Origin of the sequence: Streptomyces sp. SBT349 (assembly GCF_001083795.1) — a bacterium.
Taxonomy (GTDB): Bacteria; Actinomycetota; Actinomycetes; order Streptomycetales; family Streptomycetaceae; genus Streptomyces.
In genome coordinates this window covers 1-49,777 of the sequence record NZ_LAVK01000011.1, presented here as the reverse complement: position 1 = coordinate 49,777, position 49,777 = coordinate 1, and the positions used below count along the sequence as shown (strand labels likewise).

Sequence of the window (49,777 nt, the reverse complement as noted above, 5' to 3'; positions counted from 1 at the left end):
AACCGGGCACACAGCCCGGCTATCCCCTCGAACCACGACTCGACCCGCTCAACCACCAGTCCATCAGCACACAGTCACACCAACGAGACCCAACGCCATCCGTCACGCCAGCTGCGGTTGCAGTACTAAGCCAGGCGTAGAAGCCGCCTAGGCCGCTGACGCGAGGACACCCTCCGGGAGGTGATCCACCGGCCCAACGGGATCGGCCCGGCCTGCCTGCACCCCCGGTGCGTCGACTACCCGGCCGATGAGCTGGAACTGCGGCTCAGCCCTGCCGACGGCGGCGGCACGACGCTCGAAGTGGAGCACACCACGGTCGATGAGCCCGCGGCGCTGGCCGAAAGCCTGACACAGGTGGGCGTCGGATGGGAGAACGGCACAGACCACCTGGAGCAGTACCTGCGCGGGGATCTCCCCGACGCGCCCCGGCAGGCCAAGCAGGTGCCCAGCGAAGACGAGACGCCCCGGATCACCGAAAGCGACCGGCTGTGGCGGAATATCATCGCCTCCGCCCTGGGCTCCGGCGGCTAGCGCCGCGCCCCAGCGGATGCCCTTTTCAGGCGGCGGGCGTCTCGCGCCTCAGCCGATGACGAGTTCGGCCCGGTCGCGCTCGGTGTGGAGCTTCGGCTCACTACAAGCGTGAAGTCTGAACGAGGGGCGCCGCCGGCCGGGGCCGGCAGCGTCATCGCGCGCCGGTGGCGCACCGAACTCGCGCCGCCCCGGCGCACGATCTGTCGCGTCGCCTCTGTCCTTTCCGGTCGGTCGGCCCGCGCACGCGGACAGGCTCGGCCACCACGCCCCCCGGCGGTCGGGTCGGACGTCACCGCACATCCGACCGCCACGACCACCGACCCGGCGCACCTGTCCGGCCACGGCACTAGCCCGCGGACGCGCCCGCGGGAGCGAGCACCGCGGCGCGGTTCAGGGCGGCCGAGAACTGGTCGAGGACCTGGTCCAGCGGACCGGCCGCGGCCGGGTCCACGGTCACCGCGCCGTCCTGCTCCACCGTGATGTGGCGGTCGAGCACGAACCAGCCCTGCGTGACGTGCCCGGCGCCCATCGAGGACAGCACGGGCCGCAGCGCGTAGTCGATGGCCAGCACATGGGCGGTGGTGCCGCCCGTCGCCAGCGGCAGCACCGTCTTGCCCGCGAGCGCGAACTGCGGGAGCAGGTCGAGCAGGGACTTCAGCAGCCCCGAGTAGGCCGCCTTGTAGACGGGCGTGCCGATGACGATGCCGTCGGCGCGCAGGAACTGCTGGGCGACCTCCAGGATGGCGGGGTGGTCGACGTCGGCGCCGGTGAGCGCCTGAGGGGGAAGGTTCCGCACGTCGAGCGGCGCGACCTCATGCCCGTGCGCGGTGAGCCTGGCGTCCAAGTGCCGCAGCAGGCGGGCGGTGCGGGAGGTGGGTGACGGACTTCCGGAGACGGACAGGACGAGAGCCATGGGACACCTCGGGGGCTCGGCGGGATGAACGTTTCGGCTTGCGAGGGCGGTTCACGGCCGGCCGGCGCCGGCGACCAGCGGTTCGGGGCGGACGGGGGCGGACCGTTCGGCGGGCTGGACGGGTGGGATCCACTGGCCGCGCTCGGCCAGCAGCGGGAGGACGCCCTCGCCGAACCAGTACGCCGCCTCCAGGTGCGGGTAGCCGGAGAGCACGAACTCCTCGATCCCCAGCGCCTGGTACTCGCCGATCAGGTCGGCCACCTCGGCGTGGCTGCCGACCAGCGCGGTGCCCGCGCCGCCCCGCACCAGGCCGATCCCGGCCCACAGCCCGGGGTGGATCTCCAGCGCGTCCCTGCTGCCGCCGTGCAGCGCCAGCATCCGCCGCTGGCCCTCGGACTCGCTGTGCGCCAGCCGCTCCTGCGCGGCCCGCACGGTGTCGGGGTCAAGGCCCGAGAGCAGCCGGTCGGCCTCCGCCCACGCCTCCGCGCCGGTGTCGCGGTTGATCACGTGCAGCCGGATGCCGAACCGCACGGTGCGGCCCGCCGCCTCGGCCAGGGCGCGGACCCTGGAGATCTTCTCGGCGACCTGCGCGGGCGGCTCGCCCCAGGTCAGATAGACGTCGGCGTACCGGGCGGCGACGCCGATGGCGGCGGGCGAGGAGCCGCCGAAGTACACCTCGGGCACCGGCTCCGGCAGCCGGACCAGGGCGGCCCGCTCGACGCGCAGGTGCTCGCCGTCGAGGTCGACCGTGTTGCCCTGCCACAGCTCGCGCACGACGTGCAGGAACTCGCCGGTGCGGGCGTAGCGGGCGTCCTTGTCGAGGAAGTCGCCGTAGGCGCGCTGCTCGCCGGACTCGCCGCCGGTCACGACGTTGAGCAGCAGCCGCCCGCCGCTCTGCCGCTGATAGGTGGAGGCCATCTGCGCGGCGAAGGTGGGAGAGAGGAAGCCCGGGCGGAACGCCACGAGGAACTTCAGCCGTTCGGTGTGCTGGCTGATCATCGCGGTGGTCAGCCAGGCGTCCTCGCACCAGGCCCCGGTGGGGGTCAGCACGCCGGTGAACCCCACCTGCTCGGCGGCGCGGGCGATCTGGCCGAGGTAGGCGACCGTCGGCGGGCGGTAGCCGCCCGCGGCGGTGACCGCGGCGCCGTGACCGCCGCCGACGACGTGGCGGCTGTCGCCGTTGGTGGGCAGGAACCAGTGGAACGTCAGGGACATGGAACTCTCCGTTCGGGAGCGTCGCGCGCACGGCGGGGGGCGCGCGGAATCGTGCCTGGTGGCGGGCTACGGGGAGGGCAGGGGACGCGCCGTGACAACGGGAACAGGGAGAGGGCACCGGAAGGGCGCGGGACAACGGGGCGCGGGAGGAACGGGGCGCGGAGAAGCGGGCGCGGGAAAGCGGGCAGCCGTCGGCCCCGTCAGGGAGCGGGGGCGGGTACGGGCTTCAGGCGCAACAGATCGCGGCGGCGACGCGGAGGAGGTCCACGCAGCGGCGGCGGGTCAGATTCCGTGCACCGGGCATGCGTCGATGCAAGCACGGCGGCAGGGACCCGTCAACGGGCCACCCGACATGCGAGACGGCACCGCGCCCGGCGATCCCCCGGCGGAGGAGCGCGGTTCCGCGGCGGCAAAGCCGTGGCGGCGCCGCACGGATGCCCGACAGGATGGGCGCCATGGAGCACGAGGAGTGGTGCGCGGAGCACTACGGGGCGCGGCACACGATCCTGTCGGTGGTCGTGGGCTCGCGCGCCTTCGGCCTGGCCAGCGCCGAGTCCGACACCGACCGGCGCGGCGTGTACGCGGCGCCCACGGCGGACTTCTGGCGCATGGCCAAGCCACCGGCACACCTGGACGGGCCGCTGCCCGAGCAGTTCAGCTGGGAGGTCGAGCGGTTCTGCGAGCTGGCCCTGACCGCCAACCCGAATGTGCTGGAGGTCCTGCACAGCCCGCTGGTGGAACGCACGACGCCGCTCGGCGAGGAACTGCGGGCGCTGGCACCGGCGTTCCTCTCGCTCCACGTCCACCGCACCTACGCCCGTTACGCACGGGCCCAGTTCGCCAAGGCCGAGGCGCGCAGGCAACGGGAGGGCGCGCCGCGCTGGAAGCATGTCGTCCACCTGCTCCGGCTGATGATCGCCGGGGCCGACCTGCTGGAGACCGGCATCCTCCGCCTCGACGTGGGCGAGCACCGCGAGCGCCTGCTCGCCGTGCGCGGCGGCGCGCTGTCCTGGGCGGAGGTGTGCGCGTGGCGCGAGGAGTTGGCCGCCCGCCTCGACGCCGCGCGGGCGGCGAGCCCGCTGCCCGAGGAACCGGGGGCGGACCGGGTGGACGACTGGCTGGTCTCGGTGCGCGAACGCCGTCTGTCCTTCGCGGGAGGCCGACCGTGATCCGCGGCGTTCCGGAGCTGCCCGACCTGGGGCCCGTGGTGCGCGAGCAGCCGTACCCCCTGCTGTTCGCCACGGTGTCCGGGGCACACCTGTACGGCTTCCCGTCCCGCGACTCGGACGTGGATCTGCGCGGGGTCCATCTGCTGCCGCTGCGGGAGGTGGTCGGTCTGACGCCGGGGCCCGAGACGGTGGCGCGCTCCTGGGTCAGGGAGGGCGTGGAGATGGACCTGGTGACCCATGACCTGACCAAGTTCGCCCGCATGCTGCTGCGCCCCAACGGCTACGTGCTGGAACAGCTGCTCTCACCGCTGATCGCGCACTCGACTCCCGTGCACGCGGGGCTCGTTGCCCTGGCACCACGGCTGCTGGCCCGGCACCACGCCCGCCACTACCGCGGCTTCGCGAGGACACAGACCGGTCTCTTCGAGAAGACCGGCGAACTCAAGCCGCTGCTCTACGCGTTCCGGGTGCTGATGACCGGCGTCCACCTGATGCGGGAGCGTGAGCTCCAGGCCGACCTGCCCTCGCTGCTGGCGGCGGGCGGGGCTCCGACGTATGTGCCGCGGCTGGTCGCCGCCAAGGCGGCGGCCGAGCACGGCCTGCTGTCCGAGGTCGAGGACACGCCACCGGTCTCCCGCATCCTCGCGGACCTGGGGACCCTGCACGCCACCCTGGACACGGCCGAGGAACGCACCACGCTCCCGGCCGACCCCGCCGACGCGTCGGCGGCGCTGAACGACCTGGTCCTGACGGCCCGCCTGGGCTGAGCCGGCGGCGAGACCGCCGCATCCCCGGAGACCGGAACGCCACGCCTGGACGCGGACGGGCACGCGTGGCGCGGGCACGCGTGGCGCGGGGAGTCGGCCGCCCCCTACCTCACCCGGTCTTCCGTGCGAGCCCGCCATAGCAGGCGACTTCATCGGGCAGGCCGAAGGGGAGGGCGCCCAGGCGCCATTGCGAGACCGTGACCACGCCCGGTTCGAGGAGGTCGAGGCCGTCGAAGTAGCGGGCGATCTGCTCGGGGTCACGGGGGGTGTAGGGGATGGCGCCGGGGCGCTTGTTGTAGGTGCTGAGGGCGCTCACATAGGCGGGGTCGGTCGTGGTGCCGTCGTTGAGGCCGAGGAAGCTGCCAGGCGCGAGCGCGTCCGTCAGCCGGGCGACGATGGACCGGGCCTCGTCGTCGTCCTCGACGAGGCCGAGGATGCCCATGAGCATGAGTCCGACGGGGCGGGAGAAGTCCAGCGTGCGGGCGGCCTCCTGGAGGATGCGCTCGGGATCGCGCGCGTCGGCGTGGACGTAGTCGCACGCGCCCTGGGGGGTGCTGGTGAGCAGGGCGGTCGCGTGGACGAGCACCAGGGGGTCGTTGTCGACGTAGACGACGCGGCTCTCGGGAGCGATGCCCTGCGCCACCTCGTGGGTGTTGTCGACGGTGGGAAGCCCGGTGCCTATGTCGAGGAACTGGCGTATGCCCTCTTCCTCGGTGAGGTGGCGGACGACGCGCCCGATGAACGCCCGCGAGTTGCGGGTGAGGGCGACCATGCCGGGAAAGGCCGCGGCCAGCCGGTCGCCGGCCACCCGGTCGACCTCGTAGTTGTCCTTGCCGCCGAGGAGGTAGTTCCATACCCGTGCGGAGTGGTGGACCGAGGTGTTGATGCGAGGACCTGACTGGTCCGGGCTGCTGTCATCGCGCATCCGCGCTGACCCCTTTCAGGCTGGGTGAACAGACTCTCAGCACATCGGCACAGACGAACGGGCTAGATCAACTCCGGTCGCTGAGACGCCTGTTCGAGCAAGATTATGCGACCGCCCCACCCACCCCGACAGCCCGGCGCCCGGGGCCGGTGAGAAGTGGGCGCTGCCCGGGGTCGAGGTGCTGGGCGACGGGCGGACGGTGATGGTGTCCGCGACCGACGCGCCGAGTGGTGCCGCGCTGGGGTGGGCCGGTCCGCCGAACGGGACGTCGACCGTCCCGGACGTCTGCGCGCCGCCCTCATCTCCGGGGGAAGAGCAGCGTCGGTTCGGCGAGGATGTCGCGGTTCGCCTCGCTCCTGTAGATCAGGTCGATGCTGCCGAAGCGCGCGTCGTCATAGTCGAGACCGAGCCCAGCGACGGCTTTTCGGACGGCTTCTTCGGATGGCCCTTCGATTTCGAGGAACGTGGGCAGGTCGGGCCACGTGTCGAAGTCGTAGGTGATGCCGTCGAGCTGCCATTCCTCGCGGTAGTTCTGCTGGAAGCGCACCTGTCGCAGGCCGATCGCTTTCAAGAGTTCGGCCGTCTTCTCCAGATCACCGACCTCGACTTCGATTTCCGTGGTGCCACCGATGTGGGTGGCGTCGCTGACCTGCTTCAGGGTGAGCGTGGTCCTCCCGCCCTCGTCTCGCAGCCGCAGCCACTGTTCGCCCTGGACTGCGTCATTCTCGAAGATCAGGCGCGTGAACATGGTCTTGGGGAAGACCTGTCGCGCGCCGGCATCACGAATGCCGCCCTGTACCCTCTCCACGTCGATCGCCAAGAACTTGGCCTCGTACTCGTGTTCCGCCATTGGTCTCCTCCGGCACGTCCGGTATTACGCGCGCAGGTCGTGGAATTCCTGATCACGCAATGCCCTGATTCCCTCGCACAGCCCGCTGCGGACGAATTCTTCCATGGGCAGACACAGATCCATGCGCTGAATGCACACGCCGACATGGAAGGTGCCCGCGCGGTCGCGGTAGAGCCGCACCCCGTAGTATCCCTCATGGCAGTCGGTCTCGTTGTTGAACCGGCACCCGGCACAGGTCTCGGGCAGCCGCAGCGGGCGGATGTGCTTGACCACGAGCACGCCGCCGTTCGGCAGTCGGTAGGAGATGCGAAAGCCGGACGTGCCCGCGATCAGATGCACCTCGTGCGGCGTCGCGCCGAGTTCGGCCAGCAGCGTGTCGATGGCGTCGAGCGACTCCTCCCCGTCCGACAGTGACGACAGGACACGAACCGACAGGCACGGGGAATACCGCTCCAGAAGCCGGTGAACGCGCCTGACGTGGGAACCGTCGGGAAGGACGACGTTCGCCCTCGTGCTCAAGCCCAAGTCCAGTGCCACACGGATCGATTCGTCCAGTGCCTCGATCTTGGCGACGGCCAGCGAGGCTCTGCGGAACTTCTCGTTCTGTACCTCGGCCAGTTCCCCGGAGTCGGTGCCGAAGATCGAGAAGTTGACGCGCTGGAGCCCGGCGCGCACGCAGCCTGGCAAGATCCTGGCGCCGTTCTCTCCGTTGGAGGTGACGCTGACCCGGTAGCCGCTGTTGCCTGCCAGCGCGACGAGCTGCGCCAGCTTCGGGTGCAGGGTGGGCTCTCCACCCGTGAGGTGAACCTCGGTGAAGCCGAGCGCCTCCTGTAGCTGTTCGAGAGCGGCGCGGAACCCCTCGTCGGGGTGCATGGGCGCCGCGGCGAAGCGGGCCCCGTTCCGGGCCAGGTAGATGGACACCCGCCCGGACGGGCCGGCGGGGTTGAAGGCTCCCCCGAAGGGGGCACTCCCCGCGGCTGGGGCGGGGTTGTCCGCACTGACCGGTGTTCCCTCGTTGTGGCAGAACGTGCAGGTCATGCCGCAGGCATCGATGACCTTGACACGTAAGGTCCGGTCCACCGAAACGCGGACCGGTACAGCGCTGCCAAGGCCCTGTGAGGCCCGGTGCTGGATCACGGTGACGCTCACTCCTTCGGTGATCAACGGGTGAGCACCAACGCGCTACCGGTCCGCCAGGCGGGCGAACTGGGCGGCCTGGATGCCGTACAGCTCGCGGAAGTGCCCGTCGGGGAGTTCGAGCAGTTCGCGGGGGGTGCCGGACTCCACCAGGCGGCCCTGGTGGAGGACGTGGACGAGGTCGGCGTGGCGCACGGACGCCATGCGGTGGGTGATGAGGATGACGGTCTGCCCGGTGTCGGCGAGCGCGCGGATCTGGTCGAACACCCGCTGTTCCTCCTTGGCGTCGAGCGCCGCCGTCGGCTCGTCCACGATGAGGACCGGCACGTCCCGGTAGTGGGCGCGGGCGATGCCGAGGCGCTGCCACTGGCCGCCGCTGAGCTGGTGGCCGCCCTGGTAGCCGCGGGCCAGCAGGGTGTCCCAGCCACGGGGCAGCCCGTCGATCACCGCGTCGGCCCCAGCGCGGCGGGCGGCGGCGCGCAGCCGGTCGGCGTCGACGGGGACGTTGGGGGCGCCGATGGACACGTTGACGCGGGCCGTGAACCGCCAGCGGTTGAAGTCCTGGGCGACCATGGCGATCCGGGCGAACACCTGGTGCCGGTCGGCCTGGCTGGTGGGGACGCCGTCCCAGCTGACCTGGCCGTTCTCGGGGAGGTAGAGCCCGGCGAGCAGCTTGACCAGCGTGGACTTGCCCGAGCCGTTCTCGCCGACGAGGGCGGTGATCCGCCCGGTGGGGATGGTGAGGCTGACGTCGGTGAGGGCGGGCGGGGCCTTGGCGTCGGTGCCCGGGTAGCGGAAGGTGACGCTGTCGAACGTGATGCGGCGCGGGTGGGGGGAGATCGCGAGGCCGCCGGTGGGGATGGCCCAGTCGGCGGCCTGGGTGCACAGCCGGTCGAGGTCGGCGACGAACAGGCTCTCGTCGTACAGGTTGTTGATGGCCGAGACCATCCCGCCGAGGCTGGAGGAGCCGGTGCGGATGGCGAGCACGGCGGTGCCCGCGACGGACATGGCCATGGTGCCGCCCCAGGCGAGAGCGCCGAGGGTCACATAGGTGGCGGCTGCGGCCAGGCCGGTCCAGGCCGCCGCCCACAGCCCGGTGCGGGCGTCGAGGCGGGCCAGGCGGGTCTGTTCGGCCTCGGAGCTGGCCGACATGTTGCGGAAGTGCTTGAGCAGGAACGGGCCGACCTGGTGGACGCGGATCTCGGAGGCGGTGTCGGTGGCGGTGAGTTCGCCGCTGAGCACGCGGCCCGCGCGGGAGTGCTGGACCCAGATGCGGAACGACTCGTAGCGGCGGCGGGTGGTGACGAGGGTGGCCCACATCCTGGGCACGGTCATCAGGCCGAGCAACGGGAGCAGCACCGGGTGGAGCACGGTCAGCACGCTCGCGGCGGCGGCCAGCGACAGCAGCGCATTGACCACTTGTGTGCAGTAGTCGATCATCCGGCGGGCGGAGGTGGCTCCGTACTGGGCGGTGTCGAGCAGCCGGTGGAACTGGTCGTCCTCGATGGCCGCCAGCTCGACGCGGGAGGCACGCGCCAGGTACCGCTCGGTCGCGACCCGTTCGACCTTGGGTTCGAGCCGGCCCGAGCCGTAGGTGGAGGCCGCGGCCAGCACCGCCCCGACGATCGCGGCGACGGCGACGACGGTGAGGGCGGGCAGGGCCGCGCGCAGCCGGTCGGCGGGGGCGCCGTCGGCGAGGATCGCGGCCAGCACGGTGTTGACGGCGACCAGGCCCGCGGCCTGGGCGACGCCGCGCCCGAGTTCGGCGGCGGCGACCATGCGCAGCGCGGCGCGGTCGGCGTCACGGGCGAGGCGGACGGTGGTGCCGATGAGACGGGGCAGGGTGCGGACCATCGACCACAGGCTGAGGCGGGTGAACGCCCCGTCGTGGCTGCTCCAGCCGGTGTCGTAGAGAAGGGGGCCACCGAACAGGAGCTGCTCCGAGGGGGAGCTGCTGCTCTGGGGCGGCGGGTCGTGGCTGGCGTCGGACGTGCTGTTCTCCAAGGTGACCTCACGGGAGCGCTCGGCGGCCGGGCCGCCGGGCCCGGACCGGCGACCGGCGACCGGCGACCGGCGCTCCAGGAGCCCGCACGTGGCGGCGTACGAGGGTCGAAGGACCCCGTCGACCGGAGCCATCTCAGCGCAATCGCCACCGCCGCGCACAGGACGTCCCGGCGTTTTCGGACAACTCGCCACTCCAGGTTTGCCGCCCGCGCGCGGCCGGTGACACTGGGTGTCCGGCCGGCGTCCGCGGGGCCCGGTCGGCGGCACACGGGGCCACCCCGGGGGCCGCGTTCCGGCCAGGGAGCCAAGTTGACCGGATTCGGCCGGGACGGAACGATTCGGCGTCCAGGCCGCCTCACTCCTCCGAGCCAAGGCGCCTCGCGCCAGGTTGACGCCGGGGTGGACCGGGGCGAGGGAGAGGGGGCCGAGGGAGAAGGAACTGTTCGTCGCTCAGGGTGACGTATTACGGTCAGGCGCATGCTGACAACCGGCGCCTCAGCGCACAACTGGGCAGGAAACATCACTTTCGGACCCGAGCGGCTGCACCGCCCGTCCTCGCTGGACGAGCTCCGGCGGATCGTGGCGGGCGCGGCGCGGGTGCGGGCGCTGGGCACCGGCCACTCGTTCAACCGCATCGCCGACACCGACGGCGACCTGGTGCGCGTGGACGGGCTGCCGCGCCGGATCGAGATCGACCCGGCCGCCGGGACCGTGACCGTCTCGGCCGGCCTGCGTTACGTCGAGGTCGCGGCCGAACTCCAGGCCGCGGGGTGGGCCCTGGCCAACATGGCCTCCCTGCCCCACATCACGGTCGCCGGGTCCGTGGCCACCGGGACACACGGCTCCGGCGACGGCAACCGGGGCCTCGCCTCGGCCGTGGCCGCCGTGGAGGTGGTCGGCCCCGACGGCGACCTGGTCGCCTTCCGCAGAGACGCCGACGCCGACGCCGACGCCGACCGGTTCCCCGGCGCCGTGGTGAGCCTGGGAGCCCTGGGGCCCGTGGTCGCCCTCACCCTGGACATCGAGCCGTCCTTCGAGGTGGCGCAGTGGGTGTACACGGGGGTGCCGCTGGACGCGCTGGGGTCCCGTTTCGACGAGATCACCGGCGCCGCCTACAGCGTGAGCACGTTCACCGACTGGCACGGCGGCCTCGCCACCGTGTGGCTCAAGCGCCGCACCGACCGGGACGGTTCGGGGCACCCGGGGGCCGACTGGCTGGGCGGCGCCCCGGCGAAGGAGCCCTGGCACCCGATCGCGGGCATGCCCGCGCGGTTCTGCACGCGGCAGCTCGGCGTCCCGGGCCCCTGGAACGCCCGACTGCCGCATTTCCGGGCGGAGTTCACCCCGAGCCGGGGCGAGGAGCTCCAGTCGGAGCTCTTCCTGCCGCGTGCCGCCGCGCCCGCCGCGTTCGCCGCGCTGCGCGAGCTGGGCCCCGCGCTGGCGCCCGTGCTCCAGATATCGGAGGTCCGCACCATCGCCGCCGAGGACCAGTGGATGAGCCCGGCCTTCGGGCGGGACTCGGTCGCCCTGCACTTCACCTGGGTCAAGGACGAGGAGGCCGTGCGGCCGGTGCTGGCGCGGATGGAGGAGCTGCTGCTCCCGCTGGGCGCCCGCCCGCACTGGGGCAAGGTCACCACGGCCGCGCCGGCGGCGGTCGCCGCCCGGTACGAACACCTCGACTCGTTCGCCCGGTTGCTCTCGGCGCACGATCCCGAGGGCCGCTTCCGCAACGCCTTCGTGTCCGAACTGCTCGCGGAGCGCTGACCCCGGCACCCCTCCGGCCGGGGTCGGCGCTCCGCCGTGGGGGTCGCCAACGGGATGTCCGGCGCGGTGCCCGGCGTGACACCACCACGGGATGATGTGACCCAGCTCTCACCTTCCCACAGGACTGCGTGGTGCGCAAACTTGCGTGACCCGCAATACATGGGTACGGTCGGCGCATGACCGGGGAACGATCCGCGCCGCCGGGGCTGCGCGAACGCAAGAAGACGGCCACCCGCAGGGCCCTGAGCGAGGCCGCGCTGCGCCTGGTCGCCGAGCGCGGCTTCGACAACGTCCTGGTCGAGGACATCGCGCACGCCGTCGACGTGTCGCCCCGGACGTTCAACAACTACTTCGCCAGCAAGCACGAGGCCATCGTCAGCCTGGTCCTGGCCCGCCGCGAGGAGTTGCGTGAGGCGCTGGCGGCCCGACCGGCCGACGAGCCGCTCTGGGACGCCGTCGCGGGCGCCCTGGCCGACCAGGCGCGCACGGCCGGGTCCAGTGACTGGCTGCCCCGGTACCGGCTGATCCGCGAGACCCCCGCGCTGGACGCCGAGCGGCTCAAGGCGTACGCGCGCGTCGAGGACGCGCTCGCCGCCGAGATCGCCGGACGCACCGGGCTCGACCCCCGCGCCGACCTCTTCCCGAGGCTCGCCGCGAACGCCGCCGTCGCCGCACTCCGCGCCGCCCTCCACCACTGGCTCGACACCCCCGGCGCGGGCTCCTACCCGGAGTTGCTGCACGGCGCCGTCCACCGGCTGGGCGACGGGCTCGCCGTCCCCGGCACCGACCACCCCAGGGAGACCCCCGATGCCCGATGAGCCGACCCCGGAGCGGACGCCGGAGACGTCCTCCGTTCCCGAGACGATGCGCGCGGCGCGATACGGCCGTTACGGCGGGCCCGAGGTGCTCGGCGTGCGGACCGTGCCGGTTCCCCGCCCCGGGCGGAACGAGGTGCTGGTGCGCGTCCACGCCAGCGGCGTCAACGCCGTCGACACCCTGATCAGGTCGGGACGGATGCGGCCGGTCACCGGCTTCCGCTTCCCCAAGGGCATCGGGGCGGACTTCGCGGGCGAGGTCGTGGCCCGGGGTCCCGGCGTCGGCGTCGGCGTCGGCGGCCCGGACGTCGGCGCGCGGGTGTGGGGCGCGTTCTTCGCCATGTGGGGAGCGGCGACGGCCGAGTACGTCGTCGCCAAGGCCCGCGAGGTCGCGCCCGCTCCCGAGGCGATCGGACTGGCGGAGGCGGCGGCGCTTCCCACCGTCGGCATGATCGCCCTCCAGGGGCTCCGCACCGTCCGCGCGCGACCCGGCCGCACGGCGCTGGTGATCGGCGCCGCGGGCGGCGTCGGCACGGCCGTGCTTCAACTCGCCCGCGCCCGGGGCCTGTCCGTCACCGCCGTCACCAGCGCGGCCAACGCCGCGCAGAGCACACGGCTGGGCGCCGAGCGGACCGTGGACTACGCCACCGACGAACCGGCCTCCCTCGGCCGGGAGTTCGACGTCATCGTGGACTGCCACGGCAGCGGCCTGCGCGCCTACCGCCAACTCCTGCGCCCCGGCGGGCGGATGGTCACCCTCGCTCCGCGCGGCGCCGCCGCCGCGTTCACCACCGCCGTGCTCCCGGGACCGTTCGTGCGGGTGCAGACGCTCAGGCGCCGCCGGGACGACCTGGCGGAGCTCGCCGCCCTGGTGAACGGCGGCGAGCTGCGCCCGGTGATCGAACGGACCTACGCGCTGGACGAGATCGCCGACGCCCACCGGGCCGCCGACACCGGCCACGCGAGCGGCAAGCGCCTGATCCGCATGGCCGGTCCCGCCTGATCGCGCGGGGCCCTGAGGAGGTGGCCCTCAGGAGGTGGCTCTCAGGAGGTGGAGCAGGCGCCGCCGCTCAGCGTGAACTCGCTGGGCTCCGCGTTGGCCGAGCCCTTGCTCGCCGTGAAGCCGAGCGTCACCGAGCCCCCGGCCGGGATGGTGGCCGTGTAGGAGGCGGGCGTGACGGTCACGGCGCCGCCGCTCTGCGCGGAGGTGCCGCCCCACATGTTCCCGATGGACTGGCCGTCGGCGAAGGAGAACGCCAGGGTCCAGCCCGAGATGGCCGCGCTGCCCGTGTTGCCGATGACGATCTCGCCCTGGAAGCCGTTGGACCACTCCCCCACGATCGCGTAGCCGACCGAGCAGGCCGCGGGCGTCCCGCCGCCGTCCCGCGTGGTCACGCTCACCGCGCTCGAACGAGGCGAACGGTTGCCCGCCGCGTCCCTGGCGTAGACGGCGAAGGTGTAGGCGGTGTCGGCCGAAAGCCCGGTCACCGACACGGAGTTGGCGGAGCTGCTCGCCACCTGCGTCTCGGTCGACCCGCTGACGCGCACGATGTCGTAGCGGGTGACGGCGACATTGTCGGTCGCCGCCGTCCAGGAGAGGCGGACCGAGCTCGCCGTGACCTCGGACGCGGCCGGCGCGCCCGGCGCGGTCGGGGCCTGCGTGTCACCCGGATTCCCGCCGCCGCCGTAGACCGCGGCCTCCTCCGAGGTCTGGGAGATGCCGTTGGCGCCCGTGAAGAAGCGCTGGCCCCAGGAGCTGAGGGAGTTGGGGTCGAAGCCGTTGACCAGGTCCAGGTACTCCACGCCCCCGCCGTTGCCGCTCCAGGACCAGCCGATGTAGCCGAGCCCGAGCTGCTGCGTGACGGACATGATGGTGTCCTCGTCCGGGTTGCCGTCCGAGTGGTTGTGGCCGAACTCGCCGACCAGCACGGGCAGACCGGCGCTCACATAGGCGTTGAGATAGTCCCGGATCTCGGCCGCCGTGTCGTACACGCCGTACATGTGAACGGAGAAGATCGTGTTCCGGTCCACATCCGCGGCGAACACCGACTGCGCGTTGGAACGCATCGTGCCCGACCAGTCCTGGCCCCAGTTCGGCGCGTCCACCATGATCGTGTGGTCCAGGCCCGCGTTGCGCAGCGTCTGGATCGCGCCGCGCGTGTCGTTGGCCCAGCCGGCGGTGTTGGTGTTGCCGTACGGCTCGTTGCCGATGTTGACGATGACGTAGTCCTCCTGGCCGACCAGCGCGCTGCGCACGTCGACCCAGTACTGCGCCGCCTGCGCCAGCGTCGCCGCCGCGCCCTCCTCGCCGTAGCCGGTGGTGTCGTGGACCTCCAGCACGCAGATGAGGCGGTTGGCCTTGCAGAGACTGACGACATTCGCCACATCGGCGACGTCGTTGCGCGTCCAGCGGGTCCCGTTGCTGAGCACGACGCGGACGGTGTTGGCGCCCTTGGCCTTGATGTCGGCGAACGAGTCGGTCTCGTTGGGGTACCAGGCGTGGGCGTGGTTCACGCCGCGCATCACGAAGTCGTTGCCGTTGGACTCGACCAGCCGGCCGTCGACGACGCGGAAACCGACGGCGGCGGGAGCGACGGGCTCGGCCTGCGCGGACCAGCCGAGGCCGAGCAGGCTCACCAGCAGGGCGAACAGCACGCCCGCGGACAGCCCGGCACGCGACCGGGCGCGGCGGCCTTCGCGCGTGCGGGATCTCATTCTTCTCATTGCGGCTCCAGAGAGGGAACGATGGATTGGCACGTTGCAATTGGGAGCGCTCCCATACAGGCACCGACTCCGCGGCACGTCAAGACGCGGGACAGGAATCCGCATGAGCCCTAGCCGTTTATGGCGCGTCGGGCGGACGAATGGCCGGGGTCCCGATCTCCGACTAATCTGACGAAATGGACGACAAGGACATCCTCGCCCGCGTCGGTGAGCTGGTGGCGGAGGAGCGTGACCTGCGGGCGCGCTCGGACGGGCACGGGCTCCAGCAGGATGACCAGGCGCGGCTCGCGCGCGTCGAGGCACGGCTCGACCAGTGCTGGGACCTGCTGCGCCAGCGCCAGGCCAGGGCCGAGTTCGGCGGCGACCCCGACCGCGCCGTGACCCGCCCGATGTGGGAGGTCGAGGGGTACGAGTCGTAGGACGCCCGCTGTCCTACGGCAGCTCGCCTTCGGCCACCGTGGCGCCTTCGCTCGCCGTGGCGCCTTCGGTCGCCGGGGACGCCGCCCACGGCATCGGGGGCGCGGACCGTGACGGCGAAGAGTGCGCCGTCACGGTCCGCGCCCCCGCGTTCACGGCCGGGGCGGGGCCGTCACACCACCAGCCACACGCCGCCGGCGACCAGGAAGGCCGAGACGCCGAGGGTCGTCTCCAGCACCGTCCAGGTCTTGAGCGTCGTCTTCTCGTCCATTCCGAAGAAGCGGCTGACCAGCCAGAAGCCCGAGTCGTTGACGTGTGAGAGCACCGTGGCGCCCGCCGCGACGGCGACGACGAGCAGGGCGATCTGCACGTCGCCCAGGTTGGCGTCGGCGACCGCGCCCGCCATCAGCCCGGAGGTGGTGGTCAGCGCCACCGTCGCCGAGCCCTGGGCAACGCGCAGCAGGGTGGCGATGATGAAAGCCTGGACGATCAGCGACAGCCCGAGGTCCGACAGCGACTCGCTCAACGCGCCGCCGATGCCGCTGAGTTCGAGGACACCGCCGAACATCCCGCCGGCGCCCGTGATCAGGATGATGGAGCAGATCGGGCCGAGGGACTCGTCCAGGGTGGAGGTGACCTCGGACATGGACGAGGCACGGCGGCGCGCGAGCAGGGCGATCGCGAGGAGGACGGTGAGCATCAGCGCCACCGGGGTGCTGCCCAGCAGGCCGAGGAAGTCCGCCCAGCCCTCGCCCTCGTCGACGGTGCCCGCGGTGACGAGCGTGTCGATGACCGTGTCGAAGGAGATCAGGACCAGCGGGAACAGGAGGAGCAGGAGCACCAGGGCGAACGACGGAGGCTCCTCGTCGGGGGCGGACTCGCTCCCGTCCTCGCCGCCCCGCTGCGCCGGGGTCCTTCCGTTGCCGTCCCTGACCTCGCCGAAGAGAACCTCCGGCACGGGAACGTAGACCTTCGCCGCCATCCACCGGGAGACCAGCATCACGCCGACGTACCAGGCGATCACGGCGATCGGTATGCCGACCAGCAGCGTGATGCCGATGCTGCCGCCGAGCACGTCGGTCGCGGCGACCGGCCCGGGGTGCGGCGGCGTGATGGCGTGCATGGCGGCGAACGCGCCGGCCGCGGGCAGCGCGTAGAGCAGCAGCGAGCCCCCGAACCGGCGCGCCACGGTGAGGATGATCGGCAGGAAGACGACCAGGCCGGCGTCGAAGAAGATCGGGAAGCCGAAGAGCAGGGCCGCCACGCCGAGGGCGAGGGGCGCGCGGCGTTCGCCGAATCTGTTGATCAGCGTGTCGGCCAGCACTTGGGCGCCGCCGCTCACTTCCAGCAGGCGGCCCAGCATCACGCCGAAGGCGACCAGCAGGGCGACGGAGCCCAGGGTGTCCGCGAAGCCGAACATCAGCACATCGGGGATCTCGGCGACAGGGAAGCCGACGGCGAGCGCCGTGATGACGCTGACCAGGACCAGCGACACGAAGGCGTGCAGCTTCAGCTTCATGATCAGGAACAGCAGCAGCGCGACGGCGCCCGCCGCGATCAGCAGCAGTGTCGCCGTGCCGTAGGCCGGCTCCATGGCTTCCATGAGAAGTCTCCGTTGAATTCTCGGTGTTCTCGTACATGGACTGGGTGGCGGCGGGCCCGAGCGGCGACGGCCGGCGTCTGCACCCTTCCCTGTCCTCCTCGACGGGTGCCGACCAGACTTACCCTTGAGTAGGACATAATCAAGGCGCTTCATTGAAATGTAATACTTATTGGAGGGCTCGGGCCGACGCGTAGGGTGATGGAGAACGAAGGACATCACCACGGTCCTGCCATGGGAGATCCATGACCAGTGAGGGGCGGGGGCTGCACGCGAGGCTGCTGGCATGCCTGGGGCCCGAGATCACATCCGGTGAGTATCCGCCCGGGACGATCCTGCGCACCGACTCGCTCGAACGGCGCTTCGACGTGTCCCGCACGGTCGTCCGCGAGGCGGTCCGCGTCCTGGAGTCCATGCGCCTGGTGGAGTCCAGACGCCGCGTCGGCGTGACCGTGCGGGCGGCCGAGGAGTGGAACGTCTGGGATCCCCAGGTCATCCGCTGGCGGCTGGCGGGCTCCGACCGGCCGCGCCAGCTGCGGTCCCTGACCATGCTGCGCTCGGCGGTCGAGCCGGTCGCGGCACGCCTCGCGGCCCGCCTGGCGACGCCGCGGCAGTGCGCCGAACTGACCGGTCACGCGCTGGGCATGGTCGCCACCTCGCGCGGCCAGCTGCTGGACGCCTACCTGGTGCACGACGTGGCGTTCCACCGCGTCGTGCTGCGCGCCTCGGGCAACGAGATGTTCGCGAGGCTGGGCGACGTGGTCGCGGAGGTCCTCGCCGGGCGCACCGAGCACCATGTGATGTTCACCGACCCCGACCCGGCGGCGGTGACCCTGCACGTCCAGGTCGCCGAGGCGGTGCGGGCGGGCGACGAGGAACGCGCCGAGCGGCTGACCCGCGAGATCACCACCGGCGCCATGGCGGAGCTCGACGTGCTGGCGCCGCCCTGACCGTCGCCGGCGAGACGTTCTCCTAGGACAGGTCGGTGGGCAGCAGGTCCCAACCCAGGGGCGAGAGCCGGCGCATGGCGGCCTCGGCGGCGGGGCTCGGGCCGTCGTCCTGGATCCAGGTCGACCAGTTCAACGACAGGTCGAGAGTCAGGTACCCCGCTTCGTTGACGATCCTCACCTGGAGCGGAGACGTGCCGGAGTACCAGGCGAGAGGACCGGCCACCCAGAGGGCGTCCGCGGACCTCTCGACGGGATAGCGGAGCACCCCACCGTTGCAGGACACCGGCAGTTCGCCGCCGTCGCCCTCGACCAGGGCACTCGTCGCCTCGGGCAGGCGCACCCGGATCGCCTCGACGTCCAGTTCGGTCCAGCCGGTCCCGCCGTCGGGCACGGAGCACTCCGGCTGGGCGAGGACGGCGCCGAACCAGTCCAGGATGACGGCGCGATCGAGCCGTTCGCGCCGGGCCACCAGGAGCTCGTTCCAGATGTCGGGGATGGCGACCGTCTCCGGCGGCGTGGTGAGACATAGCTGGTGGAAGCGCGCGGTCGGCCGCGGCTCCCTGAGCGGGTAGCCGAATTCGGCGTCGCAGCAGGCGACTTCGACGTGCACCGCGAGCGGTTCGAACAGGCCGTCCCCGAGAGCGAGGAGCGCGTCGACGGCCAGCGCGGCGAAGCCCAGCTGATCGTCGACACCGTCCGGGGCGACGAGTTCGGCATACGCGTGCGGGCGGGCCTCGAACCGGATGCTGACCTCGCTCACTCCGCCCCCATGACCCTCGTCCACGTCGTTCCCCCGCTCGGCCGCCCCGGTCGAACGCGCCGGTCGAACGCGCCATGACCACGCTAGTGCCGATCCGCACGGCGGCGTCCGCGCCCGTCACCGTTCCCCTCACCGTTCGCGGGACGGGGCACCGGTGCTTCACGATTCCGTGCCAATTCCTCTCCCGACCCGTGGCTGTCGGTGGTCGCGGCTAGGGTGATGGAGCGTCAGCCCGCGCGACGGGCGCCACTGACGTGAAGGGGGGACATGTCCCGGGAGAGTCAGCCGATTTTCGAGAGGCAGGCGGCCGTTCGGGCGGTTCGCGCACTGATCCGGCCGGACTATCCGTTACCGCAGGGCCGCCATCGGCCGATCGTCGTCTTCGAGGGCGGGCACGGCAGTGGCAAGACACTGCTGCTCGACACCCTGGCGGCGCGTGCGGATCAGCATGTCCCCTATGCCCGCGTGGACTTCGCCGAGGCGACGTACGACGACGTGGCCCAGCTGCTGCCCGCGCTCGCCGGGCAGCTCGCCCGCTACCGGCCCCGCTACCGCAGGCTGCGCTTCCCGCGGCTGCTCATCGCCCTGCTGGTGATGGAGCATGACCTGTCCCCGGTGAACTTCGAGCGGGCCCGCACGGCCGTCACCCAGCTGCTGCGGCAGCGTCGCAGCGGGAGCTGGCCGCAGCGCTTCCTCCAGGGCCTCGCGGGGGCGCCACCGGAGGTCGAGATCCAACTCCCCTTCCCGGTCAACCTGTTGCGGCTTCCGCTGGGCGGGCTGAGCGCGCTGGTGGGCTTCACCTTCCCGAGCCGTTCCCAGCGCTGGTTCGGGCACCGCGACCGGGGCCTCGTCGGGCAGGCGGTGGACACCCTCGTCGATCTGAGCACCGCGGCGCGCGACGCCAGGGACGAGCTCGACGGTCCCCGCGGCGCCGCGGCCCGGAGCCGGGTCACCGGGCTGCTGTGCGAGGCGTTCCTCGCCGACCTGCGGGACTGCCCGCGCCGGGTGAGACGGCTGCACACCCCGCTGCTGCTGCTGGACAACGTCGACGAGCCGGTCGGCCGCGCGTTCCTCGGCCGCCTCCTCGAAGCCCGTCCGCCCCTCCAGCAGGGAAGCCCCGCCGAGCCGTTGACGATCGTCGCGACCAGCAGGGGCGCCCTTCCCGAGATGGCGGAGGGCCCGGTGGTCCGGCTGGAGGACCTGGCCGGCGACGCCGCGCCCGACGCGCCGGACGCGCACCCGCTGTGGGCGCGGTACCGGCTGCCGAATCTCACCCGGTCCGACATCCAGCAGGTGATGGGCGGCGCGTCCCGCGACGCCCGGGCGGAGCGGCGGCTGGTCCGGCTGGTCCACGAGTTCACCGCGGGCCACCCCGAGGCGGTGGGCGTGCTGGCGTCGATCGCCGCACACCTTCCCCATCCCGCGGACAGCGTCGGGATGTTGCTCGCCCAGCCCCTGCCCGCCCGCGGTGGGCCCGGCGCCGCCGCTGCTGCCGCCGCCCCGGACGCCCCTGATCCCGTGGCGGTCACCGCGGAGCGGTGGCTGCTCGCCCGCCTGCTGCCCGCCGACGAACCCGCCGTCGAGGCCCTGGCCACCTGCGCCGCCGCGCGCGACGAGCTCGGCGGGCTCTGGCTCAGCCACCAGTCCGACCTGGTGGAGACGGCCCGGGGCGGCCAGGCGCGCCGGGCCGCGCCGTGGTCGGCCGAGGGCGAGGCGGGTGCCGCGGTGCTCAGGCGGCTCCTGCTGCGGCGGCTCGCCGCGCGGCCCGCGGGGCACCCGGCGGACTGGCAGACCGTGCACGGGCGGCTGCGCGACTTCTGCGCCGAGCGGGAGGACAGGACCGGCACGCTGTACCACCGGCTGGCGGTGAACGACGTGGCGTGGGTGGCCGAGGAGCTGGCGCGGCTGCTGCCCGGGATGCCGGGCGGCGCGTGGCTGGCCCTGCTGCGGGCCACCGCGCGGGCGCCGCTCGGCGTGGCCGAGCCGCTTCTGCGCGAGCCCTACGCCCTGTTCCACGACCTGACCAATGCCGCCTTCGGGACGCCTGCCGACGGCACGACCGCTCATGTGGGCCACCTCGTCACGGCGCTGCGGATCGTCGGCGATCCGCTGTGCGGGGTCGCCCGGGGGTTCCTGTACACGCAGGTCGCCTCCGCGTTGAGCACGCTGGCCCCGCAGTCACCGGACGGTCTCGTGGTCCTCCAGGAGGCCGTGGCCGAGTACAACCGGCTGGCGGAGTGGTGGTCCTGACTTCGGATGCCCGAGGAGAGCCTGATGTTCCGTTCCACCGTGGCCCCTGACGACGAGTTCGCGAATCCGCCCCGGCGCGTGCTGCGGCTGCTCCTGCTGGTGGGGGCCGTCGCCGCCGCCGGGGTGGTGGCGTTCCTCCTCTTCTGGCTGCCCGACCGCCTCGACTGCGGCGGCTCGGGCCTGACCGCGGAGGAGGGCGAGTGCCTGGGCGTCACGGACGGCTCCCCCGCCTTCCTCCCCACGGGGGACGAGGAGTTGGGGGACGAGTTCCGGAGCGTCCAGGAGCTGATCGAGGCCGAGAACGACCGCGTCGCCCAGGAGGCGGACGCGTATGTGAAGGTCGGCCTGCTGGCGACGCTCTCCCCCGACGACACGGGTCCCCAGGCGCCGCGGCGCGTGCTCCACGCGCTGGAGGGCGCCTACACCGCGCAGATGCGCGCCAACCACACGCGGCAGTTGGGCGACCCCTCCCCGCAGGTCCAGTTGCTGCTGGCCAACGTGGGGAATCGACACCAGAGTTGGGAGCCCGCGGTGGACGACCTGGTGTCGATGGCCGACGACGAGGCGCCGCTCGCCGCGGTGGTCGGGCTGTCCGTCAGCACCGAGGACAGCAGGGCCGCCGCGCAGCGCCTGGCCGAGCACGGCATACCGATCGTCGCGTCCTCGGCGAGCGCGGACGGCCTGAACTTCGAGACGGTGGACGGGCTGTTGCGCGTCACGGCGAGCAACACCGACTTCGTCATGGCGCTGCGCGAGTATGTGCGGGACCGCGACCATCTGGACGAGGCCATCCTCGTGCACGACCAGAACGCTCCGGACCTGCACGTGAACACCCTGACGGAGGCGTTCCTCGAACGGTTCTCGGAGGAGCTGGGCACGAATCCGGCCCAGCCCTTCCGGGGCACGACGGTCAGCGACGACGCCCCGGCCGCGCTGTTCGACGCCGCGGTGCGCAACGTCTGCCAGGTCGCGGCGGACATGGTCCTCTTCTCGGGCCGTACGGGCGACCTTCAGGCGTTCGTCGAGGCCCTGCACAGCCGGTCCTGCCGCGAGCAGCCGCTGTCGGTCCTCTTCGTGGAGACCGGCCCCGTCATCGCCGAGGACCAGCACGAGCGCCTCGCGGAGAGCAACCTCACCATCGTCCAGGCGTCCGCCATGGACCCGGCCTGGGCCCACGGCGCGGGCGAGGACGCCGACGTCCCGAGCGGCTTCGCCGACTTCTTCGAGCAGTACGACACCCATGTCGCCTACACGGAGGATGTGCCCGGGGCGCTGGAGGACGGATACGCGGTGGCCAACCACGACGCCCTGGCCACCGCCGTCCGCGCCATCCGGGTCAGCCACGCGCAGGATCCCGACTCCCCGGTGACCAACGCCCGGGTCCACGACGCCCTGTTCCTGCTGCACCTGGGCAACGCGGTGGAAGCCGCCGGCGGCACCCTGCACTTCACGACGGACCGCCGGGGCGACCCGGGCGGCAAGCCGGTCCCCGTCATCGAGACGCCCCCGGCCGCCACCCGGCCCGACCTGTATGTGACCCCGGGCCCGGGGTGACACCGGGCCCGGGGTCGGCGGGGCCGCCGGGGTCGGGTCAGCCGGTGGCCGGAGTGAAGTGGGCGGTCAGGGACAGGGGTTCGGTGACGGTCAGGGTCAGGTCGGGGCCGCCTTCCAGGGGTTCGCCGTTCGCGCTCCAGTGGTCGAGGCGGTAGCCGTCCGCCGGTTCGGCGTGGGCCGTGACGGTGGCGCCTCGTTCGTAGCGGCCGGGCTCGACCTCGTTGCCGCCGAGGGTGACCGTGCCCGCGTCCTGGGGGTCGGCCGCCGCCGTGACCGGGTCGCTGACCATGTTGATGGCCATCACGTTGATCAGCCGGACCGGTCCCGTGCTCGTGGCGCCGTTGTAGCGGGCGACGTTGACGGCCGTGACCGTCGCGTCCGCGCCGGCCTCGACGGTGTGGCCCTCCTCGTGCAGGTTGTCGGTGCCCAGGTTGTACGCGGTGGCCTCGCCCGAGGTGACGACCAGGCCGTTGCGGTACCCGTAGCCGAACACGTTCAGCGTCGTCAGGCCGATGGCGCCGTCCACGTGCACCAGGTCGGTCCTGGCGCGCGTGTAGCGGTCGATGACCTGCGGGAAGATGCTCGACTCCGGGCCCCAGTCCGGCATCGCGTAGCCCACGCGGGCGATGGCGTTGCCGTTGGAGAGCACGCCCTCGATCCGGCCGCCCTCGCTGGCGCCGACCGAGATGCCGCGGTTGAGGAACGCGCCGGAGAGCTTGCGGACCAGGAAGCCGTCGTTGTCGTGGGTGGCCATGTCCACCGCGTTCCAGGCGTTGGGCAGGCCGACGTTGACCACGTAGGTGCCCTCGCCGTTGCCGCGGATGGCGTACGGGTAGGCCACCAGGCCCTCGGGCGCCGCGGCGCTGTTCTCCGGGTAGAAGACCCGGAGGCCGGTGACCCCGGCGTGGTCGCCGTCCAGGGTGATCAGCGCGGTCGCGCCGCCCGGGTCGTCGGTCCCGCGGCCCTCGCGGGCCATCAGCACGGTGCCGCCGCTCGATCCGAGCAGGTCGCGGTTGGGTCCGGCGGAGGCGCCGCGCAGTTCGACGCCGGCCGGGACCCGCAGGTGGCCGTCGATCCGGTACCAGCCCGCCCGCAGGTAGACGATGCCGCCGCCGGCGCGTCCGGCCCGGTCCAGCGCGCGCTGGACGGCGCGGGTGGCGTCCCGCTCGGGCAGCACGCCCACCTCGTGCGGGGCGTCGACGTCGTGGAGCGTGCCGCGACCCGTGCGCGGCGTCGGGGCCGTCTCGTAGTCCTCCGGGAGTTCGGCGGTCAGCCGGTGCACCGTGCCCCGGGTGGGTCCTTCCAGCTCGGTGCCGGTCAGCTTCACATAGCCGCCTCCGGCGTTGTCCACCGACGCCTCGCTGCCCTCCAGCACGCTGCCGGCCAGTTGCAGGCCCCAGCGGCTGTCGATGTTCTCCACGCGCAGCGCGGTGTCGGTCCTGCGGATCTCGGTCTCCAGGAACGAGCCGGTGAACTCGGCGCGCTGGCCCGGCACCACGTGGATGCCGGTCCGGTAGTCCGAGGCCCGGATCCGGTGGAACTGGTCCCACTCCAGGTCACCCAGGGTGAGGCCGGTGCCGTTCGCCAGGGTCCAGGCGTCGAGGGTCTCGCGCGAGGGCGGGTCGTAGGCGGCGGGGGCGTCGGCCCAGTAGGAGTTGTCGAAGACGATGTTCTCCCAGGTGCCCACGTCCGCCCCGTTGTAGGCCGTGGCGCCCTCGAACAGCGCGGTGGCGCGGATGTTGCGGAGGGTGGCCGACTCGTGGACCTGGCCCGCGGAGGGCGCCTCCCCGCGGTCGTTGGCCATGGTGCTCACGCCGATGCCCCGGTAGGAGTTGAGCATGGTGACGTCGGAGATGGTGCCCATCATGTAGTTTTGATCGCCGGTCCAGGCGCGGCCGGGGATCTCGAACGTGTAGTTGTACGGCACCGGCTCGTCGGCGCTCTGCTCCGGGTAGTACGTGGTCACGCCCATCACCCCGGCGCTGCCGCCGACGCGGAACAGCGAGGGGCCGTCGTCGCCCGGGGGCAGGTCGGCGGAGACCACCGTGCCGTAGTCCTCGCCCTCGCCCTCGCCCTCGCCCTCGCCCTCGGTGTCGGGGTCGGTGTCGGTGTCGGGGTCGCGGCGGTCGCCGCGCAGCGTGCAGAACGCGAACACCTCGATGGTGTCGGTGACCCGGTAGGTTCCGGCGGGCAGCCAGACGGTGCCGCCTCCGGCGTCGGAGCAGTCGTACACGGCCTGCTGGATGGCGTCGGTGGAGTCGCGCCTGCCGCGGGGGTCGGCGCCGTAGCGGGTGGCGTCGAAGTCCGCGACGATCCAGTTGTCGGTGGGGTGGCGGGTGTCGACCACCTGGGGCCTCGGGGTGACCGTGCGCTCGGAGCGCACCTCCACCTCGGCCACGGTCTGGGTGGTGGAGCCGTCCGCGTAGCCGGTCAGCGAGAGGCGGACATAACGGGCGTCGGCGGTGGTGAAACGGACCCGGACCTCGCGGTTCGGCTGGGTCGCCCCGGCCTCCCGCACGGTGGTGAAGTCCCGTCCGTCGGTGGAGACCTGCACGGCGTAGGAGGGCGACTGCCGCGCGCCGAAGGTCACGCGCACGTCGTTGACCCGCTGCCCGCGGCCCAGGTCGACGGTGAGCCACTCGCCCTCGCCGGCGTTCCCGCTGGTCCACCTGGTGGCGGGGTCCCCGTCGGTGGCGGCGGCGGCCGGGTCGCCGCTGCTGACGGTCACCGGGGCCCCGGCGGCCACGTTGGTGTCGACCGCGGAGTCCTCGAAGGCGATGAGCTCGTCGCGCAGGGCGGTCAGCGCCTCCTTGGCGGCCTCGCCGGTGAGGCCGTCCTGCCCGGCGGCCTCCCGCGCGGCCCCGATCGCCGCGGCCATGGCCTCCTTGGCGCCCTCCGGGTACTGGCCGTCCCGCTCGCCCTCGCGGGCGGCGCCGAGCGTCCGCTCGGCGGTGTCGATCAGGCGCACCAGCCCGGCGGCCGGGTCGAGTTCGGCCGCCAGCGCGGTGACGCGGATGCCCGCGACGCTGATGTCGCCGCCCTCGGCCGCGAGGCGGAAGTCGGCGCCGTTGGCCCGGTTGGTGAGGATCGCGTCGTCCAGCGCGAAGGTGTGGGTGCGCCACTCCCCCGAGCCGGTCAGCTCCACGACCTCGGTGGGCTTGAACCGGTCGGGCAGCTCCTCGCCGGGCGAGTCGTAGTGCAGCAGGAAGCCGCCGGTCCCCTCGTCCAGGTAGTCCACGCTGATCTGGACGGGGCCCTCGTAGGCGTAGGCGTAGGTGTCGTCGACGGTCGCGTAGAAGAAGCCGGTGCCCGCCGCCTGGCCGGTGCGCCAGTAGCCGCGGCCCTCGTGCTCGCCGGTGACCAGGCCCGCGGCGTTGTCCCCCGCGCGCAGGGACAGCGCGTTGGCGGAGAGGCTGGCGCCCAGTTCGGCCCACGCGCCGGTGGCTCCGACGCGCAGCGCGGAGACGGTGATGTCCGCGGGCGCGCCCGCGCCCGTCTCACCCGCGCCCCCCTCGCCCCCCCCCGTCTCGCCGGTCAGGCGCAGCTCCTCGGCACTGCCGGCCGGGAGTTCGGCGGCGCCGGTGCGCCAGGCGCCGGTGCCGGTCAGGGCGATCCGCCGAACGGTCTCGCCCGAGGTCAGCACCAGGTCGCCCTCGCCCTCGTCGAGGTAGGTGACGCTGACCGCGAGCGGCGCGTCGGCCGGTATGGCCGCCAGCCAGTCGGCGTCGAAGCCGAACGCGAGGTGGCCGGTGCCCGCGGCGATGTCGGTGCCCCAGTAGGTCCTGCCGTCGCGTTCGCCGGTGCGCAGCCCGGCCCCGTCCTCGCCCGCGGCGGCGGTGAGGCCCAGCGTCTCGGGCTCGGGGCCGAGGTCGGCGCCCAGGCCCTGCGGGTACATCAGCTGCCCGACCGGCGGCTGCGCGGCGTGCGCGGCGGACAGGCCGGGGACGAGGGCGAAGGAGAGCAGGAGAAGCAGGATGGTCAGGGACCGGGACCCGCGCTGCGTGCGCGGTCTCGGCGGTGTCGGGGGCGGGGAATGCACGGACTACCTCCCGGGGTGACGGGGCGGGCTCAGGCGGGGACCGCATAAATCAAATCGATTTTCTAACGCGGGGGCAAGAGGCGTGCGGCGCTTGATTCCTGGGGCGGAACGGTGCGGGCCGAACGGTGAGGGGGAAGGGGCGCCACCCGGCTCGACGGCCTGGGGTAGCCTGCTCGGCGTTGTGGCGGGCGAGGCGCGGGTGGTGGCTGTGGCGGTGCAGCGGGTGACGGTGCGGAACGCGCGGTTCCAGCGGTGGCAGGCGCACCTCACCAATCGGAACAAGCGGCAGCGGGCCGGGGAGTTCCTGGTGCAGGGCGTCCGGCCGATCACCCAGGCCGTCGAGCACGGGTGGACGGTGCGGACGCTGCTCTACGACGAGAGCCGGGCGCCCACCCGGTGGGCCGCCGGGCTGCTGCGTGACGTGCGGGCCGAGAAGGTGGCCATGGCGCCCGAACTCCTCGCCGAGCTCGGCGGGAAGGACGAGGGCGTCCCCGAGATCGTGGCCGTCGCCGAGATGCCGCCGGACGACCTGGCGCGGATCCCGGTCGGGCCCGGCTTCCTCGGCGTGGTCTTCGACCGGCCGACCAGTCCCGGGAACATCGGCACCATCGTCCGCTCGGCCGACGCCTTCGGCGCCCACGGCCTCGTGGTCACGGGCCACGCCGCCGACGTGTACGACCCCAAGGCGGTGCGGGCCAGCACCGGTTCGCTGTTCGCGCTGCCCGTGGTGCGGGCGCCGGGCCACCGGGAGGTGACCGACTGGCTGTCGGCGTCGCCCGGGGTCACAGTGGTGGGAACGGACGAGAACGGCTCGGCGGACGTGGACGCGTTCGACCTGACCGGGCCCGTTCTGCTGGCCGTCGGGAACGAGACAACGGGCCTGAGCGCGGCGTGGCGTGAACGGTGCGACGCCCTGGTCCGCATCCCGATGAGCGGTTCGGCGTCCTCGCTCAACGCGGCGGGCGCGGCCGGCGTCGTGCTCTACGAGGCCGCCCGCCAGCGCCGCGCCGCCGCGAAAGGCGCGTGACAGGGCGGGCACGGGTGCCCATCATGGGCGGATGGCACGGATCAGGGACATCGTCGTCGACTGCGCCCACCCGGCGGCCGTGGCGCGGTTCTGGGCGGCGGCGCTGGACGGGTACGCGATCGCGCCCTACGACGAGGCCGAGCTGGCGCGGCTGAGGGCGCTGGGGATCGACGGCCCCGAGGACGACCCGACCGTGCTGGTCGAACCGGCCGGTGGCGGACCGCGGTTGTGGTTCCAGAAGGTCCCCGAGCCCAAACGCGCCAAGAACCGCGTCCACATGGACCTGCTCCCCGCCGAGAACGGTGGTTTCCAGGCCGAGTTGACACGCCTGCTCGGCCTCGGGGCGCGGGTTGTGGAGGTACACGAGGGCCTGACGGTCCTCGCCGACATCGAGGGCAACGAGTTCTGCCTGCTGCATGAATGACCTGCGGTCGGCCGGGCCGCCGCCACGCGTCATAGTTGTCCCCCGCCGGCGCGGGGGTACCGTTCCGAGTGTCGAGATCAGAACGGGAGCCATGCCATGCCTGACACCATCGGCGACAGGCTGCGCAAGAGCAGGAAGCGCGGCGGCCTGACCCAGCGTGAACTCGCCCGGAAGTCCGGGGTCTCCTACTCCCTGATTCAGCAGCTCGAACAAGGCGCGCGGCACGACACCCGCCTTGAGACGGCCCGAAAGCTGGCCGCGGCCCTGCGCGTACCGACCACGAAGCTGATTGCCGAGCACGCGGAGGAGTCCGCGGACGGCGCGACGGTTGAGCTGTGGGCGACCGTACGCCGAGCAGCCGCGGGCCTTCACGAGGACGGCGACATCGCCGAACCGCCCACAGCCGAGGGGGTGCGGAGCGCGCTCGACGCCACCACGCCGCTCTTCGCCGGCGATCGGTTCGGACAACTGAGCACGGTGCTGCCCCGGTTGATCAGGGACGCGGACGTTCTGGCGGGTATCGATCGTGACGGGCGTGCCGTGCGCACGCGACTCATGCAGCTCGTCGGCTGGCTACTGGTCCAGACGAGGCAGTTCGACATCGCGGAGGATGTGCTCGCACGTGTGCTCGGAGAGTCCGCCGACCGGCTCCAGGGTGCGGCCGTCGTGAACACGCAGTGCTGGCTGGCCCTGAGGCGCGGGCGCCTCGCCGAGGCGGCAGACCTCGCGACCCGCTGGGCGGACGACGTGGAGCCCACCAGGCTGTCGCGGGCGACGATGGGGGAACTGAGCGCATGGGGCTGGATGTTGCTCCGCGTCTCGGCGGCGACCGTTCGGGACGCCCGCGAGGCGGAAGCGGAGGACGCGCTCCGCCTGGCCGAATCGGTCGCCGTGGCCATGGGGCGCGAACATGCTCCGAGGGATGACTACCTGAGGACGTTCGGACCGGTGACGGTGGCACTGAAACAGGCCGAGAACGCGATGATCATGGATCAGCCTGACGAGGTGTTGCGGCTGGCGAACCGGGTGCCCGCGGGAGGACTGCGGCCCACCAGTAACAACCGGAATCGGCACCTTCTCGATGTGGCCGCCGCTCAGGTCCGGTTGCGACACCATCCACAGGCGGTGGAGACGCTGCTCGGGATCCTGCGGCACTCCCCCGAGTGGCTGCCGAACCAGCGCTACGCCCGCGACATCATGGGCCAGGTCGTGGAGCGGCGGAGGATGTTGACACCGCAGATGCGGGCGCTCGCGGACGCGGTCAAGCTGCCGTTGTAACGCTGGTTGTGACTTCCGGAGACCCCTCCTCCGAACGCCCATCGACGCCCGGTCAGCGCCGGGCATAGCTTCATCGGCACCACAGACGGTCCGTGGTCGACACGTCACAGGAGCCGATCATGCCCAGCCCTCACCGGACCCCCGGCCAACGCTTGCGCCGCCGCGAGATCGCCGACGCGAGCGCGGGCCTCGGCCGGGACTGGCACGATCCGGATCCGGTCACCGCGCCGCCCCCGCTGGGCGATGAGCCGCCGACCCTCATCGACGGACGGGCATGCCCCCCGGCGCGCGCGCCGGAGCGGTGCCCCGCCTGCCCGGCTCCCGACGAGACTCCGGCCCCGCACGGGCACACCGGCGACCTGTCATGACGCTTCCGGTCCTCGTCCCGGTCTGCCTCGACTGCCGGACCCTGGCGGCGGAGCCGATCCCGGTCGCCGAGCACCCGGACGGCTGGATCCTCACCGCGTGCGGCGCGTGCCTGATCACCGGCCGGTGGATCCCCCTCGCCCAACGCCCGGACCTGGGCGACGGCGAGCCACTGTGCTACCCACCCATGGACCTGCTCCCGGCCTAGGACGGCGGTTTCCAGGCCGAGTTGACGCGCCTGCTCGGCCTCGGGGCGCGGGTGACGGAGACGCACGAGGGCCTGACGGTCCTCGCCGACACCGAGGGCAACGAGTTCTGCCTGCTGCATGAATGACCTGCGGTCGGCCGGGCCGCGGCCACGCGTCATACCCGCAGGACAACGGCCACGCCTCCGAGTGGAGATGGAGCCGGGCGCTGTGTCCCCTGAGTCGTCGGCGGGTACCGTGCTGGTGTCGAGTCAGAGCGGAGCCATAGTGCCATGCCGACCAGCAGTATCGGAGAGCGCCTGAAGCGAGCCAGGAAGCGCCGCGGGCTCACGCAACGCGGCCTGGCCGACGCCTCCGGCATCTCCCTCAGCCTCATCCGAAAGCTCGAACAGGGCGAACGCGGCGACACCAGGTTGGAGACCGCCCGCAAACTCGCCGCCGCGCTGCGCGTGCCCACCACCAGGCTGGTGGCTGCCGAGGCGACGGACGCGGAGCCCGCGACCGGCGCCGAGGCGGACCGGTGGGCCGGCGTGCGCGCCGCACTCGCGGCCCCGGGCCCCGGCGGCACGGAGGAGGTGCCGACCATCGGCGGAGTGCGTTCCGCGCTGGACTACGCTATCGCCTCGTACACCAGTGGCGACCTCCAGGACATGAGCGTGACTCTCCCCACGCTCCTGCGTGATGCCCACGCGCTGGCCGCCGTCCATCCCCAGGGCCGTGCGGTGCGTGCCGAGGTCATGCAGATCACCGGCCGTCTCATGACGCAGACCCGCAACTACGCGGCGGCCGACACCGCGTTCGCGGCCGTGGAGCGCGACGCACCCGACGCCGTGCACGGAGCCGCCCTCGCCAACAACAGAATGTGGTTGCTCCTGCGCCGCGGTCGCCTCGCGGATGCCAGCGCTCTGGCCGTTCAGTGGGCTGACGACCTGGAGCCACGGCTGTCCCGGGCCACTGCGGGCGAGCTCAGCGCGTGGGGCTGGGTACTCCTCCGAGTGGCCGCCACGGCGTCCAGGGACAACAGAGCGGACGAGGCCGAGATGGCGTTGCGCCTGGCAACGGCGGCGGCGGTCACCATGGGCCGGACGCCGACGTCCGCGGCGACCAAACGCGCGGGGTTCATCCGCAGGTTCAGCAAGCTCACGGTGGCGATGCAGCAGGCCGAGCAGGCGATGGTCGAGGAGCGGCCGGACGCGGTGCTGCGGCTGGCGAAGCGGATCGACGCCACCCGGCTCCCGGCGGCGACCGGAAACCGGAACAGGCACCTGCTGGATGTGGCGCACGCGCAGGTACTCACCCGGCGCCACGCGGAGGCTGTGGAGACACTGCTCACCGTGGAGGGGGACGCGCCGCAGTGGCTGCCGCACCAGCGGTACGCACGCGAGGTGCTGAGCCTGATCGTTGAGCGACGCCGGACGCTGACCCCGGACATGCGGCGGTTGGCCGAGGTGGTGCGCCTTCCGCTGTAGGGATGTGGCACTTCCGATCAACGGCTTCCGGAAGTGCCATTGAGCCGGTGACGGGCCGTCACTAGCGTCGGGGCATCGACGGTCCGTGGTCGACACGTCACAGGAGCCGATCATGCCCAGCCCTCACCGGACCCCCGGCCAACGCTTGCGCCGCCGCGAGATCGCCGACGCGAGCGCGGGCCTCGGCCGGGACTGGCACGATCCGGATCCGGTCACCGCGCCGCCCCCGCTGGGCGATGAGCCGCCGACCCTCATCGACGGACGGGCATGCCCCCCGGCGCGCGCGCCGGAGCGGTGCCCCGCCTGCCCGGCTCCCGACGAGACTCCGGCCCCGCACGGGCACACCGGCGACCTGTCATGACGCTTCCGGTCCTCGTCCCGGTCTGCCTCGACTGCCGGACCCTGGCGGCGGAGCCGATCCCGGTCGCCGAGCACCCGGACGGCTGGATCCTCACCGCGTGCGGCGCGTGCCTGATCACCGGCCGGTGGATCCCCCTCGCCCAACGCCCGGACCTGGGCGACGGCGAGCCACTGTGCTACCCACCCGAGCCCCACATGCCCCAACGCCTCGTACGACGGCTCGCGGCGCTGGGCCCGCGCCCCGATCTCCGGCCGCTGATAGAGCGGCTGATCACCACCTACAGCCTCACGCTCCTCGACGGAACGGCCCTGCTGATGCCGACGGAACTGGCGCAGGTACGGCGCGAGGTCCACGCCGCCGTGGCCGAACTCCGCGCCGCGACCCGCGGCACGCTCCACGCCGTGCCGAGCGACACGAGCCGGTGACGGGACACGCGGGGACGCTGGTGTCCGTGGAGATCGACACCCGCACGGTCCGCGTCGGAGATCAGATCATGATCGGAGCGCAGCCGTTCACCGTGCGGAACACCGTCACCCTGGCCGCCGGACGGAAGAGACTCGACTTCACCGACGGCGAGTCCTTCACCATGCTGCCGAACACCGTGCTGTGGGCCGCCCGCCGGACGCGGGTGCCGCCGCGGGGCGGCGCGCGGCAAACCTGAGGCCGGGTCGGGCCGACCGTGTCCGGCCGAACTGCTCGCGTTCTCGTCGTCGGCCGTCGGAATTCGATTGCGTCGGTGATGGCGGGCCTGGACCGCCTTCCGTTCTCCACGCGGGCAGTCGGCGATGAACCGGCGCGCCCGCGGTCGTCACATCCACAGCACGCCATCCCGCTCGTGCTCACGGACACGGAACGCGATCATCCGGCGCAGCAGGTCGTCCGGCAGGGGCCGGCCGTACGGCAGCCTGACCGAGCCCTTGCCGGTGGTGAAGCCGGCGAGATCGGCGTCGAACGCCTCGCGGGTGCTGGGCGTGAACACGACGTTCGCGTGCTTCGCGTGGGCGCTGGCCATGAACAGGATCGTCCCGGACGGGTGCACCCAAGCGGGACTCCCCCACTTGATCGCCTCACTCGCCTCGGGAACCGCCTCGCGGGCCAGCTCCCGCACCTGCTGGAGCAGTTCGCGCGCCTGCCCAGCGAACCCCTCGACGTACTCGTCGATCGTCTGCGGCCTGCCCATGGCGCCAGTCTGGCACGCCGGCCACGTGGGCGCGCCCGCTCGACACCGGACAGGAACCACCCGGGAGGACGGCGCGGGGGGCACCCCCTAGTATCGAACGTGTGAACGATTTGCCGTCCGATGTGCCGCGTCTCCGGGCTCTCGCGCGCTGGCTGGAGTCGCAGCTCGACGCCGTGCGGAGGGCCATCGACGAGGCCGAGGAGCGGGCCGGGCCGCGGTGGTGGGTGCAGTGGATGCGCTCGGCGCCCGGCGAGCCGCGGCGCGGGGTGCTGCACCGGGCCGGGTGCTGGTGCCCCGGCGCGCCCGACCTCCATCTGGCGGACGCGCGGCGGGTCGTGGCCGAGCACGGCGGCCGGATCGAACGGTGCATGGTCTGCCACGCCGAGGTCCCTCCGGCGGAGGACCGGTGAGACGCCCGTCCGGGCAGTGGCGTCGTGATCGCCGGTTGCGCAAGCGGGTGGCGGCGGGGTTGAGCGGGGCCGGCGTTGCCAAGTGCCCCGTGTGCGGGGCGGTTTGGGTGGCAGGAGGTGGATCGGCGTTCGAACGCGGCTGGCCGCCCCCGATCCGGACCAGGGCACCTCCTCCCACCCAGGCACTCAAAGCGGCTCCCATCGCGTGGAGCGAGCGCACAGCCCGGACCTTCCGGGTCGCTGATCCGGCCGGGCCCGTTCGGCCGAGCGCATGGCTCTCTCGGGATGGCGGCCAGTAGCCTGGAAACGGAGCGGGGGGTTGAGTCGTGAGGTCGTCTTTCCTGGGTGCGTATCAGCGGATCGAGGTAACACCCCAAGGTCTTCGCATAACGTACTTCGAAGAGGAGCGCGACAAGGATGCGCGCGTGATCAGGCGTTTTGCCGGCCGTGTGGAGAGATGGGCGTGGGCCGACATCGAGGCTTTGCGATGGCACCGGTATGGGAAGGACAACGAGCAACTGCTGATCATCGCGGTGCCCGGGGCGAACCCTGAACTCATCGGTCCCCGGGTGTGCGTGGAGTCCAACCTGTCTCGTCGCCAGTGGCGGCAATTCGCCCAGTGCGTCGCGGAGTCGACCGGGGACGGCTGGTGGTGGAGCCGCGCGTCCCCAAGCACTGCCGACGGTGGTGGCGGCGCCCACACCACGTCCAGGGCCACCGGACATCGTGATGCAGCGGACTCATTCCCCCACGGCCTTCGTGCTGGTCCAGTGCCTCTTTTGCCGACGCACAGGATCAGACGGAGGCCGTATGCACGTCCCCGGGATCCCCGTACGAGCCATCACGTTCGGGGCATCGTTCGAGGCCGGACCATGAAGAACGAGCTCAGCCCATGCGGCCCAGGTGGATCACGCTGACCCGTACCCACCCGCCGTCGATCTCGTACATCACGCGGTAGACCCCGACGTGGACGCGCAGCAGATCGGCGCTGCCGAAGGCGCCCTTGGGGCGGGGGTCACCGGCGAGGCGGTCCACCGAGGCGAAGACCTGGCGTACCCCCGCGGGATCGGTCGTGGCGAACCGCTCCGCCCGCGCGAGTGCCTCCGGCTCCCAGATGATCTCCGCAATCACGCCTCGTCCCCGCCGAAGACCCGGCGGAACGCCTCGTCGTGCGGCACGCCGGCGGCCTCCCCCCGCGCCTGCCGCTCGCGGTGGGCGGCCAGCGCCCGCATCTCCTCCAGCTCCAGCGCGTCGGCGGGGCTGATCAGTATCGCGACGGTGCGCCCGTGCTCGGTGATGGCCACCGGCTCGCGCGTCGCGCCGACCTCGTGGGCGATGGCCCCGAGCCGGGCCCCCGCCTCACCGATGGAGTAGCTGGTCTCCCACATGCGCACCACGGTACCGACGCCCACCCCCGGCGGAGCCGACCGTCGCCGGGCGACCGGGCGGCGGGGGCCCGCCTCGTTCGTTCACCGGATCTGGCGGCCGGAGATGGCGCGGGCGATCACCAGGCGCTGGATCTCGCTCGTGCCCTCGAGGATCGTGTAGATCCGGGCGTCGCGGTACATCCGTTCCACCGGGTGCTCGCGGCTGTAGCCCGCCCCGCCGAGGATCTGGACGGCCTTCCCGGTGGCGCTGACGGCGAGTTCGCCCGCGCGGAGCTTGGACATCGAGCCCTCGCCCGCCGTGAACGCCCGCTCGGTGCGGGCCATCCAGGCGGCGCGCCAGATCAGCAGCCGCACCGCGTCGATCTCCGTGCGGAGGTCGGCCAGGGGGAAGGCGACGGCCTGGTTCTCGATGATCGGGCGGCCGAACGCCTCGCGCTCCCCCGCGTACGCGAGCGCGTACTCGTAGGCGGCGCGGGCGATGCCGAGGGCCTGCGCGGCGACGGTGGGGCGGGAGACCTCGAACGTGGCCATCGCCGCCTGGCCCTTCGCGCGGTCGCCCTCGCGGGCCCTGGCGAGACGCCGGTCCAGGCGCTCCTTGCCGCCCAGCAGGCAGTGGCCCGGGACGCGCACGTCGTCGAGGAAGACGTCGGCGGTGTGCGAGGCGCGCAGGCCGAGCTTCTTGATCTTGCGGCCCGCGGCGAGCCCCGCCGTGCCCGGGGGGACGACGAACGCCGCCTGCCCGCGGGCCCCCAGCTCCGGTTCCACGGAGGCGACGACCACGTGGACGGCGGCGATGCCCCCGTTGGTGATCCACGCCTTCTGGCCGCCGAGCACCCACTCGTCCCTGGCCTCGTCGTACCGGGCGCGGGTGCGCAGCGCCGAGACGTCTGAGCCCGCGCCCGGTTCGGAGACGCAGAACGCCCCCACCGCCGGGGCGTCGGCATCGCCGAAGCACTGCGGCACCCACTCGGCGAGCTGGTCCGGCGTGCCCGCGGCGAAGATCCCGGCCACCGCGAGCTGGGTGCCGAACAGCGCCATCCCGATGCCCGCGTCGCCCCAGAACAGCTCCTCGTTGGCGAGCTGGAGCGTGAGGCCGGTGGGGTCGCCGAACATCTCGGCCAGCGACTCGAAGCCGTAGAGGCCGATGGCGGCGGCCTCCCTGATGACGGGCCAGGGGGTGTCCTCGCGCTCGTCCCATTCGGAGGCGGCGGGGCGGACGACGTCGGCGGCGAAGCCGTGGACCCAGTCGCGCAGGTGGCGCTGGTCGTCGGTGAGGTCGAGGGAGAACCCGCTCATCGCCGCGCCCTCAGCCCCGCGGGATCTCGAAGAGCCGGGTCAGGCCCGAGGCGAGCCCCATGTCGCCGGTGACCTTGAGCCTGCGGGTCATGAACATCGCGACCGGCGCGCTGGTCCCCGAGACGAGCTTGAGGAACTCGGCGTCGCCCATGGTGAGAACGGTGCGGGCGTCGGCGTCGGAGGGGCCCTCGGTGACCGTGCAGGCGGAGTCGGCGATGGCCGTCTCGTAGACCACGACCGGGTCGCCGGTGATCTCCCAGCGGATGAGGGCGGTGAGCCCGCCCGCCTCCTCGGCGCGGAACTGGCCCGCGAGACGGCCGAAGATCTCGGCGAGCACGCGGGTGCGGAGCTCCCCGCGCATCACCCGCTCGATGTCCCCGCGGGACGCGTTCCTCACCAGCGCCGCGAACTCCTCGGGGGTGACGCTCGCGAAGTCCCGCGCGAGCAGGCTCTCCAGGTCGGTCTCTGTCATCACATTCCTTACCCGATAGTAAACTTACCGCAGAGTAAGATTAGGATGATCGTCGGTAGGCTGGCAAGGGTGAACGACAAGCCCAGGCGCCGGCTGCCGAGGAGCGTGCGCGAGCAGGAGATCATCGACGCGGCCGTGCACGTGTTCTCCCAGCGCGGCTACCGCGCCGCCGTCGTGGACGAGATCGCGGAGCTGGCGGGGATCTCCAAGCCGATGATCTATCTGTATCTCGGCTCCAAGGAGGGGCTGTTCATCGCGTGCGTGCGGCGCGAGGCGCTGCGGCTGGCGGCGGCGTTCCGGGAGGGGGCAGAGGGGGGACGTTCCCCCGAACTGCGCCTGTGGCACGGGCTGTTCGGATTCTTCGCCTTCGTCGCGGAGCGCAGGGACAGCTGGGTGGTGCTGCACCGGCAGGCGCCCGAGCAGAGCGAGGCGATCGCGAACGAGCTGGCGCGGGCGCGCCGTTCGGTGATGGCTGAGGTCACGGCGCTGGTCGTCGCGGGCATCGAGGACAGCGACGGCGGCGCCGGACTCGGGGCGGACGACGCGGACTTCGTTGCCCACGCCCTGGTGGGCGCGGCGGACGCGGTCACCGACTGGATGGAGCGGCACCCGGGGCGGTCGCCGGAGGGGATCACCCTGCGGCTGATGAACGTGGTGTGGGTGGGGATGCGGAACGTGCTGGCCGGCGAGGTCTGGTCCCCGCCGGACGCCCAGGGCCGGAAGTGAGGCGTGTCAGCCGGGTGTGACGCGGCCCTCCAGGTGCGGGCGGCCGTCGGCGGTGGCGCGCAGGGTGAACGGGCCGCGCGGCGAACCGGCGAACGTCACCCGCCCCGGCAGCGGTATCGGGGCGCGGAAGCGCGCCTCGGCGGTGAACGCGTCGGGCAGCCCGTCCTCCAGCGCGGCCAGGCAGCGGGCCAGGGACCACATGCCGTGGGCGATGGCCCGCGGGAACCCGAACAGCCGGGCGGGGAGAGGGTGGAGGTGGATCGGGTTCCGGTCGCGGGAGACGGCCGCGTAGCGGCGGCCGGTCGCGGCCGGCACGTCCCAGACCTCGCCCGGGACGGACGCCCTCGGCTCGCGTGAGCCGCCGGGCGCGTCGGGCCGTCGCGGGGAGGGCCCCCGGCGGCGGCTGAGGTAGGTGGCGGCCGAGCGCCAGACCGCGGCGCCACCCGCGCCGGTCGCCTCGGTCGCCTCGGTCGCCTCGGTCGTGATGTCGAACGCGGTGCCCCCGGGGTGCGGCACCGGCCCGGCCGCCTCGACGCGGAAGGACAGCGGCTCGCCGGGGGCGAGGGGCCTCCTGTGCTCGATCCGGCAGCCGAGGTGGACGAGCCCCGGCAGCCGGAACGGGAAGTCGCGCCGCGTCATCAGCTCCATGGCCAGGGGGAACGCGGCGATGTGCGGGTAGGTGGGCGGCAGCCGGTCGGCGCGGCGGAAGCCGCACACCGCGGCGTAACGGGCCAGGCGCGCGGGGTCGGCGGCGTTCGGCGGCCCGGAGAGGGCGCCCTCGGGCAGCGGGCCGCCGCCGCGCGGCAGCAGCAGGGCGCGGGCGTAGGAGGCCGGCAGGGTGCTCATGAGCCGGGCACGGCCTGCCCGCAGACCCGGAGGACCTGGCCGGTGACGGCGCCGCTGGCGGGCGAGGCGAGGAAGGCGACGGCCTCGGCCACGTCGATGGGCCGGCCCGCCTGGCCCAGGCTGTTCAGCCGGCTGACGACCGCGCGGACCGGGCCGGGGATGGCGGCGGTCATGTCGGTGGCGATGAAGCCGGGGGCCACGGCGTTGGCGGTGACGCGGCGTTCGGCCAGGTCCGGGGCGAGGGCCTGGACCAGCCCCGTCAACCCGGCTTTGCTGGCCGCGTAGTTGGTCTGCCCCGGGATGCCCGCGATGGCGCTGATGGAGGAGGTCGCGACGATCCGGCCGCCGTCGCGCAGGAGCGGGAGCAGGGCCTCGGTCAGCCGCTCGGCGGCGATCAGGTTGACCCCGAGGACGGCGTGCCAGCGCTCGGCCTCCATGGCGCCGAGCGGCTTGTCGCGGGTGATCCCGGCGTTGTGGACCAGGACGTCGAGGCCGCCGCCGTGCCGCTCGCGCAGGTGGTCCGCGACGCGGTCGCCCGCGTCCGCGTCCGTGACGTCCACGGTGAGCGCGGTGCCGCCGAGCCGCGCGGCGAGCGCGCGCAGCGGCTCGGCCCGCGCGGGCAGGTCCAGGCAGACCACCGTGGCGCCGTCGCGGTGCAGCGTCTCGGCCACCGCGGCGCCGATGCCGCGGGCGGCGCCGGTGACCAGGGCGGTCCGCCCGTCGAGCGGGCGCTCCCACGCGGCGGGCGGCTCGGCGGGGACGGTGGTGTCACAGCGCAGCGTCTGGCCCGAGACATAGGCGGAGCGCGGGGAGAGGACGAAGCGGACGGCGGACTCCATGGCGCCCTCGGCTCCGGGTGCGACCCGCAGGAGGTTCGCGGTGGCGCCGTGCCGCGACTCCCGCGCGAGCGCCCGGACGAAGCCGTCGATCGCCCGCTGGGCCACCGTCTCGCCGCGGGTGGCGGCGAGCTCGGGCGGGGTGGCCACCACGAGGACCCGGCCGCAGGGGGCGAGCGAGCGGAGCCGGGGGCCGAAGAAGGCGTGCAGCTCGGCGAGCCGGCCGCTGTCGGTGATGCCGGTCGCGTCGAAGACGAGCCCGGCGGGGCGCTCGGGGCGCTGCCGGGCGGCCACGCCGCAGGAGGCGAGGATGCCGCCCAACGCCTCGGTGGCGCGGCCTCCTTCGGCGTGGCCCAGCTCGACGAGGCCGGGGAACGGAGGGCCCGCCGGGTCGTGCCGGGCGAGGTGCCCGGGGCGGGGCAGGCCGAGCCGCTTGCTGAGGAAGGCTCCGGGGCGGGTGGCGGTGAAGGAGAGATATCTGTCGGTCATTGATTTCCTTCCTACTGCGCGGTAAGTCTACTGGGGAGTCATGTCAGTCGACCGTGATCAGCACAGAGCATGCCCGGAGGGCGCGGCCGGTGGCCCGGCGGCAGCGCCATCCTGGGGAGCGGGCGAGGGAGTTGATCCATGGGCAGCGCGCACAGGGACATGCGGAGGGCGCGGCGGCGCGGGGGCCTGGCCGACCGCGTCCGCCCCCGGCTGATCCGGGAGAACGGGGTGGTGCGCGAGGTGCGCGTGCCGCCGCTCGTTCCCCCGCCGACGCGGGGCAGCACCGCGGACATCCCGTTCACCAACGCCGCCGAGGCGCCCGACGCGGTGGTCCTGCGGCGCAAGGCGGGGGACCGGTGGGAGCCGGTGACCGCCGCGGCGTTCGCCCGCCAGGTCGCCGAGGTGGCCAAGGGGCTGATCGCCGCCGGGCTCCCACCGGGCGGCCGGGTCGCCCTGATGGCCCGCACCCGCGCCGAGTGGGCCGTGACCGACTTCGCCGTCTGGGCGGCGGGCGGCGTCACCGTGCCGGTCTACGCGACCTCCTCGGCCGACCAACTGGCCTGGATCCTGCGGGACTCGGGGGCCGCGTTCCTCGTGGTGGAGACCGGGGAGAACGCGGAGACCGCCGAGAGGGCCCTCGCCGCCCCGGCCGGGTCCGGCCCCGCCGCGCCGCGTCCGGCGGTGTGGGTGATCGACCACGGCGGTCTCGACGAGCTGGCCGGACTCGGCCGCGCCGGCGGCGAGGAGGGGGACGCCGCCGTGGCCGCGCGCCGGGCGGCGCTCGCCCCCGAGGCCGTCGCCACCCTCGTCTACACCTCGGGCACCACGGGCCGCCCCAAGGGCTGCGTGCTCACCCACGCCAATCTCCACGCCGAGGCGGCCAACCTGGTGGAGCTGCTCCGGCCGGTCTTCGAGGAGGTCACCGGGGAGACCCCGGCCACGTTGATCTTCCTGCCGCTGGCGCACATCCTGGGCCGGACCATCCAGATCGCCTGCCTGTCCGCGCGCATCGAGATCGGCCACTGCCCCAGCGTCAGGCCCGACGACCTCCGGCCCGAACTGGCCTCCTTCCGGCCGACGTTCCTCGTCGGCGTGCCCTATCTGTTCGAGAAGATCCACGACACCGGGCGGGCCATGGCCGAACGCATGGGCCGCGGCGCCTCGTTCGCACGGGCCGACCGGGTCGGCGTGGCCTGGGGCGAGGCGGCGCTGCGCGCCTACGACGGGACGGGCCCCGGCCCGGGACCCGGGCTGCGGCTGGCCAGGGGCCTCTACGACCTGCTGGTCTACCGCAGGATCCGCGCGGCGCTGGGCGGCAGGCTGCGGTACGCCGTCAGCGGGGGCTCGCCGCTCGACCCGCGGCTGGCGCTGTTCTTCCTGGGCTGCGGCATCGCCGTCTACGAGGGCTACGGCCTCACCGAGACCACCTCGGCCGCCACCGTCAACCCGCCGCTCGCGCCCCGGCCCGGCACGGTCGGCCACCCGGTGCCCGGCGCGGCGGTGCGCATCGCCGACGACGGGGAGGTGCTGGTCTCGGGCGGCATCGTCACCGGCGCCTACTGGAACGACGAGAGCGCCACCGAGGCGGCCCTGCGCGAGGGCTGGTTCGCCACCGGCGACCTCGGACGGCTCGACGCCGACGGCTACCTGGCGATCACCGGCCGCAAGAAGGACATCCTCGTCACCAGCGGCGGCAAGAACGTCTCCCCCGGCCCGCTGGAGGACCGGCTGCGCGGCCGTCCCCCGCTCGGGCCCTGCGTGGTCGTCGGCGAGGGACGCCCCTTCGTCGCCGCGCTGGTGACGCTGGAGCGCGAGGCGCTGGCCCACTGGCTCGCGGTCCGCGGGCGCCCGGCGGACACGCCGGTGGCCGCGCTGTGCGAGGACGAGGAGCTGCGGGAGACGGTGCAGCGCGCGGTCGACCACGCCAACGAGACGGTCTCCCGCGCCGAGTCGATCCGCGCCTTCGCCGTCGTGGAGGGCGAGTTCACCGAGGAGAACGGGCTGCTGACGCCCTCGCTGAAGGTGCGGCGGCGGGCGGCCATGGCGGCCTACGCGCGGGAGATCGACCGCCTCTACCGGCGGAAGCCCTGACCGGCGCCACCGACCGCCCGCACCGACCGGGGGCGCGGTCGTGCACGCCCGCGCCCGCGCGCCGACCGCGCCCCCACCGGTTGACGGGCGCCGGGTCGAGCGCCTTGTATCGCCGAGGACCCCCGCACGTCCCCGGCGAAAGGCCGCAGCCATGAACGCCACCGCCAGGCAACCGAACGTCGTCGTCGTCCTGACCGACCAGCAGCGCTGGGACACCGCCGGGGTGCACGGCAACCCGGCCGGTGTCACGCCCGAGTTCGACCGCATCGCACGCGGCGGCACGCATGTCGAGCGGGCCGTCACCCCCCAGCCGGTGTGCGCGCCCGCCCGCGCGGCGCTCCAGACCGGCCGGTACCCCACCGCGGCCGGGGTCTTCCGCAACGGGCTGCCGCTTCCGCCCGGCGTCCCGACCCTGGCCGGGGCGTTCGCGGAGGCCGGGTATGTCACCTGCTACCTCGGCAAGTGGCATCTGGCGGGCGAGGAGGCGGGCGCCGGGCCCGTTCCCCCGGACGGGCGCGGCGGGTACCAGCGGTGGCTGGCCAGCGAGCTGCTGGAGTTCACCTCGGACGCCTACCGCACCGTGCTCTGGGACGAGGACGAACGGCCCGTGCGGCTGCCCGGCTACCGCTCGGACGCGCTGATCGACGCGGCGATCCGGTTCGCGGCCGACCATCACGACCGGCCGTTCCTCCTCTTCCTCTCCCTGCTGGAGCCGCACCACCAGAACGCCACGGACGACTATCCCGCGCCCGACGGCTACCGGGAGCGGTACGAGGGGCGCTGGCTGCCGCCCGATCTGGCCGCGCTCAGCGGCGAGGCGCCGGGCGGCGGCGCCCACCGGCACCTGGGCGGCTATCTGGGCCAGGTCAAGCGGGTGGACGAGGGCGTCGGCAGGCTCCGCGACGCGCTGCGCAGCCTGGACGTGGAGGACAGGACGGTGCTGGCGTGGACGGCGGACCACGGCTCGCACTTCAGGACGCGCAACGACGAGTACAAGCGCTCGGCGCACGACGCCTCGGTGCGGGTGCCGCTGGCGCTGACCGGCCCCGGCTTCACGGGCGGCGGCCTGATCAGGCACCCGGTGTCCACGGTGGACCTGGTGCCCACGCTGATGGAGGCGGCCGGCGTCGCGGTGCCCGAGGGGGTGCAGGGCCGCTCGTTCCTGCCGCTGGTGGGCGGCGGCACGGACCCGGGGCGGCCCGCCGAGGTCTTCGTGCAGATCAGCGAGTCGCAGGTGGGGCGCGCGGTGTGCACCGACCGGTGGAAGTACGCGGTGACGGCGCCCGGCGTGGACGCGTGGAACGAGCCGGACGCCGACCGCTATGTCGAGTCGGAGCTGTACGACCTGGCGGCCGACCCGTACGAGCTGGACAACCTGGCCGGGCTCGCCTCGCACCGCGAGGTCGCGGCGGGGCTGCGGGCCGCGCTGCGCGCGTGGCTCGCGCGGGTGGGCGAACGGCCCGCCGAGATCGTTCCGGCCCCGGAGCGGGAGGCCGGGCAGCGGCGGCCCGACCCCGAGGCACGGGAACTGCCGTGGGACGGGCTGCCGTTCGGGCACGCGAGCGGAGGGCCGCGCGGGAGCGGAGGTGACCGGCAAGAAGGGCGTGACCCCCGTCGTTGACCCGGCCATGCCGCACACACACGAGACCGCGCAGCCGTCCCGCTTCCTGTTCGTGCACCGGGGAGAGCCCCGGTGGTGCCCGAGGGGAACGAGCGGCTGCTGTGGGAGGCGACGCTGTGGGCCACGGACGTGGTGATCGCGTCGCCGCTGTACTGGTACAGCGTCTCGGCGACCACCAAGCGGTACCTGGACCACTGGTCGGGCTGGCTGCGGGTGGAGGGCGCCCCGCTGAAGGAGCGCATGCGCGGCAACCCGGTCGGCGAGAGGGCGGAACGCGTCTGAGCACACCCCCGTGACGGCCGCCGATCCGACCCGGTCGGCGGCCGTCGTCGCGTTCCGCACGCCTGCGGTCCGGAAAACTTTCGGAAAACCGCAGCGGAGCAGGTCACCCCGACGATCTCCCCCCTTTCCTCCCCTGACCTGGAAATCCGCCGGTAACAGAGTATTGACCTGCGCTTGGGCCCCTCATTAGCTTCTTCCGGAACCGTCCTGAAAATTATCGGGATCCGCCCTCTTCCGCGCGGAGTCAAGCCATGCCCAGCCGCCGTGCATTCCTCAGCCTGCTCCCCCTGACCGTCGCGGCCACCGCCGCGCCCACCGTCGCCGCGACATCCGCCCGAGCCGCGGAGAGACGCGACCTCTTCGTCTCGCCGTCCTGGCAGCCCGGCAGCCTGACCCTGGCCAAGAACGGCAGGGCCGCCCCCATCCTCGTCAGCTCCGACGACCACCCCGGCGTGGCACGCGCCGCCCGCGACCTGGCCGCCGACGTCCGGCGCGTCACCGGGATCGAGCCCAGCGTCTCGGTGGGCGACTGGACCCCCGTCCGGGACGACGAGGTCGTCCTCATCGGCACCATCGGCAAGAGCCCGCTCATCGACCGGCTGATCAGCGAAGGCAAGCTGGACGTCGGCGGCGTCACCGGCCGGTGGGAGACGACCCGCGAACAGGTCGTCAGCAACCCGATGCCCGGCGTCCGCCGCGCCTTCGTCATCGCGGGCAGCGACCAGCGCGGCACCATCTACGGCATCTACGAGACCTCCCGCCAGATGGGCGTCTCGCCCTGGTACTGGTGGGACGACGTGCCCGCCCGGCAGCACGCCGAGCTGTACGTCCTCCCCGGCCGCCACACCCAGGGCACCCCGGCCGTGAAGTACCGCGGGTTCTTCATCAACGACGAGAACCCGGCGCTCGGCACCTGGGCCCCGGCGTTCTTCGGCCCCGGGCACGCCCCCGGCTTCCCCAACGGGTTCAACAGCGACTTCTGGGCCAAAATCTTCGAGGTCATGCTGCGGCTGAAGGCCAACTACCTGTGGCCCGCCGTGTGGGGCCGCGCGTTCGCCGAGGACGACCCGCGCAACCACGCCGTGGCCACCGAGTACGGCGTGGTGATGGGCACCTCGCACGAGGCCCCGATGATGCGCGGCATCGAGGAGTGGAACCGGCACGCCAGGGCGGCGGTCAGGGACGGCGAGGGCAACATCGTCACGCCAGGCGAGGACCCCTACGGCGGCACGGGCGAGTGGAGCTTCCGCCGCAACGGCGACGCGATCCGGCAGTACTGGACCGACGGCGTCCGGCGCATGGTGGAGGAGGACTTCGAGGGCGTGGTCACCCTCGGCATGCGCGGCAACGGCGACGTCAGCCTCCCCGACGGCGACGGCATCGAGCTGATGGAGTCGATCCTCGCCAGCCAGCGCGAGATCCTGGAGCAGACCTTCGAGGGCGACATCACCGGGATCCCGCAGGTCCAGACGCTCTACAAGGAGGTCCAGCGCTACTGGGACCAGGGCCTGCGCCCGCCGGACGACGTCACCGTCATCTTCTGCGACGACAACTGGGGCAACATGCGCAAGGTCCCCGACCTGTCGCTCCCCGACCGCGCCGGCGGCTACGGCATCTACTACCACTTCGACTACGTCGGCGGCGGGCGCAACTACAAGTGGGTCGACACCGTCAACCTGGCGAGCACCTGGGAGCAGTTGCACCTCTCCCACCAGTACGGCATCGACCGGCTGTGGGTGGTCAACGTCGGCGACATGAAGGCCGAGGAGATGCCGCTCCAGTTCTTCCTCGACTACGCCTGGGACCCCGAGCGCTGGACGCTCGACCAGCTCGGCGAGTGGGAACGCCGGTACGCCGAGGAGAACTTCGGGCCCTCGCACGCCGAGGCCATCGCCGAGGTGCTGCACACCTACGGGATCCTCCAGGCGCGCCGCAAGCCGGAGCTGCTGAACCGCCGCATCACCCTCGACCCCGAGAAGGACCTGGCCACCGACCCGACCGCGGTGGTCTACGACGACCGGATGACGCCCTACAGCCTCACCGACTACCGCGAGATCGAACGCGTCACCGCCGAGTGGGAGCAGCTGGACGCCGAGGCGCAGCGCATCGGCGACGCGCTGGACCCGGCCTACGCCGACTCCTACTACCAGCTGGTCCAGTACCAGGTGGAGGCGACCGCCAATCTCTACGCGCTGCGGTACGCCGAGTTCGCCGCCCTCCACTACGCCGAGCAGGGCCGGGCGCTGACCAACCAGCTCGCGGACGCGACCGACGCCAGGTTCGCGGACGACCAGGCGATGTCGGACTACTACAACAACACGCTGGCGGACGGGAAGTGGGCGGGATTCCAGACGCAGCCGAAGATCGGCTACGGCGATGTGGAGCGCTACGGGCCCGACGCGCCCTGGCAGCAGCCGCAGACGCCCGACCATGTGGCACTGCCCGACGAGGTGTTCCCCCCGGTGCGGCGCGTCGAGCTGGCCGAGGGGCCCGAGATGGGCGTGGCGATCGACGGCTCCGCGTCCTGGTGGCCGAACGCCGGTGAGCCCGCGACGCTGCCGCGGTTCAGCCCGTACCAGAGCCAGCCGGAGCAGTACATCGAGGTCTTCAACCGCGGGTCCGCGCCGTTCGAGTACCGCATCGAGCCCGCCGAGCCGTGGGTGCGGGTGACCGAAGCCTCGGGAACGGTGGAGGCCCAGGTGCGCGCGCTCGTCACCGTGGACTTCTCGGCCGCGCCCCGGGGCGAGACGACCGTGCCCATCACCGTGTCGGGCCCGGACGGTTCATCCGTGGAGGTGCTGGCGCCGGTGTTCAACCCGGGCACGCCGCGCCGCCGCCTCTCGGGGTTCATCGAGGCCAACGGCTACGTCTCGATGGAGGCCGCGCACTACTGGCGGGCGGTCAACACCTCGGGCGTCAGCTGGAGGCGTATCCCCGGCATCGGCCGCACGGGTGACGGCGTGACGCCGTTCCCGGTGACCTCCGGCCGCCAGACGCCGGGCGGCCGGAGCCCGCGTCTGGAGTACGAGATGACGCTGTTCACGGCGGGAGAGGTGGACGTGCACGTCCACCTCTCCCCCCGGAACAACGCGCTGCCCACCGATGGCCTGTCCTACGCGGTCTCCTTCGGGGACGCCGACCCGCGGACGGTGAACGTCACCCGGGTCACGGGCTCGGACGACACCTCGATGAACAAGCAGTGGGAGCGGAACACCTCGGACAACGTGACCGTGACCGTCACCACGCACACCGTCGCCGAGGCCGGGCGCCACGTCCTGAAGTTCTGGATGGTGGACCCGACGGTGGTCGTCCAGAAGATCGTGGTCGACACCGGGGACCTGCGGCCCAGCTACCTGGGCCCGCCCGAGAGCATGCGGGCCCGGGACTGAGGAACGGAGGGGATCCCCCGGGACCCCCCGGGGACCCCCGGACCCCTCCGGACGTGATCATGCCCGCACCCCGTGCGGGCATGATGGCGTTATGGGACGAATCACGGAGCGCCGCCGCGTCGTGCGGATCAGGGACGGTCTGGTCACCGAGCGCGCGGACACGCTGGTCGGCGAGGAGCCGCTGGAGATCCGCGTGAACGGCCGCCCGATCGCGGTGACCATGCGCACCCCGGGCGACGACTTCGCGCTGGCCGCGGGCTTCCTGGTCAGCGAGGGCGTGCTGGCGCGGGCCGACGAGCTGGGCCGCATCGCGTACTGCGCGGGAGCCACGGACGCGGACGGCGGCGGCAACAGCTACAACGTCGTCGACGTCCGCCTGGCCTCGGGAACGCTGCCGCCCGACCTCTCCCTGGCACGCCTGGAGCGGAACGTCTACACCACCTCCTCCTGCGGCCTGTGCGGCAAGGCCAGCCTGGACGCGGTCCGCACCACCGCGCGCTGGCCGCTGCCGCTGACGGGCGGCCCGCTGCTGTCCCCCGTGCTGCTCGCGGCGCTGCCCGACCGGCTGCGGGCGGCGCAGCGGGTGTTCGAGCGCACGGGCGGCCTGCACGCCGCGGCGCTGTTCGACGGCGAGGGCCACCTGCTCGACATCCGCGAGGACGTGGGGCGGCACAACGCGGTGGACAAGGTGGTGGGGCGGGCCCTGGAGCGGGGGGCGCTGCCCCTGGAGGACGCTGTGCTGCTGGTGTCGGGGCGCGCGTCGTTCGAGCTGGCGCAGAAGGCCGTGATGGCCGGGATCCCGGTGCTGGCGGCCGTCTCGGCGCCGTCCTCGCTGGCCGTCGACCTGGCGGTGGAGTCCGGGCTGACGCTGGTCGGGTTCCTGCGGGGAGCCTCGATGAACGTCTACGCGGGCGCGGAGCGGATCGCCCTCCCGGCACCGGCCGGAGCCTGATCGCCGCGGCCCCGCGCACCGCCGCCCGCGCGGCCGTCGATGCCGCCGTCGCCGTCGCCGTTCACCGTCTCCCGCTCCGCGTGGCCGTCCCCGGCCTGGCCGTCGCCGTCCCCGGCCGCCTCGGGGTCGCGCGACCAGCGGCGGGAGAGGTAGGCGCAGACGATCAGCTGGGTCTGGTGGAAGATCATCAGCGGCAGCACCGCGAGCGCGGCCTGTCCCTGGAAGATGACGCTGGCCATGGGCAGCCCGGCGGCCAGCGACTTCTGGGACCCGGCCAGCACGACCACCACCCGGTCCTCGCGGCGGAAGCGCAGCCGGCGCGCGGCGAGGGCGGTCAGCAGCAGCATGGCGGCCAGCAGCGCCGCCTCGACCCCGAACAGCGCGAGCAGCCGCCGCCAGCTGACCTCGTTCCACACCCCCGCGTTCACGCCCTCGCTGAACGCGGCGTAGACGACGACCAGGATCGATCCCCTGTCGATCAGGGAGAGCGCGCCACGGTGCCGCTTCACGAAGTCCCCGATCCAGCGCCGTAGCAGCTGCCCGAGGAGGAACGGCAGGAGCAGCTGGCCGCCGATCGCGAGGAGCGTCCCCGCCGAGAAGCCGCCGCCGCTGCCGATCAGCGCCGCCGCGAACAGCGGGGTGAGCAGGACGCCGAGCACGCTGGAGAACGAGCCGGCGGCGATCGCCCCCGCGACGTTGCCCCGGGCCATCGACGTGAACGCGATCGAGGACTGCACCGTCGAGGGGACCAGGCACAGGAACAGCAGCCCGTCGTACAGGTCGTCCGTCAGCAGCCAGGGGGTGAGGCCCACGGCGGCCAGGCCGAAGAGCGGGAAGACGGCGAACGTCGAGGCCAGGATGGTGAGATGGAGCCGCCAGTGCCGGATTCCGTCCAGCGCCTCACGGGTGGAGAGCCGCGCCCCGTAGAGGAAGAACAGCATGCCGATGAAGCCGGTGGCCGCGCCGTCCACGGTGTCCGCGGCCCTCCCCGAGGCGGGCAGCAGCGCGGCCAGACCGACGGTGGCCAGCAGCAGCACGATGTAGGGGTCGATCATCCGGGTCAGTCTGCGCACGGACGGCACTCTCTCCTCGGGGCCTCGGAGGCGTTCGCAACGATAGATATCACCCGATCATTCTGCGACTTATCGCCGGTCGACTCGAACAGACAAGGACAGATATCAACGTGAGCGGCGTCCGCCGGGCCGGCGCGCGATCAGGGCTCACGCCGCACCCAGCCCCGCTCGTGGGCCTGCCAGCCCAGCTGGAGACGGGTGGCGGCGCCCGTCAGATCCATCAGCCGCCGCACCCGCCGCTGCACGGTCCGCAGCCCGAGGCCCAGGTGCTTGCCGACGCTGGTGTCCGTGAGGCCCGCCAGCAGCAGCGAGAGGATCCGCAGGTCGGTGGCGTCGGGACCGCCCGCCTCCCCCCTGACCGGTCCGCCGCCCTCCTCGTCCAGGCGCAGCGGCAGCGCCTCGCGCCACACCGCCTCGAACAGCGCCAGCAGCGAGTCGAGCAGCCCACTGGCGTGCACCACCACCGCGGCCGGACCCGCGCCGTCCCGCGAGGTCAACGGCACCATCGCCGTCGACCGGTCCGCGATCACCAGCTTGGTCGGCACCCGCTCCACCACCCGCACCCGCTGGTCGCGCCGCAGCGCCGCCGCCAGCTCCACCACGCTCGGCGGGGACTCCAGCGCCTCCCGTTCCAGCACCACGCGGTAGGTCACGCCGCGCTCCACCACGCGCTCCTCGGCCTCGTTCTCCGTCCCGGTGACCGCCACGGGCGTGCCCGTGACCAGCGCGCAGACCTCCTGGGCCGCGCCGAGCTGAAGCTGCGAGAAGCGGTGCGCCACCGCGCTCACCCCGACGACCACCTCGACCAGGTCGGGCGCCGCGGACTCGTCCGCCTCCGCCCGGTACTCGGCGGCCAGCAGCCCCGCCGCCAGCTCCGCCCGGTCCAGCTCGTGCCGCTGCTGCGCCAGCAGCGCCCCCAGCGCGACGACGGGCGGCGCGGCGACCCAGCGGCCGGGGTGCGAGGGTGACCGTGCGGCGAGGCCGCGCCGCTCCAGGCCGCGCAGCGCCCGTTCCGTCTCGTCCACCGCCCGCGCCAACCGCCCGGCCAGCGGGGACGCCTCGGCGGCGCCCAGCGCGACCAGCGCGCGGTAGGCCGCCTCCTCGGCCTCGTCCAGACCGACCGCTGCCAGCATCGAGTGACCTTCCTCCCCGGCGTTCCCGTCCCCGGCGTCCCCGCCGACCTCCACCGACCCCACTGGCGGGAACGCGTC

General features: G+C 73.1%; 45 protein-coding genes and 1 pseudogene. 27 read left to right on the top strand and 19 right to left on the bottom strand.

Annotation, left to right across the window (positions count from 1 at the left end):
- Window positions 1-180 precede the first annotated feature (180 nt).
- Window positions 181-531 carry a hypothetical protein gene (locus ADY01_RS02855; RefSeq protein ID WP_049564909.1) on the top strand — a complete coding sequence of 117 codons (351 nt, stop codon included), beginning with the start codon at window positions 181-183 and terminating at the stop codon, window positions 529-531.
- A gap of 346 nt (window positions 532-877) precedes the next feature.
- Here the strand turns inward: ADY01_RS02855 and ssuE are convergent, their stop codons facing one another.
- Together ssuE and ADY01_RS02845 are read right to left on the bottom strand one after the other, a co-directional pair.
- A complete protein-coding gene (gene ssuE, locus ADY01_RS02850; RefSeq protein WP_049564906.1) occupies window positions 878-1,444 on the bottom strand; it encodes an NADPH-dependent FMN reductase in 567 nt (188 codons plus the stop codon).
- Between the two features lie 51 nt (window positions 1,445-1,495).
- Entirely contained in the window at window positions 1,496-2,659 is a 1,164-nt protein-coding gene (locus tag ADY01_RS02845) for an LLM class flavin-dependent oxidoreductase (RefSeq protein WP_049564904.1), read from the bottom strand.
- Between the two features lie 455 nt (window positions 2,660-3,114).
- On the opposite strand from ADY01_RS02845, the gene ADY01_RS40210 reads away from it, so the two are divergent.
- A complete protein-coding gene (locus tag ADY01_RS40210; protein ID WP_049564933.1) occupies window positions 3,115-3,828 on the top strand; it encodes a DNA polymerase beta superfamily protein in 714 nt (237 codons plus the stop codon).
- Window positions 3,825-4,595: a DNA polymerase beta superfamily protein gene (locus ADY01_RS40205; RefSeq protein WP_420715562.1), complete on the top strand. Its 771-nt coding sequence runs from the start codon at window positions 3,825-3,827 to the stop codon at window positions 4,593-4,595. The genes ADY01_RS40210 and ADY01_RS40205 overlap by 4 nt, the downstream gene beginning before the upstream one ends.
- 109 nt (window positions 4,596-4,704) lie before the next feature.
- Here the strand turns inward: ADY01_RS40205 and ADY01_RS02830 are convergent, their stop codons facing one another.
- The 4 genes from ADY01_RS02830 to ADY01_RS02815 form a co-directional block, all read right to left on the bottom strand.
- A complete protein-coding gene (locus tag ADY01_RS02830; RefSeq protein WP_049564902.1) occupies window positions 4,705-5,520 on the bottom strand; it encodes an SAM-dependent methyltransferase in 816 nt (271 codons plus the stop codon).
- A 298-nt stretch (window positions 5,521-5,818) separates the two neighbouring features.
- Window positions 5,819-6,370, bottom strand: a complete 552-nt coding sequence (locus tag ADY01_RS02825; protein ID WP_049564899.1) for a class IV adenylate cyclase — start codon at window positions 6,368-6,370, stop codon at window positions 5,819-5,821.
- A 24-nt stretch (window positions 6,371-6,394) separates the two neighbouring features.
- Entirely contained in the window at window positions 6,395-7,507 is a 1,113-nt protein-coding gene (locus tag ADY01_RS02820) for a radical SAM protein (protein WP_049564928.1), read from the bottom strand.
- Between the two features lie 45 nt (window positions 7,508-7,552).
- Window positions 7,553-9,643: an ATP-binding cassette domain-containing protein gene (locus ADY01_RS02815; protein ID WP_078899935.1), complete on the bottom strand. Its 2,091-nt coding sequence runs from the start codon at window positions 9,641-9,643 to the stop codon at window positions 7,553-7,555.
- A 345-nt stretch (window positions 9,644-9,988) separates the two neighbouring features.
- On the opposite strand from ADY01_RS02815, the gene ADY01_RS02810 reads away from it, so the two are divergent.
- The 3 genes from ADY01_RS02810 (at window position 9,989) to ADY01_RS02800 (ending at window position 13,093) form a co-directional block, all read left to right on the top strand.
- Window positions 9,989-11,275: an FAD-binding protein gene (locus ADY01_RS02810; protein WP_049564897.1), complete on the top strand. Its 1,287-nt coding sequence runs from the start codon at window positions 9,989-9,991 to the stop codon at window positions 11,273-11,275.
- Window positions 11,276-11,451: 176 nt separating this feature from the next.
- The gene (locus ADY01_RS02805; protein ID WP_063784094.1) at window positions 11,452-12,093 is read left to right on the top strand and encodes a TetR family transcriptional regulator; all 642 of its coding nucleotides are present in this window, start codon (window positions 11,452-11,454) and stop codon (window positions 12,091-12,093) included.
- Window positions 12,083-13,093, top strand: a complete 1,011-nt coding sequence (locus ADY01_RS02800; protein WP_049564895.1) for an NAD(P)-dependent alcohol dehydrogenase — start codon at window positions 12,083-12,085, stop codon at window positions 13,091-13,093. The genes ADY01_RS02805 and ADY01_RS02800 overlap by 11 nt, the downstream gene beginning before the upstream one ends.
- 41 nt (window positions 13,094-13,134) lie before the next feature.
- Here ADY01_RS02800 and ADY01_RS02795 read toward each other — a convergent pair whose 3' ends face one another.
- Window positions 13,135-14,805: a cellulase family glycosylhydrolase gene (locus ADY01_RS02795; RefSeq protein ID WP_049564893.1), complete on the bottom strand. Its 1,671-nt coding sequence runs from the start codon at window positions 14,803-14,805 to the stop codon at window positions 13,135-13,137.
- Between the two features lie 185 nt (window positions 14,806-14,990).
- Here ADY01_RS02795 and ADY01_RS02790 point away from each other — a divergent pair, with 185 nt between their 5' ends.
- Window positions 14,991-15,233, top strand: a complete 243-nt coding sequence (locus ADY01_RS02790; protein ID WP_049564891.1) for a DUF2630 family protein — start codon at window positions 14,991-14,993, stop codon at window positions 15,231-15,233.
- A 170-nt stretch (window positions 15,234-15,403) separates the two neighbouring features.
- On the opposite strand, the gene ADY01_RS02785 is transcribed toward ADY01_RS02790, so the two are convergent.
- Complete coding sequence (locus ADY01_RS02785) at window positions 15,404-16,834, bottom strand: GntP family permease (RefSeq protein WP_049564889.1); 1,431 nt, start codon at window positions 16,832-16,834, stop codon at window positions 15,404-15,406.
- A gap of 242 nt (window positions 16,835-17,076) precedes the next feature.
- Between ADY01_RS02785 and ADY01_RS02780 the strand changes: the two genes are divergently transcribed.
- Entirely contained in the window at window positions 17,077-17,781 is a 705-nt protein-coding gene (locus ADY01_RS02780) for a FadR/GntR family transcriptional regulator (RefSeq protein WP_049564887.1), read from the top strand.
- 22 nt (window positions 17,782-17,803) lie between these two features.
- Here the strand turns inward: ADY01_RS02780 and ADY01_RS02775 are convergent, their stop codons facing one another.
- The gene (locus tag ADY01_RS02775; protein WP_049564885.1) at window positions 17,804-18,541 is read right to left on the bottom strand and encodes a hypothetical protein; all 738 of its coding nucleotides are present in this window, start codon (window positions 18,539-18,541) and stop codon (window positions 17,804-17,806) included.
- A gap of 267 nt (window positions 18,542-18,808) precedes the next feature.
- Here ADY01_RS02775 and ADY01_RS02770 point away from each other — a divergent pair, with 267 nt between their 5' ends.
- Both ADY01_RS02770 and ADY01_RS02765 read left to right on the top strand, forming a co-directional pair.
- Complete coding sequence (locus tag ADY01_RS02770) at window positions 18,809-20,791, top strand: ATP-binding protein (RefSeq protein WP_049564883.1); 1,983 nt, start codon at window positions 18,809-18,811, stop codon at window positions 20,789-20,791.
- 24 nt (window positions 20,792-20,815) lie between these two features.
- On the top strand, window positions 20,816-22,345 hold the full coding sequence (locus ADY01_RS02765) for a hypothetical protein (protein ID WP_159000916.1): 1,530 nt from the start codon (window positions 20,816-20,818) through the stop codon (window positions 22,343-22,345).
- Between the two features lie 37 nt (window positions 22,346-22,382).
- Here ADY01_RS02765 and ADY01_RS02760 read toward each other — a convergent pair whose 3' ends face one another.
- Window positions 22,383-26,384, bottom strand: coding sequence for a discoidin domain-containing protein (locus ADY01_RS02760; protein ID WP_107081614.1), 4,002 nt, complete (start codon window positions 26,382-26,384; stop codon window positions 22,383-22,385).
- A 214-nt stretch (window positions 26,385-26,598) separates the two neighbouring features.
- On the opposite strand from ADY01_RS02760, the gene ADY01_RS02755 reads away from it, so the two are divergent.
- The 10 genes from ADY01_RS02755 (at window position 26,599) to ADY01_RS02715 (ending at window position 32,176) form a co-directional block, all read left to right on the top strand.
- A complete protein-coding gene (locus ADY01_RS02755) occupies window positions 26,599-27,411 on the top strand; it encodes a TrmH family RNA methyltransferase (protein ID WP_049564918.1) in 813 nt (270 codons plus the stop codon).
- Between the two features lie 31 nt (window positions 27,412-27,442).
- Window positions 27,443-27,835, top strand: coding sequence for a VOC family protein (locus tag ADY01_RS02750; RefSeq protein ID WP_049564879.1), 393 nt, complete (start codon window positions 27,443-27,445; stop codon window positions 27,833-27,835).
- Window positions 27,836-27,931: 96 nt separating this feature from the next.
- Window positions 27,932-29,113: a helix-turn-helix domain-containing protein gene (locus tag ADY01_RS02745; RefSeq protein ID WP_049564877.1), complete on the top strand. Its 1,182-nt coding sequence runs from the start codon at window positions 27,932-27,934 to the stop codon at window positions 29,111-29,113.
- Between the two features lie 119 nt (window positions 29,114-29,232).
- Window positions 29,233-29,481 (top strand): hypothetical protein, encoded by a 249-nt coding sequence (locus ADY01_RS02740; protein WP_049564872.1) that lies wholly within the window; start codon window positions 29,233-29,235, stop codon window positions 29,479-29,481.
- Window positions 29,478-29,687, top strand: a complete 210-nt coding sequence (locus tag ADY01_RS02735) for a hypothetical protein (RefSeq protein WP_049564876.1) — start codon at window positions 29,478-29,480, stop codon at window positions 29,685-29,687. The genes ADY01_RS02740 and ADY01_RS02735 overlap by 4 nt, the downstream gene beginning before the upstream one ends.
- Before the next feature lie 21 nt (window positions 29,688-29,708).
- Complete coding sequence (locus ADY01_RS38810) at window positions 29,709-29,813, top strand: VOC family protein (RefSeq protein WP_159000914.1); 105 nt, start codon at window positions 29,709-29,711, stop codon at window positions 29,811-29,813.
- 144 nt (window positions 29,814-29,957) lie between these two features.
- Window positions 29,958-31,154 carry a helix-turn-helix domain-containing protein gene (locus ADY01_RS02730; protein ID WP_049564874.1) on the top strand — a complete coding sequence of 399 codons (1,197 nt, stop codon included), beginning with the start codon at window positions 29,958-29,960 and terminating at the stop codon, window positions 31,152-31,154.
- Between the two features lie 112 nt (window positions 31,155-31,266).
- The gene (locus tag ADY01_RS02725; protein ID WP_049564872.1) at window positions 31,267-31,515 is read left to right on the top strand and encodes a hypothetical protein; all 249 of its coding nucleotides are present in this window, start codon (window positions 31,267-31,269) and stop codon (window positions 31,513-31,515) included.
- Window positions 31,512-31,940 carry a hypothetical protein gene (locus ADY01_RS02720; protein ID WP_049564870.1) on the top strand — a complete coding sequence of 143 codons (429 nt, stop codon included), beginning with the start codon at window positions 31,512-31,514 and terminating at the stop codon, window positions 31,938-31,940. The genes ADY01_RS02725 and ADY01_RS02720 overlap by 4 nt, the downstream gene beginning before the upstream one ends.
- A 26-nt stretch (window positions 31,941-31,966) precedes the next feature.
- The gene (locus ADY01_RS02715; RefSeq protein WP_159000912.1) at window positions 31,967-32,176 is read left to right on the top strand and encodes a hypothetical protein; all 210 of its coding nucleotides are present in this window, start codon (window positions 31,967-31,969) and stop codon (window positions 32,174-32,176) included.
- Window positions 32,177-32,323: 147 nt separating this feature from the next.
- Here the strand turns inward: ADY01_RS02715 and ADY01_RS02710 are convergent, their stop codons facing one another.
- Window positions 32,324-32,695, bottom strand: coding sequence for an iron chaperone (locus tag ADY01_RS02710; protein WP_049564866.1), 372 nt, complete (start codon window positions 32,693-32,695; stop codon window positions 32,324-32,326).
- 101 nt (window positions 32,696-32,796) lie between these two features.
- Here ADY01_RS02710 and ADY01_RS02705 point away from each other — a divergent pair, with 101 nt between their 5' ends.
- Window positions 32,797-33,105, top strand: a complete 309-nt coding sequence (locus ADY01_RS02705) for a hypothetical protein (RefSeq protein ID WP_159000910.1) — start codon at window positions 32,797-32,799, stop codon at window positions 33,103-33,105.
- Window positions 33,106-33,990: 885 nt separating this feature from the next.
- On the opposite strand, the gene ADY01_RS02700 is transcribed toward ADY01_RS02705, so the two are convergent.
- From ADY01_RS02700 to ADY01_RS02685, 4 genes are all read right to left on the bottom strand, one after another.
- Complete coding sequence (locus ADY01_RS02700; protein WP_049564862.1) at window positions 33,991-34,236, bottom strand: type II toxin-antitoxin system RelE family toxin; 246 nt, start codon at window positions 34,234-34,236, stop codon at window positions 33,991-33,993.
- Entirely contained in the window at window positions 34,233-34,493 is a 261-nt protein-coding gene (locus ADY01_RS02695; protein WP_049564916.1) for a type II toxin-antitoxin system Phd/YefM family antitoxin, read from the bottom strand. Before ADY01_RS02695 ends, ADY01_RS02700 begins: the two co-directional genes overlap by 4 nt.
- Before the next feature lie 81 nt (window positions 34,494-34,574).
- Window positions 34,575-35,789 (bottom strand): acyl-CoA dehydrogenase family protein, encoded by a 1,215-nt coding sequence (locus ADY01_RS02690; RefSeq protein ID WP_049564860.1) that lies wholly within the window; start codon window positions 35,787-35,789, stop codon window positions 34,575-34,577.
- A gap of 10 nt (window positions 35,790-35,799) precedes the next feature.
- Window positions 35,800-36,261, bottom strand: a complete 462-nt coding sequence (locus tag ADY01_RS02685) for an SCP2 sterol-binding domain-containing protein (RefSeq protein WP_049564858.1) — start codon at window positions 36,259-36,261, stop codon at window positions 35,800-35,802.
- Between the two features lie 69 nt (window positions 36,262-36,330).
- Between ADY01_RS02685 and ADY01_RS02680 the strand changes: the two genes are divergently transcribed.
- Window positions 36,331-36,987, top strand: coding sequence for a TetR/AcrR family transcriptional regulator (locus ADY01_RS02680; RefSeq protein WP_199826147.1), 657 nt, complete (start codon window positions 36,331-36,333; stop codon window positions 36,985-36,987).
- A gap of 6 nt (window positions 36,988-36,993) precedes the next feature.
- Here the strand turns inward: ADY01_RS02680 and ADY01_RS02675 are convergent, their stop codons facing one another.
- Both ADY01_RS02675 and ADY01_RS02670 read right to left on the bottom strand, forming a co-directional pair.
- On the bottom strand, window positions 36,994-37,833 hold the full coding sequence (locus ADY01_RS02675) for a MaoC family dehydratase (protein WP_049564854.1): 840 nt from the start codon (window positions 37,831-37,833) through the stop codon (window positions 36,994-36,996).
- Window positions 37,830-39,158: a 3-oxoacyl-ACP reductase gene (locus ADY01_RS02670; protein WP_049564851.1), complete on the bottom strand. Its 1,329-nt coding sequence runs from the start codon at window positions 39,156-39,158 to the stop codon at window positions 37,830-37,832. The genes ADY01_RS02675 and ADY01_RS02670 overlap by 4 nt, the downstream gene beginning before the upstream one ends.
- Window positions 39,159-39,296: 138 nt before the next feature.
- On the opposite strand from ADY01_RS02670, the gene ADY01_RS02665 reads away from it, so the two are divergent.
- The 5 genes and pseudogenes from ADY01_RS02665 to fdhD all read left to right on the top strand — a co-directional run bounded on the left by ADY01_RS02665 (window position 39,297) and on the right by fdhD (window position 47,493).
- On the top strand, window positions 39,297-41,249 hold the full coding sequence (locus ADY01_RS02665) for an AMP-dependent synthetase/ligase (RefSeq protein WP_049564849.1): 1,953 nt from the start codon (window positions 39,297-39,299) through the stop codon (window positions 41,247-41,249).
- 151 nt (window positions 41,250-41,400) lie between these two features.
- Entirely contained in the window at window positions 41,401-42,870 is a 1,470-nt protein-coding gene (locus tag ADY01_RS02660) for a sulfatase-like hydrolase/transferase (protein WP_049564847.1), read from the top strand.
- 81 nt (window positions 42,871-42,951) lie between these two features.
- Window positions 42,952-43,119 (top strand): annotated as a pseudogene (locus tag ADY01_RS02655) (NAD(P)H-dependent oxidoreductase); the annotation flags it as partial.
- A 284-nt stretch (window positions 43,120-43,403) separates the two neighbouring features.
- On the top strand, window positions 43,404-46,541 hold the full coding sequence (locus ADY01_RS02650; protein ID WP_049564842.1) for a glycosyl hydrolase 115 family protein: 3,138 nt from the start codon (window positions 43,404-43,406) through the stop codon (window positions 46,539-46,541).
- Window positions 46,542-46,632: 91 nt separating this feature from the next.
- Entirely contained in the window at window positions 46,633-47,493 is an 861-nt protein-coding gene (gene fdhD / locus ADY01_RS02645; protein ID WP_049564839.1) for a formate dehydrogenase accessory sulfurtransferase FdhD, read from the top strand.
- Here the strand turns inward: fdhD and ADY01_RS02640 are convergent.
- Both ADY01_RS02640 and ADY01_RS02635 read right to left on the bottom strand, forming a co-directional pair.
- Window positions 47,445-48,548 (bottom strand): bile acid:sodium symporter family protein, encoded by a 1,104-nt coding sequence (locus tag ADY01_RS02640; protein WP_078899934.1) that lies wholly within the window; start codon window positions 48,546-48,548, stop codon window positions 47,445-47,447. The genes fdhD and ADY01_RS02640 overlap by 49 nt on opposite strands.
- A gap of 158 nt (window positions 48,549-48,706) precedes the next feature.
- On the bottom strand, window positions 48,707-49,699 hold the full coding sequence (locus tag ADY01_RS02635; RefSeq protein ID WP_049564911.1) for a helix-turn-helix domain-containing protein: 993 nt from the start codon (window positions 49,697-49,699) through the stop codon (window positions 48,707-48,709).
- Between the last annotated feature and the right edge of the window lie 78 nt (window positions 49,700-49,777).

Excerpts from the sequence above, each read along its gene's own strand:
- ssuE (WP_049564906.1), bottom strand. The coding sequence starts at position 1,444 with ATGGCTCTCGTCCTGTCCGTCTCCGGAAGTCCGTCACCCACCTCCCGC.
- ADY01_RS02845 (WP_049564904.1), bottom strand. The coding sequence starts at position 2,659 with ATGTCCCTGACGTTCCACTGGTTCCTGCCCACCAACGGCGACAGCCGC.
- ADY01_RS40210 (WP_049564933.1), top strand. The coding sequence starts at position 3,115 with ATGGAGCACGAGGAGTGGTGCGCGGAGCACTACGGGGCGCGGCACACG.
- ADY01_RS02830 (WP_049564902.1), bottom strand. The coding sequence starts at position 5,520 with ATGCGCGATGACAGCAGCCCGGACCAGTCAGGTCCTCGCATCAACACC.
- ADY01_RS02825 (WP_049564899.1), bottom strand. The coding sequence starts at position 6,370 with ATGGCGGAACACGAGTACGAGGCCAAGTTCTTGGCGATCGACGTGGAG.
- ADY01_RS02815 (WP_078899935.1), bottom strand. The coding sequence starts at position 9,643 with ATGGCTCCGGTCGACGGGGTCCTTCGACCCTCGTACGCCGCCACGTGC.
- ADY01_RS02810 (WP_049564897.1), top strand. The coding sequence starts at position 9,989 with ATGCTGACAACCGGCGCCTCAGCGCACAACTGGGCAGGAAACATCACT.
- ADY01_RS02805 (WP_063784094.1), top strand. The coding sequence starts at position 11,452 with ATGACCGGGGAACGATCCGCGCCGCCGGGGCTGCGCGAACGCAAGAAG.
- ADY01_RS02800 (WP_049564895.1), top strand. The coding sequence starts at position 12,083 with ATGCCCGATGAGCCGACCCCGGAGCGGACGCCGGAGACGTCCTCCGTT.
- ADY01_RS02795 (WP_049564893.1), bottom strand. The coding sequence starts at position 14,805 with ATGAGATCCCGCACGCGCGAAGGCCGCCGCGCCCGGTCGCGTGCCGGG.
- ADY01_RS02790 (WP_049564891.1), top strand. The coding sequence starts at position 14,991 with ATGGACGACAAGGACATCCTCGCCCGCGTCGGTGAGCTGGTGGCGGAG.
- ADY01_RS02785 (WP_049564889.1), bottom strand. The coding sequence starts at position 16,834 with ATGGAAGCCATGGAGCCGGCCTACGGCACGGCGACACTGCTGCTGATC.
- ADY01_RS02780 (WP_049564887.1), top strand. The coding sequence starts at position 17,077 with ATGACCAGTGAGGGGCGGGGGCTGCACGCGAGGCTGCTGGCATGCCTG.
- ADY01_RS02770 (WP_049564883.1), top strand. The coding sequence starts at position 18,809 with ATGTCCCGGGAGAGTCAGCCGATTTTCGAGAGGCAGGCGGCCGTTCGG.
- ADY01_RS02765 (WP_159000916.1), top strand. The coding sequence starts at position 20,816 with ATGTTCCGTTCCACCGTGGCCCCTGACGACGAGTTCGCGAATCCGCCC.
- ADY01_RS02750 (WP_049564879.1), top strand. The coding sequence starts at position 27,443 with ATGGCACGGATCAGGGACATCGTCGTCGACTGCGCCCACCCGGCGGCC.
- ADY01_RS02745 (WP_049564877.1), top strand. The coding sequence starts at position 27,932 with ATGCCTGACACCATCGGCGACAGGCTGCGCAAGAGCAGGAAGCGCGGC.
- ADY01_RS02740 (WP_049564872.1), top strand. The coding sequence starts at position 29,233 with ATGCCCAGCCCTCACCGGACCCCCGGCCAACGCTTGCGCCGCCGCGAG.
- ADY01_RS02735 (WP_049564876.1), top strand. The coding sequence starts at position 29,478 with ATGACGCTTCCGGTCCTCGTCCCGGTCTGCCTCGACTGCCGGACCCTG.
- ADY01_RS02730 (WP_049564874.1), top strand. The coding sequence starts at position 29,958 with ATGCCGACCAGCAGTATCGGAGAGCGCCTGAAGCGAGCCAGGAAGCGC.
- ADY01_RS02725 (WP_049564872.1), top strand. The coding sequence starts at position 31,267 with ATGCCCAGCCCTCACCGGACCCCCGGCCAACGCTTGCGCCGCCGCGAG.
- ADY01_RS02720 (WP_049564870.1), top strand. The coding sequence starts at position 31,512 with ATGACGCTTCCGGTCCTCGTCCCGGTCTGCCTCGACTGCCGGACCCTG.
- ADY01_RS02710 (WP_049564866.1), bottom strand. The coding sequence starts at position 32,695 with ATGGGCAGGCCGCAGACGATCGACGAGTACGTCGAGGGGTTCGCTGGG.
- ADY01_RS02695 (WP_049564916.1), bottom strand. The coding sequence starts at position 34,493 with ATGTGGGAGACCAGCTACTCCATCGGTGAGGCGGGGGCCCGGCTCGGG.
- ADY01_RS02690 (WP_049564860.1), bottom strand. The coding sequence starts at position 35,789 with ATGAGCGGGTTCTCCCTCGACCTCACCGACGACCAGCGCCACCTGCGC.
- ADY01_RS02685 (WP_049564858.1), bottom strand. The coding sequence starts at position 36,261 with ATGACAGAGACCGACCTGGAGAGCCTGCTCGCGCGGGACTTCGCGAGC.
- ADY01_RS02675 (WP_049564854.1), bottom strand. The coding sequence starts at position 37,833 with ATGAGCACCCTGCCGGCCTCCTACGCCCGCGCCCTGCTGCTGCCGCGC.
- ADY01_RS02670 (WP_049564851.1), bottom strand. The coding sequence starts at position 39,158 with ATGACCGACAGATATCTCTCCTTCACCGCCACCCGCCCCGGAGCCTTC.
- ADY01_RS02665 (WP_049564849.1), top strand. The coding sequence starts at position 39,297 with ATGGGCAGCGCGCACAGGGACATGCGGAGGGCGCGGCGGCGCGGGGGC.
- ADY01_RS02660 (WP_049564847.1), top strand. The coding sequence starts at position 41,401 with ATGAACGCCACCGCCAGGCAACCGAACGTCGTCGTCGTCCTGACCGAC.
- ADY01_RS02650 (WP_049564842.1), top strand. The coding sequence starts at position 43,404 with ATGCCCAGCCGCCGTGCATTCCTCAGCCTGCTCCCCCTGACCGTCGCG.
- fdhD (WP_049564839.1), top strand. The coding sequence starts at position 46,633 with ATGGGACGAATCACGGAGCGCCGCCGCGTCGTGCGGATCAGGGACGGT.
- ADY01_RS02640 (WP_078899934.1), bottom strand. The coding sequence starts at position 48,548 with ATGATCGACCCCTACATCGTGCTGCTGCTGGCCACCGTCGGTCTGGCC.
- ADY01_RS02635 (WP_049564911.1), bottom strand. The coding sequence starts at position 49,699 with ATGCTGGCAGCGGTCGGTCTGGACGAGGCCGAGGAGGCGGCCTACCGC.